Raw genomic sequence first — 55396 nt, 5'->3', positions numbered from 1 at the left:
CTCGCCTCGCAGCTCGGCAACGTCGTCCAGTCCAGCGTCGGCGAGACGGAGCGCAGCGAGGTCGGCGGACTCCAGTTCACCGCGCAGAACCTCGGCTCCGCCCTGGGCACCGCGCTCATCGGCTCGATGCTCGTCGGCGCCCTGGCCCACGCCTTCACCGCCCAGGTCGAGGACGACCCGCGCCTCTCGGAGCAGGCGAAACAGCAGACCGGCGTCGCCCTGGAGGCCGGCATCACCTTCGTGCCCACCGAGCAGGTCCGCTCGGCCGCCCAACGCGCCGGGCTGCCGCCGGCCGAGGTGGACGCCGTCACCGAGTCCTACGCCGCCGCTCAGCTCGACGGGCTGAAGGCGGCGATCCTCGCGGCCGGCGGCATCACCCTCGCGAGCTTCCTCGTCACCTCGAACCTGCCGACCCGGCGCACCGGCGCCGCCCAGCCGCCGTCCCGCGTCGGCGCGGGGACCGGGGCGGCCGACTAGGCGTGAGGCCCGCGAGGCCCGCCGAGACCCGCGAGACCCGCGAGACCTGCCGAGACCTGCCGAGACCTGCCGAGACCTGAAGGAGGCCGCGATGACCGACGCCGGACGCGTCACGGCGCGTACGCGCGCCGCCGAGCGCCGCGCCCACGCCGACTGCACCGGCGGCGTCTACGGGTCCATGCTGGCCGCCTCCGTGATCGTCGGGGCCGGCAGCCTGGGCTCGTTCCCGCGCCTGGAACTCGTCCTGCTGCTCCTGCTCACCGGGGTGTCCTTCTGGATCGCGCACGTCCACGCCCAGGTCTTCGGCGCGCGCCTGGCCCAGCGGACCCCCGACCGGCATGTCGTGCTGCGGGTGTGCCGCGAGGAGTGGCCGATTATCAAGGCCGCGGTGCCGCCGGCCCTCGCCGTGGCCGTCAGCCCGTTGCTGGGCCTCGACCTCACGGGCACCCTCTGGCTGGCGCTCTCCGTGGCCGTCGCGGGACAGGTGGGCTGGTCGTCGGTCGCGGCCCGCCGTGCCGGGGCGAGCTGGGGCCTGGTGGCCGTCTCCGCCGCGGTCAACCTGATGCTCGGCCTGCTGATCATCGCGTTCAAGCTGTTCGTGACGCACTGAGGCGTTCGGCCGCGTATCACCTGTACGGGGTGAGGCCCGGTCCGCCCGTTCGGACGGACCATCGCAGGGTAGGGGCGCAGCCCGCCTGTCCCAGGCCACCCGGGGGAGAGCAGCCGATGCGCTACGAGATCCGCGTCGACGGACACATGTCGGAGACGCTGACCAGGGCCTTCCCGGAGCTGGACCATGTGATGATGTCCGGTCAGACGGTCCTGTTCGGTCACGTCGTCGACGAGGCGCACCTGTACGGACTGCTCGCCCGCTGCCAGTCCCTCGGCCTCCGCGTGCTGGAGATGCGGCAGCTGCCCGAGTGACGTCACAGGGCCTCGGCCGACGCAGAAGGCCTCGGCCGACGGCAGAGGCCCTCGGTCGACGTCAGAGACTCGCGGCCGACGTCAGAGGCTCTCGGCGCGGACCCTGCCGGCGTGGACGGCGGCGGCCAGCGCCTCGAAGTCCCGCTCGTTCTGATCGGCGTACGCCTGGGCGAACCCGGCGAGCGCCCGGTCGAAACGGTCGCTGCCGCCCAGGTAGGCGGCGATCGCGACGGGGTCGCCGGACCGGGCGTGGGCGCGCGCCAGGCAGGCCCCGCACAGCCGCGCGAACAGCCGCAGCAGGCCCGGGTCCATGGTCTCCGGCCGGGCGATGCCCTTCCAGTCCCGCAACTGCCGTACGTAGAAGTCCCGTTCCCGCCCGTCCAGGCCCACCGTGCGGGTCCAGCCCAGGAAGATGTCGCTGGACGTCTGGATCAGCCGCTGCCCCGACACCACCCGACGGCCCTGGTTGTCGTAGCGCTCACCGCTGGTGTGGGCGGCGAGGACCGACTCCTGCGCCTCCTTGGCCTGGAGCAGCAGCGGGTCGTCCTCGTCCCGGCCGAGCATCAGCACGATCCAGCAGCGGGTGCCGACGCTGCCGACGCCCACGACCTTGCGGGCCACGTCCACCAGACGGTACCGACGCAGCAGATGGCGGCGCTCGGACGACAGGGTGCGCGCGTACCCGTCCAGGACGGTCCGCAGGCCCTTCTCCTCGTCGCCGGGGTCGCTCATCAGGTCCCGCAGCGGGGTGATCAGCGGCGGGTCCGGGGTGATGCGGCGGCCCTCGGCGGTGACGCGGGTCAGCTTCTCGAAGGCCTGGAGGTGCGTGCGGGTGCGGGCGCGCGCGGTCGCCTCGGCGGTGCGCCGCCGGGCCTTGCGGTTCATCGACGAGGCCAGCAGCTCCTGCATCCGGTCGGCGTCGTCCTGCGCGTACCAGACGTCCAGGGTGCGCATGCCGGCGAACTCCCGCATGCGCTGCCGGTACGCCTTCACGCACGCGTGCACCGCGTCGTCCTGCTCCTCGGCCGAGAAGCCGTTGGCCCGGCCGGCGATCACGAAGCTCGCGGCCAGCCGCTTGACGTCCCACTCGAAGGGGCCGTCCAGGGTCTCGTCGAAGTCGTTGATGTCGAAGACGAGATGACGCTCCGGGGAGGCCAGCAGGCGGAAGTTGAGCAGGTGGGCGTCTCCGCAGAGCTGCACGGTGAGGCCCGTGTTGGGCACCGGGCCCAAGTCCGTCGCCATGATCGACGCCGCGCCGCGGTAGAAGCGGAACGGGGATTCGAGCATGCGGCCGTAGCGGACCGGTATCAACTCCTGGAGCCGGGACGTCGACTGACGCTCTATCACCTCGACGGGGTCGGGTCGCCCCTGCTCCGCCTCGAACCAGCCGTGGCACGAACGCGGCGCGCGGGCACGGGCGTTCCTGCCGTACGCCGCTCGCTCGTCCGGCGAGAGGGAGGCGGTGAGCACACTCGGTACAGCCATGGTTGCAACCTCCTGGACGTCCCGTCTCCCCGGTCCGGTCGCCGCGGTCCGGTTCCCGGCTCCGGGGGCCCGATTCCCGGGCCGGGGCCTCCGGTCTCCCGGCCCCGGGCCCCCACCCTCACCTCCTCCGTGCCGTGCACGGATCACCCGCTGGGGGTGACCCGGCGGTCGGCCGCGGGCGGGACGCTGGCGAGGCGAGGGCACCGCACGGCGTCCACGCGAGGAGGAGCCATGACCGAACCGCGTGACCCGGTCCCACGCACCGGACCGCAGTCCCCGCCCGACGCGACGGGACCGCAGTCCCCGCCTGCCGGTGAGCCGGGGCCGCAGTCCCAGCCCGCCGTGCAGCCGGGGCCGCAGCCCTCGCCCGCCGGGGCTCCGCCCGGGGATCCGGCACAGTTTCTGGCCGTTCTCGGCCGTTCGTGGCTGTGGATCCTCGGCTCGGCGATCGCCACGCTCGTACCGGGGATCATCGTCCTGGTCTGGCCGGACGGGACCCTGCACGTCCTGGCGGTCCTCCTCGGGCTCTATCTCCTGGCGGCCGGGGTGTTCCGGTTCGTCGGGGCGTTCGAGCGGGACGACCACGGCGAACGGCTGCCCGGTCTCCTCCTGGCCGTGCTGTACGTCCTCGGCGGCGTGCTGTGCCTGCGGAACCCCTTGCAGACCATCGCCGCGCTGTCGCTGATCGTCGGCGCGGTCTGGCTGGTGTCGGGCATCGTCACCCTCTACACGGCCGTCGCCGCCGAGAACCTGCCCCACCGGGGCGTCGTCATCGGCGCGGCGGCGCTCGCCGTCGTGGCGGGTGTCGTCGTCCTGGCTCTCCCCACCGAGTCGGCCCGCGCCCTGACGCGGCTGCTCGGACTGTGGCTCGTCCTCCTCGGCCTGGTCGAGCTGGCCACGGCCCTGGCATGGCGATCGGCGCTGCGGAGGGCGGGGGCAGGGACTGGGACAGGGACAGGGGGCCGGCACGGGGGCAGGGCGGGGCCGGCCTGAGCATCCTCACCCGTCCCGGGTGAGGCGGTCGGCCGGTTGCCGTGCGCACGCTGAGAACGGCACGCACACGCATGTCGGGCCCGCGCCCGCGAGGCCAGAACGGAGGACGGACATGAGTGCGGAGACGTACCTCGCTTACGACTACCCGCTGCTGAGCGCCTTCTGGACCATGCTGGTGTTCTTCCTGTGGATCATGTGGTTCGTCCTGCTCTTCCGGGTCGTCATGGACATCTTCCGTGACGACGACCTGAGCGGCGGGGCCAAGGCCGGCTGGCTGCTCTGCACGATCCTCCTGCCGTTCGTCGGCGTGTTCGTCTACGTCGTCGCCCGCGGCAAGAACATGGGACGCCGCGAGGCGGCACAGGCACGCGCCCAGCAGCAGGCCCTCGACAGCTACATCCGCGAGACCGCCAAGGGCACGGGCGCCGAGGGAGGCGCGAGCAGCGTCGACGAACTCGCCCGGCTCTCGGAGATCCGGGCCCGCGGCGACATCACCGACGAGGAGTTCCGCAAGGCGAAGGAACTGGTCCTGAGCGGTTCGCACAACTGAGTACCGAACGACACCGAAACGAGGCACCGGGATGACAGCCACCCACACCGGGCACACGCCCTCGGCCAAGCAGCAGTGGGCCGAAGGCCTGACCGTCTTCGCCGCCGTCATACTCATGCTCGCCGGCATCCTGGACATCTTCCGCGGCATCATGGGCATCGCCGAGGACGACGTCTTCGTCACGACGCGCAACTACGTCTTCGAGTTCGACCTCACCGCCTGGGGCTGGATCCATCTGATCCTGGGCGCGGTGGCGGTGATCGTCAGCATGGGTCTCTTCCAGGGGGCCATGTGGGCACGGGTCGCCGGTGTGGCCATCGCCGGGCTCATCGTCATCGCCAACTTCCTGTCCCTGCCGTACTACCCGGTCTGGTCCGTCGTGATGATCGCGTTCTCCGGGTTCGTCATCTGGGCGCTGTGCGTGTCGCGCAGCGGCACCGGCACCGGCACCGGCACCGGGGAGACGTTCGACCGCTCACCGCGCAACGCGTGAGCCGGGTACGACGAAGGCCCCAGGCCAGGAAGGCGGTGGAGGATGTGCCGGTGGCTCGCCTACTCGGGCACCCCCGTCCTGCTCGACACCATCCTCTACAGACCTCAGCACTCGCTGATCGACCAGAGCCTGCACTCCCGCATGGGCGTCGAGACGACCAACGGCGACGGGTTCGGCGTCGGCTGGTACGGGCGGCACGTGGACACCCCGGCGATCGTCCGGGAGATCGGCCCGGCCTGGAACAACCGCAACCTGCGGGAGATCGCCGGGCACGTCCGCTCGCCGCTGTTCTTCGCCCACATCCGGGCCTCCACCGGCACCGCGGTGCAGCAGACCAACTGCCATCCGTTCCGGCACGGCCGCTGGATGTGGATGCACAACGGCGCGATCGCCGAGTTCCACCGGATCAGGCGTGAACTGGCCCTGGCCGTCGACCCCGACCTCTTCCTCGACATCGAGGGCTCGACGGACTCCGAGATGATGTTCTACCTGGCGCTCACCTTCGGCCTGGAGAAGGACCCGCCGGCCGCGGTCGCCAGGATGGCGGAGCTGGTGGAGCGCACCGGTCACGAGCACGGGGTGGAGTTCCCGCTCCAGATGACGGTCGCCGTGACCGAGGGGGAGCGGCTGTGGGCGTTCCGCTACTCCAGCCAGAAGGAATCCCGTTCGCTCTTCTACAGCACCCGGGTGGAGACCCTGCGCGCCCTCCACCCCGACATGGCCTTCCTCCGGGAGATCTCCGACGAGACCCGCCTGATCGTGTCCGAGCCGCTGGGCGACCTGCCCGGCGCCTGGCAGGAGGTCCCCGAGAGCACGTACGGCGTGGTGCAGCCGGGCGGCGGCGAGATCCACTCGTTCACCCCGCAGGCGGCGTAGCCCACCGCGTACCGTTCGAGCCCGGCGCCGGACTTCACGACCGGCACCGGGCTCACCGCCGTCGCCGCCGGGTTCCGTACAACCGTCGCCGCGCTCACCGCCGTTGCCGCCGGGCTCAGTGGACGGAGAATCCGCCGTCGACGAAGATCGCCTGACCGGTGACATAGCCGGACCCTCGCCCGGCCAGGAACACCGCGGCCCCGGCGAAGTCCTCCGCCAGCCCGTTGCGTCCCACCATCGTGCGCGCGGCCAGCGCCGCGACCCGCTCGGGGTCGGACGACAGCCGCGCGTTCAGCGGGGTCATGACGAAGCCGGGCACGAGGGTGTTGCAGGTGACGCCGTGCGGCGACCAGGCCTCGGCCTGCGAGCGGGCCAGCGACTCCAACGCCCCCTTGGAGACGCCGTAGACGCCGCTCTGCACGAACGCGCGGTGCGCCTGCTGCGAGGAGACGTGGATGATCCGCCCGAACCCCCGCTCGGCCATGCCGGGACCGAAGCGGCGGCCCAGCAGGTAGGGCGCCTCCAGGTTCACCGCCATGGTGGCGTCCCACACGTCCTCGTCCAACTCACCCATGGGCGGACGCAAGTTGATCCCGGCGGAGTTGACGAGGATGTCGGGCTCACCGAACGCCTCCACGGCACGCTCCGCCGCGGCACGCACCCCGTCGCGCTCGGACAGATCCCCGCTCACCCAGGCGGCCCGGCACCCCTCGGCGGTCAACTCATCGACAGCAGCGACGAGTTCGGGCTCCCTGCGCGCCACGATCACCACGCTCGCCCCCGCCCGCGCGAGAGCGCCGGCGATGGCCCGCCCGATACCGGAACTGCCCCCCGTCACGACGGCGACCCGGCCGTCCAGCGAGAACAGTTCGGAGAGATAACTGTGCGAGATCATTCCCGCACACTAGACGGCCCGGACCCGGGGCGGATCGGGCACCCGGCCGCATCCCTCCTCAGGCGACGGCGGTGCCCTCCAGTTCGACCATCAGGCCGGGGATCGCCAGGCGCGTCACCCCGAGCATCGTGCTGGTCGGGGACACCCCGGCGGCGGCCAGTCTCCCCGCCAGGACGCCGTAGTGCCGGAAGAGCAGATCGACGTCGGTCGTGTAGACGTTGAGGCGGACGAGGTCGGCGAGAGACATGCCGGCCTCGCCGAGCACGGCTTCCAGGTTGTCGGCGCTCAGCGTCAACTGCGCCGCCATGTCGCCTTCGTGCTGCGGCTTGCCGTCGTCGCTCATCGCGGTCTGCCCCGAGAGGTACAGGGTCCGTGTGTGCCCGGAGACGAGCTCGCCCTGGTTGAACCCCAACTCCACCGACCACGGCACCGGGTTGACGGCCGTTCGTTCCATCGCCACTTCAGCTCCATTCAAGTCGTCGCTCATCACACGTCGTTGAGCGTCTGACGCACGTCGTTCAGTGCTCGTCGCTCGTCGCTCGTCACTCGTCGCTCCGACGTCGTGCCGAGGAGCCTTCCAACAATTCATGACACCCTCGGTCATGTATTCGTTAGAGTCCGCGCATGCGCGCCGACCGCTTGGTCTCGCTGGTCCTGCTGCTGCGTCAGCGCGGTCGGATGACCGCGGACACGCTGGCCCGCGAGCTGGAGGTGTCCACGCGCACCGTGCTGCGCGACATCGAGGCGCTGTCCGCCGCCGGCGTCCCGGTCTACGCCGAACGCGGCCGGCACGGCGGCTTCGCGCTGCTGCCCGGGTTCAGGACCGAGCTGACCGGGCTGAACCACGACGAGGCACTGGCCCTGCTCGCCGCCGGATCGGCGCGCGGCGAGCAGGTGTTCGGCCTCGGCCCGGCCCTCGCTTCCGCCCTGCGCAAAGTCGTCGACGCGCTGCCCGAGAGCCACCGGGCCACCGCGAGCGACGCGGCCCGGCGCTTCCTCGTCGACCCGGAGACCGACCTGCTCTCACGCCGGCTGGTCACCGATGACGTGCCCGACGCGACGATGGTCGAGGTCCGGCGCGCGGTGCTCGCCGGACGCAAGCTGCGCATCCGCTACGCGGCCACGGGCCGGACGCCGCAGTGGCGCACGGTGGACCCGATCGGCCTGGTCACCGTGCGCGACCGGGTCTATCTGCTGGCCACGAGAGCCGGCGCGGACCGCACCTACCGGCTGTCGCGGGTGTCGGCCGCCGAGGAACTCCCCGAAGCGGCGGAGCGGCCGGGCCGGGTCGACCTGGACCGGATCTGGCGGGAACGCTCCGCGCGGTTCCTCTCCGGCGGCGACCACCTCACCGTGCTGGTACGGGTGAACCCGGCGCGGCGGGAGGAACTGCTGGACACCGCGCTGGCCGTGCGCGCGGAAGAACCCGAAGCGGACGGCCGGCTGCGCCTCGAACTGACCTTCCAGGACGCGCGCCACGCGGAGTGGGCGCTGTGGCAGCTCGGCCTGGACGCGGAAGCCCTGACCCCGCAGTCCCTGCGCACCTCGCTGCGCGACCGGGCCGCCGCGCTCGCCGCCCGCTACGCGGACCCGTCCTGAGCCGTCGGCTCCTGTCCCGCGAGACCTCCACCCGCCAAGATGGCGGGCGACCATCCACACGGCAGGGGTTGAGGCAGCGGTGACGACTTTCGACGAACGGACCATCGTGCACGCTTTCCGGGACGACGCCCTGGGAGAGCATGACGCCGTCGGTCTCGCCGCGGCGATCCGGCGCGGCGAGGTGTCTCCCGCCGAGGCCGCCCGCGCCGCCGGGGAGCGGGTGCGGGCGGTCGACGCACGGCTGGGCGCGGTCCAAACGCACGTCGACGACCCGGCGACCGCCGCTGCCGCCGCCGCTGCGACGGGCGGCGCCTTCGCCGGGGTGCCGGTCTTCGTCAAGGACAACACCGACTACCAGGGGCTGCCCACGGGCCACGGCAGCGCCGCCTTCCGTCCGAGAGCGGCACGGCGGCACGCACCGTTCACCCGGCAGCTCCTGAGCAGCGGCGTCACGGTGCTGGGCAAGACCCGGCTGCCCGAGTTCGGGTTCAACGCGAGCACCGAGTACGACGGCGCGGAGCCGGTGCGCAACCCGTGGAACACGGGCTGCTCGGCGGGCGGTTCGTCGGGCGGCAGCGCGGCGCTGGTCGCGGCCGGCACCGTGCCGGTCGCGCACGCCAACGACGGCGGCGGCTCGATCCGGATACCCGCGGCCTGCTGCGGACTCGTCGGCCTCAAGCCGAGCCGTGGCCGGGTCGTGGGGAGCGACCTGGGCCGCCGGCTGCCGATCGACATCGTCTCCGACGGGATCGTGAGCCGTTCCGTGCGGGACTCCGCCGCGTTCCTCGCCGCCGCGGAGACGTACCGGGGGAGTTCCGCGCTGCCGCCCCTCGGCCTCGTCGAAGGCCCCTCGGAGCGACGGCTGCGCATCGGGTTCCTGCTGGACTCGCCGAGCGGAGTCCACTCCGACGCGGCCACCCGGGCGGCGGTCACGGAGACCGCGGCCACGCTCGAACGGCTCGGACACACCGTGGAACCGGTGGAGTTGGCCATGGACCCGAACTTCACCGACGACTTCCTCACCTACTGGGGGATGCTGTCCTTCCTCCTCGGCGCCACGGGCCGGACCCTCGGCGCGGACTTCGACCGGCGCCGCATGGACGGCCTGAGCCGGGGGCTGCGCGAGGACTATCTGCGCAAGTGGCGGCGGACTCCCGGCGTGGTGCGGCGGCTGAAGCGCGCGAAGGTGGCGCACGCGGCGGCCTTCCGCCGGCTCGACCTCGTGCTGTCGCCCGTGCTGGCCCACACCACGCCGCCGATCGGCCACCTCAGCCCGACCGTCCCCTACGCGGAGCTGATCGAACGGCTCCTCGCGTACGTGGCGTTCACCCCGCTCGACAACGTCGTCGGCACTCCGTCGATCTCGGTGCCCGCCGCGAGCGCGACGACGGACGGCCTGCCCATCGGCGTCATGTTCTCCGCCCGCCCCGGCGCTGAACGGACGCTCCTGGAGCTCGCCTTCGAACTGGAGGCCGACCGCCCCTTCCGGCGCATCCAGGACCAGTGACAGCGGCGCTGTCCCCGCCTTGTCATCCGAACACTCCCGATATATCGTTGAGGCATCGCGACAGTTCAACGATCGAATGAAACGATCAACTGGAGCGATCGTGTAAACGAAAAGAAACGGAGTGATTGCGATGCGTAACCACGGATTCGAGCGTGGACATCGGCAGGACGGGCCCTTCCGGCGTGGCCGGGGTGGTCCCGACGGGCGGCGTGCGGCCTTCGGGCCCTTCGGGCCGGGTGGTCCCGGTGGTCCCGGCGGACCGGGATTCGGCCCCGGCGGTCCCGGCGGCTTCGGGCCGGGCTTCGGTCCCGGACCCTGGGGCGGCCGAGGGCGCGGCGGGCCCAGGGGGAGGGCGCGGCGCGGTGACGTACGGGCCTCGATCCTGGCCCTGCTCAAGGACCGGGCCATGCACGGCTACGAGATGATCCAGGAGATCGCCGAGCGCAGCGGCGGCGCGTGGAAGCCGAGCCCCGGCTCGGTGTACCCCACCCTCCAGCTGCTGGAGGACGAGGGCCTGATCAGCAGCGCGTCGGAGGGCGGCAAGAAGCTCTTCTCGCTCACCGACGCCGGTCGTACGGCGGCGGAGGAGGGCCCGGACGCTCCCTGGGAGGAGGCCTCGCGCGGGGTCGACTGGGAGGCGCTCGGTGAGATCCGGCAGGCCGGCTTCGGTCTGATGGAGGCCTTCGGGCAGGTCTGGAAGACCGGCAGCAAGGAGCAGCGCGACAAGGCGCTCACCGTCATCAATGACGCCCGCAAGAAGCTGTACCTGATCCTCGCCGACGAGGACTGACGGCGGTCGTCGGGCCGACGGCGGCCTCACGGGGTGAAGGCGCCCCGCGGAGTGATCCGCGGGGCGCTCTCTCGTCCTGTGCGCCCGGCTCAGGTCACCAGCCCGCCCAGCTTGCGCAGCGACTCGTTCAGCGCCGCCCTCCCCGAGTCCTTGAGCTTGCCCGCCATCAGCGACACCGCGGCACCCGTGAACTCGCCGTCGATACGGACCGTCGTCGCCTCGCCGTCGGGGGTGAGGGTGTAGCGCGTGGCGACGTTCACCGCCATCGGGCCCTTGCCGCGGATGGCCAGCAGTCGGGCCGGGGTCAGTTCCGCGACCGTCCACTCCACCTCGGCCGGGAAGCCCATCAGCTTCATGTTCTCCTGGAAGGTCGCGCCCACTTCGAGGCTCCTCGGCCCGCCCTCCGGGAAGCTGGTGTGGGTCGCGTTCCACTCCCCGTACCCCGACCAGTCCGTGAGCCGGGCCCACACCTTCTCGGCCGGCGCCTCGATGCGTGCCTCCGCGCTGACTTCGGCCATACGACCACCTCTTCGTGTCCGGCGACTCGGGCTGCGGTGTCGCGGAACGTAGCCGCAGGGCTGTCAACATTCAATACTGACGAACCGTCAGGAAGTGCGGGGAACAGGCGGCGCGCCCCCGTGCGGGCGAAACGGCCGGATCTCATCCCTGAGGAGGAGATGCCGGCCGCCCTGGTCCACTCAGCGTGGGACGTGAGAATGCTTCCCCTCGTGGATGTCCGATTCCGCCGGAACTGATGGGGTGGGGGTGTGCGACCCCGTATTCCCCGGCAGCCGTCCCCCGACCGGACGGCACCCGCCCAGGACGACGACGCCGGGTGCAGCGCGGAGCTGACGGCGGCGGTGGAGGGCGCGCGCCGCCGGGCGGTCCGGGACGGAGACCGGCAGATCGACACCGCGCATCTGCTGCACTCCCTCCTGGAGCACGACCCCGAGGCCCGCGCCGCCTTCGCCGACGGGACCCAGCTCGCCCGGCTCCTCGGCTACCTCGTCCAGCGCAGCATCGGCTACGGCCTGCGCTGGCAGAACGGCGTCGAGGACTCCGGCGCCCTGCCCGTCGTCACCGCCGGGGAGGACTCCGACGCCCTCCCCGTCGTCACCGCCGTCGAGGGTTTCTCGCCGCTCGCCTCCGCCGCGCTGCACCACGCGCGCGGACGGGCCGGGGGCGCGGGGAAGGCGCGGGGCGTCGATCTGCTCGCGGCGATCGTCGCCGATCCCGCGTCCCGGGCCGTCGAGGTCCTCACCCGTGGAGGCGTCGACCCCCTCGCCCTGCGCGCCCGTATCGAGGACGGCCTCGACGCGTACGCCCCGGGCGGCGGGACCGCCTGCTGACCCCGGGCGCGGGACGGCGCGACCGTCCGGCCGGTGAGACAGGTGTCAACGGGGGTGACGCTCATGTCGTCGCCTGTCATCATGTGCCGGTGCGTACCTCTGTGAGCAGTCAGGGCAGTCGCGGAAAGGGCCTCGGGCTCGGTCTGGCGATCGGATCGGCCATCGCCTTCGGCGGTTCCGGGGTCGCGGCCAAGCCGCTGATCGAGGCGGGGCTCGACCCGCTGCACGTGGTGTGGCTGCGCGTGACGGGCGCGGCGCTGGTGATGCTGCCGCTCGCCGTCCGCCACCGCGCGCTGCTGCGCCGCCGCCCCGCGCTGCTCGCCGGGTTCGGGCTGCTCGGCGTGGCCGGCGTCCAGGCCTTCTACTTCGCCTCGATCTCCCGCATCCCCGTCGGCGTGGCGCTGCTCGTCGAGTACCTCGCGCCCGCGCTCGTGCTCGGCTGGGTGCGGTTCGTGCAGCGGCGGCCGGTCACGCGCGCCGCCGCGTTCGGCGTGGTCCTCGCGGTGGGCGGGCTCGCCTGCGTCGTCGAGGTCTGGGCGGGGCTGAGCTTCGACGCGCTCGGACTGCTCCTCGCGCTCGGCGCGGCCTGCTGCCAGGTCGGCTACTTCGTCCTCTCCGACCAGGGCAGCGACTCCGACGACGGCGCGCCGGACCCGCTCGGCGTCATCGCGTACGGCCTCCTCGTCGGCGCGGCCGTGCTGACGGTCGTCGCCCGCCCCTGGGGCATGGACTGGTCGGTGCTCGCGCACTCGGCGGGCATGGACGGCACGCGCGTCCCGGCCTGGCTGCTGCTCGCCTGGATCGTGCTGATCGCCACGGTCGTCGCCTACGTCACCGGAGTGGTCTCCGTGCGCCGGCTGTCCCCGCAGGTCGCGGGCGTGGTGGCCTGTCTGGAGGCGGTCATCGCGACCGTCCTGGCCTGGGTCCTGCTCGGCGAGCACCTGTCGGCGCCGCAGATCGCGGGCGGCGCGGTGGTCCTGCTGGGCGCGTTCATCGCCCAGTCGTCCGCACCGGGCAAGGGGTCCGGCGCGCCGGTGGCGGGCGGCAGCCCCGAACGCGAGCTGTCCGCTCGCGGGACGGCCGCCTAGCCCACCGGGGCGCTGGTCCCTTCGACCTCCGGCCCCGCCCTCTGGACCTCCGGCCGCCGTCCTCACAACCGGGTGAGGTAGGCCGGGAGCGCCGTGTCGGGGTGCAGGTCGGTGGCGGGCTGCGGGGTGTCGTAGCCCTTGTGCAGCGGGAGGACGCCGGCCCAGTGCGGGAGGGCGAGGTCCTCGGGCTCGTCGTTCACGCCGCCGGTGCGGACCTTGGCCGAGACCTCGTCGAGGGCGATGCGGATCACCGCCGTGGCCGCCAGCTCCTTCTTGTTCGCCGGCCGGGAGTCGGCCGCCCGGCCGGGGACGGCGTGGTCGACCAGGGCGTCGAGCGCCGTCCGCTTCTCCTCCGGGTCGGTCACGTCGTGAGCGACGCCGTGCACCACCACCGAGCGGTAGTTGATCGAGTGGTGGAAGGCCGAACGGGCCAGGACCAGGCCGTCCACGTGCGTCACCGTGAGGCACACCGGCAGCCCCGGGTCGGCCTGCCCCGTCATCCGCAGGGGGCGCGAACCCGTCGAACCGTGCACGTACAGCGTCTCGCCGAGCCTGGCGTACAGCGTCGGCAGCACGACGGGCGCGCCGTCGCGGACGAAGCCGAGGTGGCAGACGTAGCCGTCGTCGAGGATCGCGTGCACGAAGTCCTTGTCGTACGACGCGCGCTGCGGGGCCCGGGTGGGGACGGTGCGGTCGGTCGGGGCGTACGCGGCGGGCGTGGACTGCATGGCGGTCTCCTCGCGGTTGCGGTTCTTTATTGCACTAGTGCATAATTGGCTTTGTGCTAGGAGAGTATCGGGTCACGGGCCGGCGTGCAGCAGAGATTTCCGCGAGCATCGAGCACGCGGTGGGCGCGGGGGAGCTGGAGCCGGGACAACTGCTGCCCCCGATGCGGGAGTTGGCGGAACAGCTCGGGGTGAACCCGAACACCGTCGCGGCCGCCTACCGCACGCTGCGCGAACGCGGTGTGATCGAGACCGACGGACGCCGGGGCAGCCGGGTGCGGGCCAAACCGGCCACGACCGGACGCGAGTTCATCCGCGTGGAGGTTCCGGAGGGCGTACGCGACGCGTCCGCCGGGAATCCCGACACGGCGCTGCTCCCGCCGCTCGCGCCGGCCTTCGCGTGGGCCGCCGCGCAGGGCGACCGGGAGCCGGTCCTCTACGGGGCCGAGCCCGTCGAACCCGAGCTGGCCCGTCTGGCCCGGGCCGACTGGGAGGCGGACGGTGTGCCGACCGGGCCGATCGCCGTCACCTCGGGGTCGCTCGACGCCATCGAGCGCGTCCTCGCCGTCCATCTCAGGCCCGGCGACACGGTGGCCGTCGAGGACCCCGGGTGGGGCTCCCTGCTCGACCTCGTCCCGGCGCTCGGGCTGCGCACCGTGCCCGTCTGCCTCGACGACGACGGGCCGCTCCCCGAGGACGTGGCGCGCGTCCTGGAGGGCGGGGCGCGCGCCCTGATCGTCACCGACCGCGCGCAGAACCCGACCGGCGCCGCGGTGAGCGCCTCACGCGCGCGTGCGCTGCGGGGTGTGCTGCGGCGGCATCCGGGGACGCTGCTCGTCGAGGACGACCACGGTCACCGGATCGTCGACCTGCCCCTACATCCTCTGGCGGGCGCGACCCTGCACTGGGCCTTCGTGCGATCCGTCGCCAAGGCCTACGGGCCCGACCTGCGGCTCGCCGTCCTCACCGGGGACGAGGTCACCCTCGACCGGGTCCGCGGGCGTCAGCGGCTCGGGCCCGGCTGGGTCAGCCGGATCACCCAGCGGGCGGTCGTGCGGCTGTGGGCGGACGGCGCGGTGGACACGGGGGAGGTGGCGGCGGCGTACGGGCGGCGGCGCGACGCGTTGATCGCTGCGCTGGCCGCGCGGGGGGTCGCTGCGCGCGGGCGGAGTGGGATGAACGTGTGGGTTTCCGTGCCGGACGAGACGGGGGTGGTGGCGCGGATGTTGCAGGCGGGGTGGGCCGTCGCGCCGGGGGCGCGGTTCCGTGTGGGGTCGGGGCCGGGGGTGCGGGTCACTGTGTCCGCGGTGGGGGAGGGGGAGGTCGGGGAGTTGGCGGATGCGGTGGCGTCGGCGGTGCGGGTGTCTCCCGGGCGGGGGTATGTGTAGGGACGCGGGGCCTTTCGGCGCGTTGTCGGGTGCGTGGGGGGCTGGTCGCGCAGTTCACCGCGCCCCCAAGAAGGTCGGGTCGCGCGGCCGGTGTCGTGTAAGGCGCCCGCACCCTTGATCTCTCGGGTGCGGGCGGGCTCTGCTGTTATCTGTCGGACAGCTTGCGGAAGTCCCAGGAGACGATCTTTTCCGGGCGCAGGCGTACCCACGCGTGGCGGCCGTCGTGCGGCATCGCGTCCAGGCCGAAGTTCTTGCGGGCGAACAGCGTCTCCACGGCGTCCAGTTCGGCGCACAGCTCCCCGGTGCGCGGGATCTCGCCCACGAACTCTGCGGTGCCGGACAGCTCCACGCCCCGCAGCGAGTCGTACTCCTCGCCCGAGTCGATCACGATCGCGACCCGGGGATCACGGCTCAGGTCGGCCCACCGCTTGCTGCGCACCACCGAGTACAGCCACAGTGCGGAGCCGTCCCACAGGAACCACAGGGCGCTCACATGCGGGGCTCCGTCGGTGGAGACGGTGGCGACCCGGCAGGTGCGCTGGAAGGTGAGGAACGCGTCCAGCTCCCCCGGCGTCATCATGATCTTCCGGCCCCGGCGCTGAGTGACGGTCATCCGGCCCTCTTTTCTGTTCACTTCTCTCACGTCGTGCCAGAGGAAGCCTCTGACAACACGTCAAAAAAGGATGGTTTCCCAAAGGATGAGTCTTCTTCCCTGCTCACGCAACGGTGGCTATTCTCGCCCGACTTCGCCCCCGCCGGCCGCCCCGGAGGAGCCATGCCGTCGTACCGAGCGCTCGATGACCTCCTCGTCCCCGAGCACACCGTCCTGCTGACCGTCGAGTGCCAGCAGGGCGTCGTGGGACCCGACGCCGCGCTGCCCGAACTCGCCCACGCCGCACGGGCGTCGGGCGCGCTCGCGAACGTCGCCCGGCTCGTGGCCGGCGCGCACGCGGGCGGCGTCCAGGTGCTCCACGCCGTCGCCGAGCGCCGTCCCGACGGCCGGGGAGCCGGCCGCAACGCCCGGTTGTTCCGCGCCGCCGAACGCCTCCCCGTCCAGCAGCTCTCCGGCACCGACGCGGTCCGCGTCGCGCCTCCCGTCGAGGTCTTCGACGAGGACCTCGTCGTACGGCGCCTGCACGGCCTGTCGCCGATCCAGGGCACCGACGTCGACGCGCTGCTGCGCAACCTGGGCTGCCGCACCCTCGTCGTCGCCGGCGTCTCGGCCAACGTCGCGATCCCCAACGCCGTCTTCGACGCGGTCAACCGCGGTTACACCGCCGTCGTCCCGTCCGACGCCATCGCGGGAGTGCCTTCGGACTACACCCCCGCGATGATCCGCCACACCCTCGCGTTGGTCGCTACGGTCGCGACCACGGACGAGGTGCTGGCCTGCTTCGAACGGCCGGACGGGAGCGTCAGGCGAGGGTGATCGAGTCCCCGCTGACCGTGATCTGCACCTCGGGCAGCGGCTTCGTCGCCGGACCGCTCTTCACGCTGCCGTCCGTGATCGAGAAGTTGCTGTTGTGACAAGGACAGTTGATGACGCCGTCGGCGATGCCCTCGACGGCGCAGCCCTGGTGGGTGCACACCGACGAGAACGCCTTGAACTCGCCCGCCGTGGGCTGCACGACGACCACCTTCTGGTCCTTGAACACCTTCCCGCCGCCCTCGGGGATGTCGGCCTTCGTGGCGAGCGCCGAACCGCCCGCGCCGCCGCCCGTGCTCGCGGAACCGCCGGTCGACCCGGTGGAGCCCGTCGAACCCGTCGAGCCGGTGGAGCCCGACGTACCCGACGAACCCGACGAGTTGTCGTCGGAGCCTCCGCACGCGGTCAGCGCGACGGTGAGCCCGGCGGCTCCGGCCGCCGCCACCACGGCGCGGCGGGCGGGCCCCGACACGGGTTTCATGGATGCGCTGGTCATGCTGGGGTTTCCCTTCGGAAGGGGATCGATGATCTGCCGAGTTGTACGGGCCATGGACGCCCCTTGTTCAGCGCCCCGCGCCCGGACCGGACAGTGTCGAGATATTGACCCGGCCGAGGTCAGCGGGGCGTAAGCCAAGGCTGTCGCGGAGCTGTCACCGCACGCGGTCACGCGCTCCGCGGGGACGGGGACGACAGCATGCCCGCCACCGTGGAGGCCGTCAGCCGATGCCAGGTCCCGCTGTGGCGGAGCATGGCGTGGTCGCCGTCCGGCATGATCAGCGCCTCGGCCCGCGCGCCCGCCTCACGCGCCCGGTCGACGAACGCCAGCGACTCGCCGGGGTCGGTGACCCGGTCGCGGTCCCCGTGCAGGACGACGATCCGCTTGCCCCGCAGATGGTCCACCGGCTCGCCCCGAGGGCACCAGGGAGCGAGCGCCAGCACGGCCCCCACCTGCGGCGTGGCCGCGGCGCGCAGGGCCGCCCGTCCGCCCATCGAGTGCCCCACCAGCACCACCGGGACGTCCCCGGCGAGACGGGTGAGTTCCGCCAGCGCCGTCCGGACGTCCTTCAGCGTGTCGGCTTCCGCGCCGTTCCACCCGCGCAGGCGGTAACGCACCTCGCCCAGGAGGACGTCGTCGTCGGGCACCTCCCGGGCGACGGCCCGCACGAAGGGCCGCATCCGGACCGCCGCGAGATGCCACGGCCGCGAGGGAGCCCGGCTGTCGGCCCTCCCGCCGTACAGGAACAGCACGGCGGCCCGCGCCGTGGCCGCGGCCCGGCGCGTCACCAGCGCGGCGGCGGGGGCCGCCCCCGGGTCCGCGGCGGGCGGCCGCGTCTGCTCGTCCTCGGTCATCCGACCTCCTCACAGGTCATTCGTCGCCGGTCGGCCGCCGGCTTGGTCGCCCGCCGCCGCGGCGGGCGGGCCCGGCCCTTCGCCGCCGTGCGAGCAGTCTGCCGTCACCTGGGATTTCATGGGAGAGGGACCAATCCGTCGCTGTCCCGGGATCGGATTACGTCCGGAGATGTCCCGACCTCGGAGGACCCACGTGAGAGAAGCCGTACACATCGGCACGAATCCATCGGCGAAACCCGGTCTGGAAGAGCTGATGGGCCGGGTGGCACTCGGCGACGAACAGGCGTTCGCGTCGGTGTACGACACGGTGGTGGGCACGGTGCTCGGCGTCGTGCGCGCCGTGCTGCGCGACCAGGCGCAGTCGGAGGAAGTGGCCCAGGAGGTCCTGGTGGAGGTGTGGCGCACCGCCCCCCGCTACCGCTCCGACCGGGGCACGGCGATCAACTGGGTCCTCACCATGGCGCACCGCAGGGCGGTCGACCGCGTGCGCTCCGTCGAGGCGGCCGCGGTGCGCGAGCACAAGGCGGCCCTGCTGGACCGGACGCCCGAGTACGACGAGGTCGTCGAACAGGTGGAGGCACGGCTGGAGCGGGAGCAGGTGCGGCGCTGCATGCGCTCCCTGACCGAGCTCCAGCGCCAGGCCGTCACCCTGGCGTACTACCGCGGACTGACCTACCCGCAGGTCGCGGAGGCGCTGACGGTACCGCTCGGCACGATCAAGACCCGCCTGCGCGACGGACTCATCCGGCTGCGCGACTGTCTCGGGGTGACGGTGTGATGGCCGCGGATCTGCACACCCTGACGGGCGCCTACGCCCTGCACGCCCTCTCCGTCGAGGAACGCGAGGCGTTCGAGCGGCACCTCGCCGAGTGCGAGAGCTGCGCCCAGGAGACCGCCGAACTGGCCGCCACCGCGGCCCGGCTGGGCATGGCGGTGGCCGTGACGCCCCGCCCGGAGATGCGCGACCAGGTCCTGCGCCGGATCACCGTCGTCCGGCAGGAGACCCCCGGCGGGCCGACCCTGTCCCGCACCGCGCGCGCGGGCCTGTGGGGGCGGCGGCTGTCCGGCTGGGCGCTGGCCGCCTGCGTGGCGACGGCGGCGGCGCTCGGCGGCACGGCGGTCTGGCAGCACGAGCGCGCCGAGGACGCCCTGGAGCAGGCCCGGCAGACGGAGCGGACGCAGGAGGCCATCGCGGCCGTGCTCACGGCGCCGGACGCCCGGAGCACCACCGCGAGGCTCGCCGACGGAACGGACAGCGCCGTCGTCGTCTCCGACAGCCTCGACCAGGCGGTGTTCGTGGTCTCCGGGATGGCGCCGCCGCCCCCGGGGCAGGTCTACCAGCTGTGGTTCGACGACGACGGCTCCATGCGGTCCGCCGGTCTGATGGACTCGCGCCGCAGCGACCAGGCCGTGCTGCTGCGCGGTGACGTGGACGGCGCGTCCGGCATGGGGGTCACCCTGGAACCGGCGGGCGGCTCACGGCAGCCGACCTCCGCCCCGCTCGCCCAGATGCGGTTCCCCGCCTGATCCCGCCTGATCTCGTCTGACTCCCCTGAGCGACGCCCCGTCCGTCACTCGTTCACTTGGGCGGACGCGGGAAGAAGCCGCTGGTCCGGGCCGCGTACTGCGCGTAGCCCGGACGGTCGGCCATGCGGCGTTCCAGCAGCCGCTTCCCGCTGCCCTTGATCAGCAGCAGGCTCATCACCACCGGCGACACCGCCCCGACGGCCGCCGCCGCACCGGAGTCGCAGGCGATCAGATACAGCCCCCACCACACGCAGAAGTCGCCGAAGTAGTTGGGATGGCGCGTGTAGCTCCACAGCCCGCGGTCCATGATCCGGCCCTTGTGCGCCGGATCAGCCTTGAAGCGGGCGAGCTGGGCGTCCCCCACCGCCTCGAAGAACATGCCGACCGCCCACAGCAGGGTCCCGGCCACCGCCCACCCGGTCAGGGGGCCCGGCGCGTACTGCGCGGCCTGCACGGGCAGCGACACGAGCCACACCAGCGCCCCCTGGAGCAGGTACACCGTCCGCAGCGCGTACAGGTTCCGGTCGCCTGGCGCCTTGGCGAGCAGCTCCTCGTAGCGGGGGTCCTCGCCGTGTCCGCGCCCCCGCCGGGCGATGTGGACCGCCAGCCGCACCCCCCACCCCGCCGTGAGCACGGTCACCAGGACGCGCCGGGCCAGGTCGCCGCTGCCGGCCGACGCCGCGAACGTCACCGCCGCGACCGCGGTGAAGGCGAGCCCCCAGGCGACGTCGACGATCCGGTGGACGCCCTTGCGCACCGCGACGGCGAAGGTGACCAGCATGACGAGGAGGGCGGCGCCCGCCGCCCAGGCGAGGTTGACGGCGAAAGCCGCCCAAGCGAAACCGTTCACGGCTGGATCACTCCCGTCCGTTCGCCCCGTCCCCCTCGTTCGTCCCGTTCCCCTCGTTCGTCCGTTCCCGTGCGCTCGTCCAGCCCCGTGTACCAGTCCCGAGGGGATGCGGGGACACCGCTGAGCCCCGGGGCCGTCGGCCGGACGGCCAGGATCTGATCGACCCCCATCCGCCCCTCCTCGAAGGCGAGCGCCCCTCCCGCCAGATACAGCCGCCACACACGCGCCGTCTCCCCGCCGACCAGGGCCACGACGTCCGCCCAGCGGCGTTCTAGGGTGCGGTGCCAGGCTGTGACCGTGCGCAGGTAGTGCTCGCGCAGCGACTCCGTCGACCGCACCTCCAGGCCGGCCGCCTCCAGCAGCCCGACCGTCTCGCCGAGGGGCCGCATGTGCATGTCGGGCGCGATGTACGCCTCGATGAACGCCCCGCCGCCGGGCGCGACGCGCCCCCGTGACATCTGCTGCACCAGGACCCGGCCCAGCGGCCGGACCAGCCGGTGCAGGGACGCGGCGAACGCCGGGTACTCGGCGTCCCCGACGTGCTCGCCCATCTCCACGGTGGCGACCGCGTCGTAGGAGCCGCCCGAGATGTCCCGGTAGTCCTGGCAGAGCACCTCCACGCGCGCCTCCAGCCCGCGCTCGCGCACCTGCTCCCGGACGTACGCCGCCTGCTCCCGGGCCAGGGTGACGGCGGTGACCCGCACCTGGTGCCGCTGCGCCGCGTACAGCGTGAGGGAGCCCCAGCCGCAGCCGACGTCGAGCAGCCGGGCGCCCGGGACGAGGCCCAGCTTGCGACAGATCAGCTCCAGCTTGGCGCGCTGGGCGTCGGCCGGCGTGAACTCCGGGGCGTCGCTCGCCCAGTAGCCGCACGAGTAGGCCATCGTCTCGTCGAGGAGCAGCCGGTAGAAGTCGTTCGACAGGTCGTAGTGGTGACTGACGGCGGCCCGGTCGCGGGCCTTGCTGTGCAGTCCGCCACGCAGCCTGGCCTGCGAGGCGGGCGGGGCCGGACGCGGCCCGACGGCGCCCAGCCGCACGGCCGCGCCGACCGCCCTGGCCCGGTCGCCGGGGCCGAGCCGGGGCGGGCGCAGTCCCCGTTCCCGCACCGCGGCCCACAGCGTGCGCAGCCCCTCGGTCAGGTCGCCCTCCACGTCGATCTCGCCGGTGACGTACGCCTGCGCGAGCCCCAGTTCGCCGGGCTGCCACAGCAGCCGGCGCAGGGCGCGCCGGGACCGTACGACGACCACGGGGCCCTGGTTTCCGGCCTCGCTGCCGTCCCAGGCGCGCACCCGCACCGGCAGCGGACCGCCGAGCGCGGTCTCCACGGCGGCGACGAGGCGGTGGGCGGCGAGGCGGTGGTCGGTGGGGCGGTGGTCGACGGGGCGACGGGCGGCGGGGGTGGCGGTCATCGGGTGGACGCCTCCTTGGTGAGCAGGTACTGCTGCACGTCGAGATAGCCGGAGCGGAAGCCCGCCTCGGAGTAGGCCAGGTAGAAGGTCCACATCCGGCGGAACGTGGCGTCGAAGCCGAGCGCGGAGACCTCGTCCGCGCGCTCGGCGAACCGCTCCCGCCACAGCCGCAGCGTCTCGGCGTAGTGCGCGCCGTAGGCGTCCCGGCGGGCCACGCGCAGCGCGGTGTGGTCGCGGACCGTCTCGGCGACCGCCTCCACGGAGGGCAGCAGACCGCCGGGGAAGATGTACTTCTGGATCCAGGTGAAGGTGTCCCGGGAGGCCAGCATCCGGTCGTGCGGCATGGTGATGGCCTGGAGCGCGACCCGGCCCCCGGGCTCCAGCAGGGCGTCCAGGGCGCGGAAGTAGTCGGGCCAGAACTCCGCTCCGACGGCCTCGACCATCTCGACGCTCACGACGGCGTCGTACGTCCCGCGGGCCTCGCGGTAGTCGCGCAGCTCGATCCGGACCCGGTCCGCGAGACCCGCCGCGGCGGCGCGCTCGCGGGCCAGTTCGCGCTGCTCCCGGGACAGGGTGAGCGAGGTGACGTGCGCGCCGCGCACGGCGGCCCGGATCGCGAGTTCGCCCCAGCCGGTGCCGATCTCCAGCAGCCGGGTCCCCTCGCCCACCTTGGCGAGGTCCAGCAGCCGGTCGATCTTGCGGTGCTGGGCGGCCGGCAGCAGGTCCCAGGCGGCGGGGAAGCCGCGGAAGAGGGCCGCCGAGTAGGTGAGCGTCTCGTCCAGGAAGAGGGCGAACAGGTCGTTGGACAGGTCGTAGTGGCGGCTGATGTTGTCGCGGGCACCGTCGGGGGTGTTGCGCTCGGAGCGGGGCCGGCGGGCCGCCCACAGGCCGCGCAGCCGTTGCAGCGGTTCGGGGACCAACTGTGCCACGTGCCCGGCGAGCACCGTCAGGACGGCGACCGGGTCGGGCGCGTCCCACTCGCCGGCCATGTACGCCTCGCCGAAGCCGACCAGGCCGTGGCTGCCGATCCGCGCGTGGAACGCCTTCGGGTCGTGCACGTCCAGGACCGGGCCGCCCGCGCCGATCGCGGTGCCGTCCGGGAACCTCACGCGCAGCGGCAGTCCGCGCAGGGCACGCCGTACGACGGCCGCGGTGATCGCGGTCCGGGCCCACGAGGCGTCCGGCGGCACGGCAACGTCCGGCCAGCGGGCGCGGTCGACGGCGAAGCCGCCGGAGCGCACGTTCGCGGTCCGCCCCGCGTCGACGGGTCGGGGGTCGGCTGTCCTCATGCGGCGTTCTCCGGGTTCTCGCGGTTCTCAGGGTTCTCGGCGGTCTCGGGGGGCTTGGCGGTCTCGGCGGTGTCGCGACCTCGCGGGTCGAGGTCGGTGTGCCGGGGCCGGGGCTGCACGGGCAGTCCGCGCAGGTACAGGCGGATCCCGTGCAGGCGGATGGCGGCCGACACGGCGAGGGTCGACCACGGGCGGCGCACGGCCAGGCGCAGCAGTCCGCTCACGGATACTTCGCGCCGGATCCCGCGCACGGTTGCGGTGAAGGGCCTGCCGCCCTCCCGCTCCAGGTGCACGGTGAGGTCGAGCCGTTCCCGCGGGCGCGGCAGGCGCATCCGGTAGCGGCCGTCGACCGGGAAGAACGGGGAGACGTAGAACTCCTTGTCGGCGCGGGCCGTCCCCGACGCGTCCGGGTGCAGCAGATAGCAGTGGCGTTCGCCGTAGGTGTTGTGGACCTCGGCGACCACGCAGCGTGCGACGCCGTCGGGGCCGTGGCACCAGTACAGGGTGAGCGGATTGAACACATGGCCGAGGACGCGCGCGTGGGTGAGCATCACGACCGGACCGCCGTCGAGGCCCACCCCGTGCGAGGCGAGGAACGCGTCCAGCCCCGCGCGCAGCGACGGTTGATCGCCGGTGAAGTGGTCGCGCGGGTCGAAGCGGGCCAACGGCCTCATCAGACGCGGGAGTTCGGGCGGGTGGTCGGGGTCGATGAGCCACATGTAGGTGCGGTGGCGCAGCGTGTACGGCAGCGGTGCGGTGCGCACGTGGGCGATCGTGCACGGGTACAGGGCGGACGCGGAGTTCACCACCGCACCCCCAGCGCTGCGGCGGCCGTCACGCCGGCACGGCAGCCGTCCTCGTGGAAGCCCCAGCCGTGGTAGGCGCCCGCGAACGCCGTGACGGAGGTGTTCAGTTCGGGCAGCCGGCGCTGGGCGGCGACCGACTCGGGCGTGTAGACGGGGTGTTCGTACACCATGCGGGCGAGCACCCGCTCCGGGGCCACCCGGTCCTCCGCGCCGAGCGAGACCACGTAGTGCTCGGGCGCGTCCAGGCGCTGCAAGCGGTTCATGTCGTAGCTGACCCGCACCCGGTCGGAGCCCGCCCGGCACGACGGCATCAGGTAGTTCCACGAGGCGCGGGCGCCCCGGGCGCGGGGGAGCAGGGCGGTGTCGGTGTGCAGGAGCGTCGTGTTGCGCGAGTAGCGGAACGCGCCGAGCACCTCCTTCTCCCGGGGAGTGGCGTCCGCGAGCAGGCTCAGTGCCTGGTCGGGGTGGGTGGCGACGACCACGGCGTCGTACGACTCAGTGACGCCGTCATGGGTCGTGACGTCGACCCCGCCGGGGTGCCGCCGCACGGCACGGACCCCGGTCGCCGGGCGCACCGCGTCCAGCCGTTCCGCCACCCGCTCGACATAGGCGCGCGAGCCGCCGGTGACGGTGCGCCAGGTCGGGGAGCCGCTCACGGAGAGCATGCCGTGGTGCTCCAGGAAGCGGAACAGGTAGGCGGCCGGGTAGCGCTGGGCGGTGGCGGCGCCGCAGGACCAGACCGCCGACACGACCGGCGTCATGAAGTGGGTGCGGAAATACGGCGAGAAGCCCTGCCGGTCGAGGAACGCGCCGAGCGTCATCGCGCTCTCGTCCGGCCGGGCGAGGTGCCGCCTGGCCGCCCGGTGGAAGACCGGGACCTCGGCGAGCATCCGCAGATAGGCCCCGCGCAGGGCGTTGCGCGGCTGGGCGAACAGCCCCGCCGGACCGCGGGCGCCCGCGTACTCCAGGCCGCAGCCCTCGCACCGCACCGACATGCTCATCTCCGACTCCTGGGTGGAGACGCCGAGTTCGCGGAACAGGCGCAGGAGCTCGGGGTAGGTGCGGCGGTTGTGCACGATGAATCCGGAGTCCACGTGCCGGGTCGTGCCGTCCCGCGAGGTCAGCTCGTGGGTGTGGGCGTGGCCGCCGAGACGGTCGTCGGCCTCGAGGAGCGTGACGTGGTGGTCGCGGGCGAGCACGTACGCGGCGGTAAGGCCGGCGACGCCGCTGCCGACGACGGCCGTGCGCCGCCGCCCTCGCTGGGGTTCCTCACTCGCCGACGCGCCTCGCGACACATCCGACATCACTGCTCCTTCCGGCCGGGACATCCCTCACGCGTGTATTCCGGACCTGGGGTGCTTTCGGATTGGCCGCAAGACCATTTCTTGCGAACTCTTTCGGGGTGTTTATCCGCTATCGACCAATCTGTGACGCTCGCGGCCTCGGATTCCCTGTGACCCCCACGGGAGCGCGGCCCGGGCCGCGCCGAGCGACAGGAGAAGCCTCATGAACACCCGCATACGCCGCGTCGCCGTGACCGTGGCCGCGGCCGGCGTGCTGCCCCTCGCCCTGAGCGCCTGGTCCGACAGCGGCAGCGCCTCGGCCGGCCAGCCGTTCGGCCCGGCCTGTTCGGCGGTGCCCGAGAGCGGTCCCGGCTCCCTCGACGCCATGGCGAAGGAGCCGGTGGCGACGGCGGCGTCCAACACTCCCGCCCTGTCCACGCTGGCCTCGGCGATCCAGAAGGCGGGGCTCGTCGACACGCTGAACGACGCGCAGAACCTCACCGTGTTCGCGCCGACCAACGACGCGTTCAAGAAGATCCCCCAGGCCACCCTGGACCAACTGCTCAACGACAAGGCGCAGTTGACGAAGGTCCTCACGTACCACGTGGTGGGCCAGAAGCTGACCCCCCAGGACCTGGAGAACGGTTCCTTCGCCACCCTGGAGAAGTCCGAGCTGACCACGTCGGGTTCGGGCGAGTCCTACACCGTCAATGACACCGCCAAGGTCGTCTGCGGCGACGTGAAGACCGCCAACGCCGACGTCTACCTCATCGACACCGTCCTAATGCCGCCCGCCAGTTGACGGCCGCCCCGGTGCCGAAAGGGCAGCAACGGAGATGCCCTGGGGCACGAGAGCGTGTCCCCAGGAGCAACTTCCGGTAAGCGCTTACGAGTTGGGGGGCGGATGAGTTGAGGAGAGGGGGCGACGACGTACCCGTCCGGCATACTTGCGAGCGCGGACCGCCCTGCTCACCAGCACGCAAGCCAAGGCCCAGCGCGTGGTTCGAGCGCTGACGCACACTTCCGGGGAACAGTCGTCATGAACAACCTCCAGCCTTCGGACCCGACGTCCATAGGCGGCTATCCGCTGCTCGGCCGGCTCGGCGCCGGCGGCATGGGGCAGGTGTTCCTGTCCCGTACGGGTTCGGGACGGCTGCTCGCGCTGAAGACCATCCGCGACGACCTCAGCTCCGAACCGGGGTTCGAGGAGCGGTTCGCCCGCGAGATACGCAACAGCGACCGCGTCCGCTCGCCGTGGACCGTGACCGTCGTGGACTACAGCGCCCCGGGCCAGAGCCCGCAGTGGCTGGCCACCGAGTACGTGCCCGCGCCGTCGCTCGCCGAATGGGTCGCGGCCCACGGCCCGCTGCCGCGGCCCGCGCTGCTCTCCCTCGCCGCCGAGCTGTGCGCCGCCGTGCAGGCCGTGCACCAGGCCGGCCTCGCGCACCGGGACGTCAAGCCCGGCAACGTCCTGCTGGCGCGCGACCGCCCGCGGCTGATCGACTTCGGCGTCGCACGGGCCGCCGACGACAGCCGGCACACCCGCCTCGGCGTCTCCGTGGGCTCCCCCGGCTTCCTCGCGCCCGACCAGGCGGTCGGCAGCGTCGCCGCCGAACCCGCCGACGTGTTCTCGCTGGCCGCCGTGGTGGTGTACGCCGCGACCGGGCGCGGCCCCTTCTCCCGCGCGGGGGAGCAGGTCCCCGCGGCCAGTCTGCTCTACCGGGTGGTCCACGAGGAGCCCGACCTCGAAGGCGTCCCCCCGGAGCTGGCGCCGCTGCTCACCGCCTGCCTGGCCAAGGAGCCGGCCGCCCGCCCGACGGCGGCCCGGCTGGGCGGATGGCTGGAGGAGCGGGGCGGCCGGCTCGGGCGCTGGCCCGACGAGTGCCCGGCGGATCTCACCGGACGACTGACGGAGGCCGAGCATTCGGCGAACACCCTGGTCGACGCCGCACGCCAGTCTGCCGTGGCGACCGCCGTCCAGGGAACGGCCCCGGCGACCATGCGGTCCGACACCGTCCTCGCCGCACCGGGCGGGCCCGGCCGTCGCCGTCCGCCCACGTGGCTGCTGACCACGGCCGTCGCGGCGGTCGCGGTGGTGGCGGCCGTGGTGGCCGCCGTCCACTTCGGCACCCAGCGGTCCTCGGCCGATTCCTCCGCGTCCGCCCCGGCCTCCGCCTCCGCCCCGGCCGAGGAGACCCAGAAGGCCCAGGAGTCCGGGAAAGCCCAGGAGTCCGAGAAGGCACAGGAATCCCAGGAGCCGCAGAAGACCGAGCAGCCGCAGGGGAACGACGGGGTGCTCAAGGTCGTCCAGGCCCCGTTCGAGCTGGCCACCGGCGAGTCCGTGGTGACCGCGCCCCGGAGCCTGATCATCCAGAAGGACGGCAACCTGGTGGTCTACGACCAGGACCACCAGGCGCGCTGGGCGGCGATGACGGGCGGCGAGGGCAACACCGCCCGCTTCCAGGAGGACGGCAACCTGGTCGTCTACGACAACGCCGGCCGGCCCCTGTGGGCCTCGCAGACCGACGGCAACCCGGGAGCGGTCCTCGTGTTCCAGGCCGACGGGAACCTCGTGATCAAGTCCGGCGACACCGTGCACTGGGCCACGGGAACGAATCGTTGACCGTTTGAGGTTCTCTCTACGTACTGGACAGTGCTGATCGACGCTGATCGGCACTGATCGGAACGTCCACGGAACGACGTACCGGGAGGCGATGGTGTTCGGAAGGGGCACGCGGTTGCTCGCGGGCGCCATGACCGTGGCCTGCGTGGTGCTCGTCGGCCCCAGCGCGCGCAACGGCGCCCACGCCGGGTCGGCGCCGGTCGAGCCCGACCGGGACATCGTGGCGAACCGGGTCATGACGTGGAACATCTGCAACCCCTGCAAGGCGAGCGACGTCGGCAAGGCCGCCGAGATCGCCGCGTACGCGCCGCAGGTCATCGGCCTGCAAGAGGCGTGCGTGCGGGACGTCGAATGGATCCGGGAGTACCTGGAGAGGCTCCACGGGCTGGTCTACCACGTCAGTTACGGGTCGGTCCTGCACAACTGGAACCGCTGCGGGGGAGTCCCGTGGAGCCCGGGTGGCTACGGACAGGCGATCCTCTCGGCGGCGCCGATGACGGACCGCGTCAACGTGGAGTACCCCGACGGCGGTTCCGAGGACCGCGGGTACCTGGCCGTCACCACCTCGGTGGACGGACAGCCGGTCCGCGTCTTCAACACCCACCTCGCCCAACGGCGTCAGGAGACGGTCCGGGCGGACCAGGTCGGCGTCCTCGCCGAGGAGGTCGCCCGGCACGAACGCGCGATCGTCATCGGCGACTTCAACGCCGTGCCGGACGCCTCCGAGCTCACCGGGATGTGGGCCCTGGCCGAGGACACGGACCCCGAGTGCCGCCCCGCGTCCACCGGCGCCTGCAAGACGACCACCGACTGGCAGAGCAAGTTCGACTACGTCTTCCTGAGGGGCGCCACCTCCCTCGGCCACCGGGTACATCCGAGCGAGTACTCGGACCACGACATGCTGTACGCCGACGTGGACCTGACGTAGATCGTCCCCGGATACGATGCCTCTTTCGCCACGGGTGGGGAGTACGGGTTCATGCTGAGAGAGGTCGCCGCGACCCGCTTCATCACGCCGTTGCGTGAGGGGGGCTCGCTGCCGGGGCTCGTCGAGGGGGACGACCTCGGGGCCTACGTGCTGAAGTTGTCCACGTACCGGCGCGGACCTGCGGTGATGTCGCCGCATCCTTAGCTGACCTGCACAGATGGCTCTTTCAGCGTCTTTCACGTTCGCATCGCGTTATGCAGCCGATCCTCCCCACGCGCTCCCCAACAGGGCAGCTACTCCCCAGATTCTCCCCAGGGAGGAGCTGGGGGCGGGTGACGGTGAGACGAAAGGCATCGCTGTCGTAGTCACGTTGAGTGACTGCCGTGGGTGGGTCGCATTATTGGACCGGCTGTCATGGCGAACCACCCCCGCGTCGGCGGGGACCACCAGGACCGGGTCGCCCTTGTGCTCGCGCTCGGCGGTTCACCCCCGCGTCCGCGGGGGTGAACCGGTGATTCGGGGAAGTAGAACGCGCGGGTCGATGATTCCCGCCTGTCGACGGTCAGGCAATTACGTGAACGTCCACACCGCCAACGCGCGAGGGCGAACCGGTATACCTCCACTCTCGCGGAGTGCGGGATCTGGACTTACTTCGGTGTCCTCGACGAATTGGGGCGAGTGCTTAGCCTCGATCTTTCGCGCGCCCAGCAGACTCGGAGGTCTTCGTGATGTAGCTGATCTTGAGTCGTAAGCTCGTTGTCGCCTGCCGGTGGAAGTCCGGTCCGGGTAGCTGCCAGGAGGCCCGGTAGCAGACTGGCGGCGTCGGGGGGAAACGCCCGGCGTCGAAGCCCAGTGTCGAAAGCCCTGTAAGGGGGAGCAAAGCAGCGGTCCGTAGCATCACGCGAAGCCTGCGGCGTCGTTAGAGGCCCGCCTCTCGGGGCGGGGACAGGGAGTGCCGAGCCCCCGAAGACTGCCTCGCGGATGTCGCCATACTGCGGACCGAGCCGGCCGTGTACGCACCGGTCGCCTCCGACCCGACGGTCTCCCGCCTCATCGACACCCTCGCAGCCTCCGGCGAGAAAGCTCTGACGGCGATCCGTGCCGCGCGGGCCGAAGCCCGCGAGCGCGGGTCTGGCAGTTGGCCCACGGGAAAGCGCCCGATGCCGACGGGACGGTGACCGTCGACCTCGACGGGGTGCTGGTGATCGCGCACTCGGACAAGGAGGACGCCGCGCCCACGTGGAAGCGAACCTACGGCCACCACCCGCTGTGGTTCGTCGACCACGGACCGGGCGGCACGGGTGAACCGGTCGCGGCCCTGCTCAGACCAGGCAACGCGGGATCGAACACGGCCGCCGACCACATCACCGCCGCTCGACTGGCCCTGGCCCAGCTGCCGAAGAAGTACCGGCGCGAACGCCGGACCCTGATACGCACCGACTCCGCGGGCGGCACCCACGACTTCGTCACCTGGCTCGCCCAGCGCGGGCGGTGGCTGTCCTACTCGGTCGGCATGGTGATCACCGAGGCGATCCACCAGCATGTCCTACAGGTTCCCTCCTCGGCCTGGACGCCGGCCGTCGAGGCGGACGGCGAGATCCGTGACGACGCCTGGGTCGCCGAACTCACCGGTGATGTCCTGGACGGCTGGCCCAAGGGCATGCGGCTGATCATCAGGAAGGAACGGCCGCACCCCGGAGCACAGTTGAGGCTCACGGATGCGGACGGCATGCGGCTGACCTGTTTCGCCACCAACACCTTGGGCCGGCCGATCGCCGAACTCGAGCTCCGTCACCGGCTGCGGGCGAGGGCCGAGGACCGCATCCGCGCCGCCCGGGCCACCGGCCTGCGCAACCTACGCGGCTCCGCCTGTTCACCACGGCCGTACCCCGACGGCCGCGCCACCACCTACACCTACGACAAAGCCGACCGGATCAAAACCCAGACCACCAACAGCAAAGCCACCTCCTACGCCTACGACCCGGCCGGCAACCTGACCACGGTCACTCTGCCCACCACCACGGCCCGCAGCGAGACCCGAACCTACGACGAGGCCGGCCGCCTGGCCGCACTGACCACCCCCACCCTCAGCAACACCTACACCTACGACGAAAACGACCGCCTGGTCACCGACAAACCCAGCACCGGATACCCCACCCGCTTTACCTACGACGACGCCGGCCGCATGACCCGTGTCTGCACCGACACCTCTGCAACCTCCTGCCTGACCGGCACCACCGGCAACACCTACACCTACGACAAGGTCGGCAACCTCAAGACCTCCGCCCTGTCCGGCACCACCACAACCTACGCCTACGACGCCGGCGACCAACTCTCCACAACGACCGCCGGAACGACAACCACCAGCTACACCTACGACGCCGACGGCAACCAGACCAAAGACGACGACGGCACCTACACCTACGACCCGGCAGGCCGAATCAAAACCGCCACCATCGGCACCAACGCCTACTCGTTCCTGCACGACGCCGACGGCAACCGCACCACAGTCAACAAGAACAACACCCTCGCCGGCACATCCCGCTGGGACCTTCTCGGTGCCCTACCGCAGATAGCCACCGACACCGACGCCTCCGGCGCTCTGACCGCGGACTACCACTACGACCCCGACGGCACGGCCCGCTCCATGGACCGCACCGCCGGCACCTACTACTTCACCCAGGACCGCCAGAACTCCGTCAGCACCGTCTACGACTCCGCAGGCGTCGGCAACTACCGCTACACCTACACCCCCTGGGGCACAACCACCGGCAAGGCCACCATCACCGGCGGTCAGACCAGCCCCTACGGCTACACCGGCCAGTACAAAGACCAGTACATCCCCGACCGCCTCCAACTGCGCGCCCGCTCCTACGACACCGACCAGAACCGCTTCACCACCCAGGACCCCGTCGCAGCCACCCCGGACAACCCCAACCAGTCCCCCTACAACTACGCCGACAACGATCCCGCCAACCTCGCCGACCCCTCCGGCAACTGCCCGATGTGCATCGGCGCAGGACTCGGAGCAATCGTCAGCGGCGGCGTCTACGCCCTCACCCACCAAGACGACTTCGACTGGGGTGACTTCGCAGCCGCCACCGCTCAGGGCGCAGTCGTCGGTGCCGTCGGCGGATTCCTCGCACCCGCAGGCACCAGCCTCGCCGCTGGACTCGGGCTCCAAGGCGGACGCGCTCTCGCCGTCGCCGCCGTCACTGACGCAGCGATCGGCATGGGTCTTACCTGGGCTATCAATACGGCTCAATGCCAGCCGACCACGCCCATGGACCTGCTCGTCGGCGCACTCACCGGTGGACTCGCCAACTTCGTCAAGCCGGCGTGGGGGGCGCTCAGGGGCCTATTTGGCAAGCCGGTTGCGACGGTGCCGCCACGCGTCGGTCCTGGAGCAGCACATGCTGGCGACCCATCTCTCCTGCCAAAGGGGGAGGCAAGCAATCCGTTCCTGAACCGAGCAGACGCGGAAGCCGCGGCATTCAGCTTGGCTGGTGTTCCCCACGGGGCTGTTCCAGACGCTGCTTGGATTGTCACAGGAAACGTCAAGCTCGCGCATGCACCTGGCTACTTCTACTCCTCCAACCCCACTCACTGGGGACGGTTCCGACAGTACGAAACTGCGCAGGGGTCTCGGGTCGTCGTCGAGCACACCTTCGACAAGGCTGGTCCGCACTTCCATGCCGGCAAGCCGAAGTATGACTCCCTCAGGAACTTCGTGAACTTCGACTGGAACAATCAAAAGCCCAAAAGTTCGCCGCGACGGTACGATTATGAGAAGTATGGATGGACAAGCCTGGCGGTGATCACCATTTCTTTTATGAAGAAGGATGGGGTACATGGTGACGGCGTGGGGCTGAGGTAGAGAGGTGTAGGGAATGGTTCCTGGCTCAGATGAGACTCGTTTGCGTCTCGCTTCTTGCGGCCTGGAGTCGTGTGCGGCAGACGGTAATGAAGTCCCCGCTGCGCTAGATATCGTGCAACTGATGTCCAATGCATACGTAGAGCCAATGATGGCTGTCCCAATGAATGCTTCGAACCCGGTGGAAGAATTGGGGCGACAGTGGCACAGGGTGGCAGCGGGAAAACGGTTGGCAGCGGAGGATGGTAGGTTTCTGATCTTGCTGGCTGGGCCGGGGGCGAGCGGGAGGGGTTGGCTCTGTGTGAAGGACCTTGTCGGCAGCGACCTTCCTGGTCGGCTACTGAAGGTTAATGGATCGATAGAGTTCATTGCTTTGTCCATGGACGGGAAGCGCGTCTGTGCGACCAGAGAGGAAGATGATGAATACTGGGTGATCTTTGAGGAATTCTCACCCTGCTGATCCGAAGCTTGTTGAGCTCTTTCAGCGTTGCTGCTCAAGGGTGAGGACGCAGGGGCCGTTGCATGATCACGATTCGTCCGGAGTGCCGTGCTGGCCCGTCCTTAGCCTCGCGCTTTCGCGCGCCCAGCAGACTCGGAGGTCTTCGTGATGTAGCTGATCTTGAGTCGTAAGCTCGTTGTCGCCTGCCGGTGGAAGTCCGGTCCGGGTAGCTGCCAGGAGGCCCGGTAGCAGACTGGCGGCGTCGGGGGGAAACGCCCGGCGTCGAAGCCCAGTGTCGAAAGCCCTGTAAGGGGGAGCAAAGCAGCGGTCCGTAGCATCACGCGAAGCCTGCGGCGTCGTTAGAGGCCCGCCTCTCGGGGCGGGGACAGGGAGTGCCGAGCCCCCGAAATCAGGGCGAAGGCCATGGAAGCGGCGAAGATCCTGGAGATGCAGCCGTGAGGGACTCCCCGGCGTATGGGGCATGGAACGTTGCGACGGTGACAGCGGGAACTGGGGAGGCCCTCCCCGGCCCGGCGGCCTGCGGACAGGTGCTGCCGGAAGCTGCGCGTCCTATAACCGGGTGATCCCCGGGAAGTGGGCGCGGGCCGGGTGGGCGTCGGAGGCGGCCGTAGTACCGCGACGAGCCGGCGGACAACACAACCGCCGGCCAGGGAAGGGCCGCTGCTTCGTCGATGTGCAGGTTGTCTGGAGGGGCTTGGTGAGTGCCGTTTCGGCTAGTTCCACCACGTCGGGATCCCTGAAGCTGGATCCGGTCCGAGCCTTGCAGCATGCGCTCTACCGGGCGGCCAAGGCCGGTCCCGGACGGCGGTTCCACGCGCTGGGGGACAAGGTCCACCGCAGGGACGTCCTGAGGCGCGCGTGGGTGACGGTGCGTCGCAACAACGGCGCGCCGGGCATTGACGCCACCACTCTGGCTGAAGTTGAGGAGTACGGCGTTGACCGTCTCCTCGGCGAGCTGGCCGCGGAACTGCGGGAAGGCCGCTGGCGGCCGTTGCCTGCGCGCCGGGTGTTCATTCCGAAGCCCGGCGTGGCGGAGCAGAGGCCGTTGTCGATTCCTTCGGTTCGCGACCGGATCGTGCAGGCCGCGTTGAAGATCGTGCTCGAGCCGGTCTTCGAGGCCGACATGCTTCCGTGCTCGTTCGGGTTCCGGCCGAAGCGCGGAGCACACGATGCCCTCCAGGTCCTCGTGGATGAGGCGTGGCGGGGCAGGCGTTGGGTGGTGGAGACGGATATCGCCAACTGCTTTGAGGCGATTCCGCACGAGAAGTTGATGCAGGCGGTCGAGGAACGCGTCGTGGACCGGTCGGTCCTCAAGCTCCTGCGCGCGATGTTGCGGGCCGGGGCCATGGAGGACGGGCAGGTCCGTCGGCCGGTGTCCGGCACTCCCCAGGGCGGGGTCATCTCCCCGCTGCTGGCCAATGTCTATCTGCACCGGCTGGACCGGGCGTGGGCGACACGGGATCACGGGGTGCTGGTGCGTTATGCCGGCGATGTGGTGGTGATGTGCGCCAGCCGCGCGCAGGCCGAAGCCGCCCTGGAGCGGCTGAAGGGCCTGCTGGCCGAACTCGGCCTGGAGCCGAAGGCGGCCAAGACCAGGATTGTGCACCTGCGGGTGGACGGCGAGGGGTTCGACTTCCTCGGGTTTCACCATCGGTGGGTGGCGTCCCGGCCGCGCGGCAACCGGCGTCCGGTTGCCTTCCTCGCCCGCTGGCCCTCGGCAAGGGCGATGCAGCATGCCCGCGACCGGATCCGTGAACTCACGGACCGACGCAGGCTGTTGCGGCCGGTCAAGGTGATCGTGGAGGACGTGAACGCGTTCCTGCGCGGATGGGCTGCGTATTTCCGGTTCGGGAACTCGGCCCATGTCTTTGACCAGATCGGCTCGTACGCGCGGATGCGGATCGGCGGGTTCCTTGCCAAGAAGCACCGGCGCACCAGGAAGTTCGGCTGGGCGGTGGTTGCCTTCGCCGCCCAGGACTCCCTGGGACTGATCGCCCTGCACGGAACCGTTGTTGCACCCAGACCCTTCCGGGACTGGCGGGGCAGGCCGAATGCCGGTGGTGAACGGCGTCGGTGAGCCGTGTGCGGGAGAACCGCACGCACGGTTCGATGCGGCGGGGGCTGGAAACGGAGCGTACGTACTACGCCACCGCGCCAGCCCCCGACCCTACTTGACAGTCCCCCGACGGAGTTGGCGGACCGTTTTGCTTTCGGTGGCTGAAGGTGGGCAGGCCGTGGGCCCGAGTGACGCGTCGGGTGGGCGCCGGGTTCCACTGCTCCGGGTGGGGTGGTGTTACTCGCCGGGGTAGGGAAGCTGCTGGTCAGCCGGGGTTCGGCAGGAGTGCGAGCCGTGCGAGGGCGTCTGTGATCTCGCCGGTCCAGGGCCAGTGGGCCGCGAGGCGGAGGATGCGGCGCCGGCCGGTGGTCACGAGCTGGCCAGCTGTGGAGAACAGGCGGAAGCGGAGGCGGCGGGGTTCCCAGAGATGGGTGCGGCCGGTCAGCGCGAGCATGGGCATCCAGGCCAGCAGGTCGAGAGCGATCTGGACGATCTCCAGCCACACCCTGTTCTGCGCGGTGTCGTGCAGGGGCAGGTTCCGCAGGCCCGTCGCGCGGGCAGCTCGGATACGATCCTCGGCCCGAGCCCGCAGTCGGTGACGGAGCTCGAGTTCGGCGATGGGACGGCCGGCGGTGTTGGTAGCAAAGCAGGTGATCCGCATGCCGTCCGCATCCGTGATCCTCAACTGGGCCCCGGGATGCGGCCATTCCTTGCGGACGATCAGCCGCATGCCCTTCGGCCAGCCCTCAAGCAGGTCGCCGGTGAGTTCGGCGACCCAGGCCCCGTCGCGGACCTCGCCGCCGGTCTCGACGGCTGGCGTCCATGCCGATGCTGGGATTTTGAGCACGTGCTGATGAATGGCCTCGGTGATCACCATGCCGACCGAGTAGGACAGCCAGCGCCCGCGCTGGGCGAGCCAGGCCACGAAGTCATGGGTGCCGCCCGCGGAATCGCAGCGGATCAAGGTCTGCCGCCCTCGCCGGTACTCCGTGGGCAGTTGAGTGAGGGCAAGGCGGGCGGCCTCAATGTGGTCGGCGGCCGTGTTCGAGCCCGCGTTGCCCGCCCTCAGAAGGGAGGCGACAGGTTCACCGGTGCCACCGGGACCGTGGTCGACGAAGCCCATCAGTGGGTGGTGACCGTAGGTCTTCTTCCAGGTCGGGGCGGCGTCCTGCTTGTCCGAGTGGGCGATGACCAGCACTCCGTTCAGATCCACGGTCACCTGCCCACCGGCGTCCGGAGCCCGATCTGCAGCCAACTTCCAGACGTGGCCGCGGACTTCGGCCCGAGCCGCACGGATCGCGGTCAGTGCCTTCCCGCCGACGGTGGCGAGGGTGTCGATCAGGCGGGAGACCGTCGGGTCGGAGGCCACCAGTCCGAACACGGCCGGCTCGGACCGCAGCAGTGCGACGTCGGCGAGGCAGTCTCCGCCGAGCGCGACCGCCAGCGCGAGGTCCAGCAGGACCTTGCCCGGGTCGTGGACGGCCCGCGGTTTGCGCCAGGGGGCGAGCGCTGCGGAGATGGCCCGGTCAAGGCCGATCTTGCGGACCGTTTCGACCAGCAAGACCGAACCGGCTTGCGAGTCCACGGCTCGGCCGTCGTCCCGGACACGGACATGGGGGTAGGACCCACAAGGCTGCTTCACCGGGAAAGTGCCTCCGACAGGAGCGGGAACAAGGATCTCAACAATCCATATTTTCGCTGGTCAGAGGCACTTTTCGCTTACCTGACCGCCTCTCGGACAGCCCGCTTCATGAAAGCGCGAGGTTAGAAGGCACGTGCTCTATCCACTGAGCTACGGGGGCTGACCTGCGTAAACGCAGCTTCCGGGCACTGTCCCCCAGGTCGCGGGGGACGCATGGGGGAATCGCGGATTCCCGGTGAGCGGGGTACGCGAGCGCTCCCCGATCAGGCCGTACGTAGGTTCTTACATTATCGTCACATCCCCGAAGCCTCTCCTGGAAACAATCCCGCACTTCCTCGGCGTTGGTGATCTTCGAGACCGAGGAAGGGAAGGTGTCGGGCCTGAAGCTGTTCCGCACGGACACGATGAATGACGGCATGACTGAGGTCGTGCCGCGTCTTGCTGAGGTCGAGGCAGATGTGCAGCGTCTCGTCGAGACGCACATGGAGACGCTGCTGGGCGTCCGGTTCCTGGCGAGCGAGTACAGCACCGGACCGGTGCACGGGGGTCGGATCGACTCGCTCGGGCTGGACGAGAACGGCTCGCCAGTCATCGTCGAGTACAAGCGCGGCACGGACGCCGGCGTCATCAACCAGGGCCTGTTCTACCTGGCCTGGCTGATGGACCACCGTGCTGAGTTCGAGCACCTGGTCCGCGACCGGCTCGGGGTGACGGCCGCGTCGCAGGTGCTGTGGAGCGGCCCGCGCCTGATCTGTGTCGCCGGCGATTTCACCCGCTACGACGTGCATGCCGTGCGCGAGCACCGGCGCTCGATCGACCTGGTCCGTTACCGACTCTTCGGCAGCGACCTGCTCGGATTCGAGACCGTGGCGTCCGTGAGCGGGGGCGCGCAGGTGGCACGCCGAGGGCGCCGCCCGGCGGTTGCTCGGGCGGCCGGCGTCCAGGGGACGTCGATGAGGGAGCTGGCGAGCGCGGTCGACGAGGCGCTGGTCGGTCTCGGAGAGGGGGTGAACCGTGTCGAGCGCAAGCAGTACCGGGCGTATCAGCGGCTGCGGAACTTCGCCTGCCTCTGCCCGCCGCAGCGCAGCAAACTGCTGGTCTACCTGAGGGTCGACCCGAAGGACGTCGACCTCGTGCCGGGCTTCACCCGGGACGTGTCCGGTCTCGGCCATCACGGGACGGGCGATCTGGAGGTGCAGCTGCGTACGCCGCGAGACGTGGAGCGGGCGCTGGACCTGTTCCGGGCCGGCTACGCGGCGGCGTGATCGCCTGCCGGCTTGTGGCTGCTCTGTGGCCGTGGGGTGGTGCCTTTCGACGTGCGGGCAGGGCGTGGCGGTGGACGTCCAATGATGCGTGGGATCGCCGGTTTGGCTACTGAGGTTGAACTCGTGGAGTCGTGGGGGCTGACGGCTCGTCGCTCGTGCGGTATCACCGGGGGATGCGGTATCCACAAGGGGGCGGGCTGACCGCCGAACGGCAGCAGTTCCGCGAGGAGTTACGGCTCAAGGCGGCCGAGAGGTTCGCGCAGGGCGAGGCGAGCTTGGTGATCGCCAAGGACCTGCGGGTCAGCGTCCGCTCGGTGCAGCGATGGCGGCAGATGTGGGACAAGGGCGGTCCGCGGGCTCTGCGGTCGCAGGGCCCGGCGTCGCTGCCGAGGCTGAGTGAGAAGCAGTTCGCGCAGTTGGAGGCAGAGCTGGCCAAGGGGCCGGCCGCGCACGGCTGGGAGGACCAACGCTGGACCCTGAGCCGTGTGAAGACGGTGATCGGCCGGCGCTTCCACCTGACCTACACGATCCAGGGCGTGCGCAAGCTCCTGGTCCGCAACGGCTGGTCCTGCCAGGTCCCGGCCCGACGCGCGATCGAGCGGGACGACGACGCGGTGGCCGGGTGGGTCAAGGAGGTGTGGCCGTGCGCGGAAGACTCGCGGCGGCCCATGGGGCCTGGCTCGTCTTCGAGGACGAGGCCGGATTCTCCATGACGCCGCCGCAGGCGAAGACCTGGTCACAGCGCGGCCGGACTCCCGTGGTGCGGGTCCGCGGCCGATCTCGCAGACGGATATCGATCGCTGCGCTGACCTGCTATAAGCCCGGCCATAGGTCGCGGTTGATCTACCGGCCGCGTCGGGACGACGGCCGACGCGACGGACGCAAGAGCTTCTCCTGGCGCGACTACCGGGACCTGCTGATCGCCGCCCACCAGCAGCTCGGCGGCCCGATCGTGCTCATCTGGGACAACCTCAACGTCCACAAGGCCAGCGGCCTTCGGGAGTTCGCCGAAGGCCGGGACTGGCTGACCATCTACTACCTGCCGCCTTACGCACCCGACCTCAACCCCGTCGAGGGAATCTGGTCACTGCTGCGGCGGGGCTGGCTCTCCAACGTCGCCTTCAGCACACCTGAACACCTCGTCCAGCGCATCCGACGCGGCCTGCGGCACATCCAGTACCGCAGCGACCTCATTGACGGCTGCCTCGCCGAGACCGGCCTGACCATCAGACCAGCCTGAGCAAGACCACGACATCACGAGTTCAACCTCAGTAACCGGCGATCCCACGCTATGTTGCCCCGCCCTCCGGTGAGGGGGCTCGTCGCGGAGGGAGCCCGAGCGCGGCCCCGCCGGGCTGTCGTCCAGGAGCGTGGTCTGCGGGGCCGGCCGCCTGCCCCGCGCTGGGCAGAGATCGTCTGGCGCGAAGCCCGCGAGAATTCCACGATTCCTGCGTGAGCGGCTGAGAGCTTCCCTCGAAAGAGTGATTTCACATGAGGGATGTAGGTGTGTTTTTCAGTGAGGCTGGCGTTTTCTGACCGGAGCCGACCATGTTGAGCGCTTTCCGTCAATCGGTGACTGCTGTCTGACTGTGAAGCAGTCGTCTGTGGCGACCGCTTCGGGAATCACCAGGAGTTCCTGCTTCCGTTTTCACGATTGTCAGCTCGTGCTGTTGTCCGCGTGGCGGGGCTAGCGTGCGAACGGCACGGTGAAGGGCCCCGAGCCTGCTGGTCGCTCGCGTCGGGGCCCTTCTCCTCGTGCTTCACCATCCGAACGCACCAGGGAGGTACGAGAGTTGATTCAGCACGTTCGCAAGGGGCTGGTCCGCCTTGTCCGGGCGGCGCCCGAAGCTAGCATTCCGCTGACGGTGCTCTTCCAAACGGCCGTCGCCAGCGTCTTCCTGCTCAACTTCCGGTTCGGGTCGGCGCTGACCGTCGCGGTGATGGCTGTCGCGGTCATCTGGCCGGGGGCCCTGGCGCCGGAGGTCCAGATGATGATGACGGCGACCGCGTGGTCGGACCGAAGCTCCGTCTCCTTCGTGAAGATCCGCTACGCCGGCTGACGCGCCGGACGAGCCCGTGCAGCTTGTGCCCTGGCCGCGACGACCTGCGGCCGGGGCGGCCAGGGCACGAGCTGCCTGCTCGGGGACCTGGGCGGACATGTGCCCGCTGCTTCCCGACGACCGCAGGGGCTGTGACGCCTGCAGCATGCACGACAGCGCCCTCGAACCGGGGGTGCGCCGATACCTTTCGAGCCTTGTGGGGTGGACACCATGCTCAAGCGCCACGACCCTCGTGGGTCGCGCGCGGACCGTGAACCCTCGAACCCTGATCCCGCGCCGACCGACCCCCCGCAGGTGGAGCCCGTGAGCGCTCCCCTCGCCTATGCGGCCTTCAGCCGTGACCACTGGCCGGTGTACTGGCGTTTCGGCAGTGCCGTGGCCGGATCGCGGCACCGGGGCGGTGAGCTGGCCCGCGCCGCGTTGTCCGAGGTCGCCGCCCGCTGGCCAGCGTTACTGGGCAGCGCTTCTCCGTCAGCGGCGGCCTGGGAGGTGCTGTCGCGGGAATGCGCGGGCCGGCGGACGGAGTCGGCGGCCCGGCTCCACCGTATGCTCGACCGCCGTGAGGCCGACGCGCTCGTCCTGCGCCACAAACTCGGCCTGACGTCCCAGCAGGCCGGTCATGCCATGGGGCTGTCGGAAGCGGAATTCGAGCTGCTCCACAGCCGGGCCGTACAAAATCTCGGCAAGTGAATATGACTCCGTCGAATGCCACCCGGTGTGCGCCGGTGCGTCAGGGGCGTTAATGCGCGGCTGATTTGATTCGACGGTGCGTCGCCCGTTGGTGGCCGCGGGTAGCAAACGTGGGAACGACTCTCCTAGCATGGACCCCTACCGTCGATGCCTCGCGTCGCCACAGGTGAGTGCGGGGTTTTGCGAGCGTGGGGAGCGGCTCATCGTTAATACCAGCAAACCCAGCGTTGCCAGAATGTATGACCACTTGCTTGGCGGCACGGATAATTACGCTGTGGACCGGGAAGCGTGCGATCAATTGCTGCGCATGGCCCCGAGCAGCCGTGAGTTAGCGCTAGTGAACAGGGCGTTCCTTGTCCGTGCGGTCAGGTATCTGGCCCGCGAGCGCGGGGTGCGACGGTTCCTGGACCACGGCTCAGGCTTGCCGACCCGGCCGAACGTGCACCAGGTCGCGCAAGAGGTCGACCCGAGCAGCGAGGTCGTCTACCTCGACAACGATCCCGTCGTCCTCGGCCACGGCCGCATGATGCTGGCCGAGGACCCGGAGACGACGGCTGTCCTCGACGCCGACATGCGCGACACCGACGCCATCTTCAAGAGCGAGGAAGTCAGACGTCTGCTGCGTGACGGCCGGCCGGTGGCCGCCCTGTTCGTGAGCGTGCTGCACTGCATCCCGGACGACGACGACCCGTGGGAGCTGGTCAACAGAGTCGCGGGCCTGCTGCCGCCCGGCAGCTACATGGTGGTCTCCCAGTTGGCCAGCGACAGCCCTCAACTGCGAGAGGAAGTCACGCAGTTCATGAGCGACGCCACCGGCGGGCACTGGGGACGTGTGCGTTCGATAGAGGAGGTGCAGAGGTACTTCGCGCGGCTGGAGGTGCTGGAGTCCCCGGGGCCGGTCGAGGTATCACGCTGGCTGCCGGACAGCGACCTCGCTCCTCGTCAGAACACCACGGAGTGGATCGAGTACGGCGCCGTAGCCCGCATCGCGTGACTACTGGGAGGCGCCGGCGGACAGCTCGTCGATGCGCTCTTGCAGGCAGTCGAGCGTCTCCTGCTTGGTGAGCGCCTTGCTCCACCAGTCATCGATCGACGCCTGGTACACCTCGACGTCGGTCGGCTCCGCGAGGAAGGTGCCGCCGCGGTTCATGTCTTCCAGGTAGATCGTCCGGCCGGTGGCACTGTCGTGCGGCTTGTACAGCGTCATCGCCGGATGGACCGGGGAGCCGGACAGCGTGGCGGACTCCGGCAGGATCCGGATGTGCACGTTCTCCTTGTTCTCCCCGAGGTTGTACAGGTGGCGCAGCTGTTCGCGCATCACGGTCTTGCCGCCGTGCAGCTTGCGCACGGCCTGTTCGGCGATCAGCGCCTCGAACAGGGGGGCGTCGGGCTGGTCGAGCAGGTGCTGGCGGCGCAGGCGCAACTCCAGGCGCCGCTCGACGGTCGCCCGGTTCTTCTCCCGCGTCTTCGGGTCGGGGTAGGTGTTGTAGAAGTTGTCCATGACCGCTCGCGCGTAACTGGCGGTCTGGAGCATGCCGGGCACGAGGATCTGCTGGCACGTCCTGATCATCTTGGAGTGCGCCTCAAGCGCGAACAGGCTGTTCATCATCTCGCCGGCGACGTCGGCGTAGTGCGTCCACCACTGCTCACCGCGCGACTGCTCCATCAGAGTCTCCACTTCCCGGACGATCTCGGCAGGAGCCTGGTAGAAGCGGAGCAGTGCCTGGACGCGCTCCTTCTTCAGCTTGTGAGTGGACTTCTCGCACCGCTGGAGCGTCGGGACGGAGCCGATGTCCGGGATCCTGTGGGCAACCACCTGTTCCAGGGTGAGCTTGTTCCGGAGACGCAGATGCCGCAGCACAGCCCCGACGAGCTGTGCTGCGGCGTCCGGAGATGCAGGCGGCGCCTGCCCCTCCCGGCCTACCAGGGCCAGAACCTGAGTGGACATCTGAACTCCTCGCGATGAACGACGGTCTCCCGTCGCGCGCCTAAGAGAACAGCCTCCGCCCGTCAGGGGCAACCGACGCCCGCTTCTTTTTAGACAGGCATGTCGTCGAACTCGCCCTTGCCCGCTCCATCGATGAACGCGTCCCACTCGGCCTTCGTGTAGATCAGCGCAGGCCCGCCGGGGTGCCGCGAGTTGCGGACGGCGAATTCGTTTTCACTGAGCCGCGCAACTTCGACGCAGTCGTTCAGCGCGTCGCTGGCCCTGGCCTTCTGCCACCGTGCACCGCTGAGCTGGTCGGCCGCCATCCCGTTCTCCCGCTTGTCCATCCCCGCGCCTGCCTTCCGTCCATGGCCAGCGGCGACGCCTCACCGCCGGCCTGTATGAGCTGGGCATACCCACACCAGTTTTCACGCCGAAGTGAGATTTTCACCGGGTGTGAGAACGATCAGGATTCTAGACCGCCGCCGGGCTGTGATGCTGTCCCTCGAAAGAGCGTTCTCACTCGGAGGGAAATCATTAGGAAGATCAACTGATAACGTGTCGGAGGGGAGGTGTGCCGAGCCGAAGAATGGCCGGAGTTCCACCGGTGGCGAATCCGGCGGTCGCGGTGGCGTGGGCCTGGCGCGCGCCGGGCGGCATCGACGTCGATTTGACGTGTCTATGCAATGCATCTTTCTGCTCCGACTTCGCTGAACACCCCTCCGGCAGGTTCTGGTGAATCCGGGGTACCCCGCGGGGCGGGGGCGCTGCAGGCACCCGGACCGCCTGGTCGGCGGCGAGGGCGTGCGCCCGGCACAACGGGCGGCAGGGCCCTACGGTTGCGCGCGGGCACCACGGGCTTCATCCGGATGACCTGGCGGGGAGATGTGCGCGCTGCGGGGTCCGTGGCGCTGGGTACGGGGCTGGGCCTCAGCTCGGTGTCGCGCGGTTTCCGCATAGCCCGGCGAAGCCGGCGGCGGGCGGGTTGTTCTTGAACCCGTCGTTGGGCAGTCGGCGCAGGATCGCCTGCCAGATGTCGGACGGGAGGCGGGAGGACGGCCGCTCCCGTGTGGTCCGGAGCTCCAGCAGGGCCGTCTTGCCCATGTCTGTCAGGGTGAAGTCCTGGTCGCGGGCGCAGCTTTCATCGGTGTCGCCGCGGAACCGCGTGAGTTCAAGGGGCAGCCCGAACGCCGGGTCCAGGAGGGCGGAAACGATGTGGTGCGGCCCCGGTCCCTGGTCGGGGACGTGCGAGCTGCGCAGGATCAGCCGTGTCACGTCGAAGGCGGAACCCCGGTAGCCGTCGACCCGGAATGTGTTGGCGACGGTGTGCAGCAGACCGATGCGACGGAGCAGGCTGCTGCCCAGCCAGGCCCCGCGGTGCTGCACGTGCACGAAGTGGTCGTCGTCCTCGTCGTCCCACATGGCCTGATGATCGCGTTCGGCGACCGTCCAGGCGCGCGGTGAGGAGCGCCAGCAGTGCTGGACACCGTCGAGCCACCTGTCGAGCATGCGGCGCTCCGCGCAGCGCCACACGGTGGAGGGCAGCCCGGCCAGGCGCAGGCCGGCCGGGCTGCCGAGCACCTTCAGCTCGATGCCGTTCTGGGACCGGCGGACGATCCGAAGTCCAGGGACCCCCCAGACCTCGCTGCCGGGCGTGTAGGAGGGAAGCAGGTTGAAGAGGATCTCGGCGCCGCGTTCCTCGCTCTCCACCCACAAGGTGATGCGCCTGCCTTCCGGGCGGACGGCCGCGATGCCGAGCGGGAAGCGTGTATAGACATGGCGGTATTCCAGGAGCCCCAGAAGGATGCGCGCCTCCAAGCGCTCCTGGGCCGTTGCCTGGGCAGGGGGAAGCGGTTTCACGCCGGCCGGAAGCCGTTTGAGGGCGCGTTGGGCCTGCTGCCAGCTCTCGCCCGTGTACAGGCAGCGCAGTTGGACGGTTTCCTGCGTGAACTCAGTCATGGCTCTCCGGATACGCCTCGGCCCAGGACGTGCACGTGTGAGACCCATGGGGGCTGCTGATCGGAAAGCGGTTGAGGTGACCGGTTCACCCGCGCGTGGAGACGAGGGGGCCGAGGATCTCCGGGGAGCGGTGGTCGAGCCGCGATCCGACTCTAAGGCACTGAGGTGAGCCGGGTGGTCGAACGCTCTGCGTTGTCACCCGTAAGAAGGAACGCGTTCCGCTGGGGCGGTGGTGCGGGGCCCAGCGATGCGGTCACCGCCGGAGCCGCGTGGGGGCGTTTGGCGGTGGGGTGGGCAAGCTGCCGGCGATCTGTTGCGTGCGCCGGGCTCGGACGGCGGGTGCCTGCCGGGTGCCGGTGCCGTGGGCGATCTCTCCGGTGAGGTGGGTGAGGAGTTCGGTGGGGGTGTAGGCGGAGGCGTGGAGGGTCCAGGTGGGGTGGTCGGTGCCGGGGCCGGCCCAGATGGTCCAGGTGTTCAGTGGGGTGAGGGGGTTGTTGGCGGCGAAGGCGTCGAACTGCGCGCCGACATCGCCCTGCCGGGTGTGCCAGCGGATGCGGCGTCCGTCGACGGTGGGTGTCCAGCCGGCGTCGGTGAGGGGGCGGGTGGCGTGGTGGACGTTCCTGTCCGTGACCGGGCTTCCCAGTGCGGTCTCTTTGACATCCGTGGCGGCGAGGGCCTTCAGGAGGGTGTTGAGGACGGGTGCGGGGGTGGCGGGTGTGATGGTCATGTGCCACATGCGTTCGCTGACCGGTGTCTCGTAGGCGGCGATCGTCCATCGGGCGTCCTGGGGTCCGGCGTCGTGGTCGAAGAGGATGCGCAGGGTGAGCGATTCGTGGGTGGCGACGGTGGTGTTGTCGTCCCAGGTGCGGTATTTCTCCCAGTCGTTGTTGTCGGTGAGGAAGGCGTCGAGCATGGCTTCGTGGTCGCCGGGGTCGGCTGCGTGAGCGGGCACCTTCTCGATGGGCGGCGCGGCCGGGGTGAGCGGGGTGCCAGCCGGGATGAGGGTGGTGCGGGCGTGAGCGCTCTGGCGTTCGGTCTCGGTCAAGGGCGCGGCACCGGGCTGTACGGCGTCGCCGTAGGCCGCTTCGAAGGCGGCAATGGCCCTGGCGGGGGAGTCGAAGGTCTCGGTGATCTGCCGCAGGTGGTTCTCGCCGTGTAGGTGCACGCTCGTTGTGCTGTCGCGGTAGGTGCCGATGGCCACGGTGGTCCAGCCGTCGTGGGCGTGGGCGTGGATGAGCAGCCGCCTGTGGCGGATGTCGTCGTGGATCTTCTGGGCCTGGTCGGAGACTTCGCGGATCTCGGCACGGCTGCACCACGGCATGGGGTGGTCGGCCCAGGTCCACTCCTCGGTGATCGCCTCGCGCAGGGCGGGGGTGACCTCGGTGGTGATCCCCTCGGCGGTCATGGCCTGAGCGGCCTGTGCGGCCCAGTAGGGCTCTTCGTGGTCGATGCGGGCCAGGACCATGGTGTGCGGGTCGAGGGGCTCGAAGCCGCGGGAGGCCAGGAGTGCCTGGGCGGTGCGGTGATCGGCGCCGGTGAGGGTTGCGGTCACGGCGCTCGGGTGGGCGGGGTGGATGTCGAGACGGACGTGGGCGTCGAGGGGGGCGTGGGGCATGGAAAAGGCTCGATTTGCGTCCCGGTCCGGCCGCAGGGGCGTGCCGGGCGGGGTGGTTCGGGTCATCGGTGGGCGCGCGCGGCGGTGACCGCCGGCCGGTGCGGCGGCCCGGCCCGCGGGCGCGACGCGGACCGCGCGCGGCCACCGGTGGCGGGTACGGGGGTGGGTGCGGTGGCGTGGTGGTAGCGGGTGCGCAGGGAGTTGAGGTCGGCCAGGGCGCGGCGGCTGCCGGTGATGAGCTGGTAGGGGGTGTTCGCGGGGTCGTCGGCGTAGGAGGCGATTCGTGCGGCGACCTGTTGGGCGCGGGTGAGGAGGGCTCGTTTGAGGATCTTCTCGCCCCAGTGCTCGGGGGAGCCGGCGGGTGTGGAGACCAGGGCCATCAGGTCGGTGGGGGTGAGGGAGTCGGTGAGCAGTGCGCGGTGCTGGGCCTCGCCGAGGACGGTGACCGGGTCGACCATGTCGCCGCGGTGGACCAGCGCCGTGATGGACTGCCACAGCGCGGCGTGCAGCGGCAGCAGGAAGTCCCCTGGCGTCAGCCACCGCATCTGCTGCACCTCTGCCGGACAGGCGGTGGCGGTCGCCAGGAGAAGGCGCTCTTCGTAGAGAGCCTCCTCGCCTGCCGGCGGCGGGGCCTGTGCCGGGGGTTGCGTTCGGGGGAAGGGGCTGGGGTGCGGGGCGAACTGTTCGGCGAGGGCGTCCAGGACGCGGGCGAGGTCGTCGGCCGCGCTGAGGGTCGTGGCTGCCGGGTCGGGCAGGCCCGGGTCGGTCGCGGTGGACGCGAGGCGCTCGGCGTGGGTGCGCACGGTCCGGCGGGCGCTGTCGGCGCGGATCATCCTGGCGTACGCGGCAGCGTGCTTGGGCTGGGGGCAGAACTGGACGAGGGCGTGCAGGTAGGGGGCGTTCAGTCCGGGGGCGTGGGGACGCGCGTGGGCCAGGACCGTGTTGAGCCAGGCGGTGTCCTTGGCGTTGTCGGCGGGGTCGGGCGGCGGGAGGGTGCGGATCGCGGTGAACAGCGCGGCGTGGGTGCGGCTGCCGAAGTGGTGGGCGATCAGCGGCTCGGTGTCGGCCAGGCGGGGCGGTTCGAGGAGGAGGGCGCCGAGGACGGCCTGCTCGGCGTAGTGCACCGGCGGCGGCGCAGGCAGTACGTCGAGGTCGTCGTCCTGGCGGTCGGGGATGTGGTCGTGGGGCATCAGGCGGCGAGGGTGAAGTCAGATGGGTTGAGAGGTACTTGGAGGTGTGGTGCGAGGAGGTGGGCGGCGAGCAGCGGGGGGACGGCGTTGCCGATCTGGGAGAACTGCTGGCCCTTGTTCCCGGCCCAGGGGTAGTCGGCGGGGAAGGTCTGGAGGATGCCGGCTTCGCGGGCGGTGATCCGGATCGGCGCCGGCACCGCCAGCGACTGCGCGTCCCGCGGTGGGGCGGTGGCGGGTTCCGCGATCCAGGTGCACTCGTTGGCGCGGTGTCCGAAGAACAGCGTCCCGGCCGGCTCTTCGGCGGACCGGACGGTGGCGTTGGTCTGGTTGTTGCTGCGCAGGGACCACGACCAGCGGTGCGCCTCCGCCGTGAACGTCGGTGCGGGAGCTGTGACGGGGCGGTTGTCGCGGGTGCCGTGGCGGGCGGCCCAGCCGGCGCCTTCGCGGCGGGACTGCAGGACGATCGCGTCTGCCGGCCGGGGCGTCCAGGTGCCGCGCTCGCGGGCGTCGGAGAGCGTCTTGCGGGAGCCGGAGGGGAAGGGCTCGGGTCCGCCGCCGGGGCCGCCGCCCGCGCACACGGTGGGCACCGGGCCGTCGGTGCGGCCCCAGCCGAGGGCCTCGGCCATGGACACCCATCGGGCGCGGCCGGGCCCGAACAGGCTGTCCGGTTCGGCGACGCGGGCGTGTGTGGGCGGCGGGGGCTCGGCCGCGCGGACGCGGGAGGCGAGCAGGATTGCCCGCCGCCGTGTCTGGGGGACGCCGTAGTCGGCGGCGTTGAGGATCCCCGCCCAGGCGGAGAAGCCCCAGGCGCGCAGGACGGCCGCGTACTGCTTCCACAGCGGCAGGACGTCGGGGACTTCCTCCATGGCCACCCACTCCGGCTCGCCCACGGTGTTCAGGGCGTGCAGGTAGCGCATGGGCTCGGCCGCGAGGAGGGAACGCTCGTCCGCACACGCGCCGAGCAGCTGCTCGCGGGTGTCGCGTCCGGCGGCGAGATCGGCGACGGCCTGGTGCACGAGCGGCTGGTCGACCAGGCCGAGCCGCTTGCCCGCCATGCTCCACGCCTGACACGGCGGAGAGGCGATCAGCCCGAGGACGCGACCGGAGAAGATCCACGCCGGATAGGCAGCCACGTCAGTCCGGATCGTCAACTGCCCTGCCGCGGTGCGGGTCTTGCAAGCCCACTCGTCCCACTCCAGACCGACCTCCCGCGCGCCGAGCACGGTCAGAGGGTGGCTCCAGCCGCCCGGACCGGCGAACAGGTCAAGGACGATCCGCCTCAAGAGGCCAGCCCGAAGTCGCCCTGCACCGGCTCGGGTTCGGCGCCGCGGCACGCCCATGGGGAGCAGCCGTCGACCACCCCCGTCTCCAACTCCTCCACGACGGCGGCCTGGTCGTCGGGTTCTTGCTGGCGTGCCGCCCACTCGGCGGCCGTGACGTGATCAATGGGAGCCTGATCGAGAGGCACGCGGGAGCGGTGCAGGAACGCCTGCCCCAGCAGCGGGTTGCCGGAGGCGTTCGCGCGGGCGTTGCCCTGACGGATGGCCGCATCGAACGCGACCACGTCCTGCCACTCCTGCGGGCTGGAGTCCCGAATATTCCGCCACTGCGCATTTCCATGAAACGGGCAACCCAGGCAACTCGATTTCGGAGTGTCGGCCAGGCCGATGGATGTCAGGTAGCGGACGCAGTCGGCGCGGGACCAGTTGAGGTCGATGAGCGGATGCCGGTTGCGCATGTATTTGACGTCGGCGTCCTTGGCGCGGTGGAATTCGTCCGTAGAGATGCCCACCCACTGCTCGACGAATACGCCCTTCGGTATGCGCTGCGGGTAGGGGTATCTGAGGATTTCCCGGACCTTCTTCTTGATTGGTTTGATTTTGTATTCGCCGGTGCATTGCCGCCTGGTCATGCCCTGTTTGCCGTCCTGGTTGAGGATGTAGAGGGGCATGGAGGCGAAACGGTGCGCGGGGTTGAGGGCATCATTTCTGATGTTCCCGGATGAGACCCGGAGAATGGGTATTCCGGCGGGTTCGGCTATGTCGCGTTCGAGTCGGTCGAGATGCCGGTAGACGGCGGCAGGTTCCCATCCGGTGTCGGCGAAGATGGCGTAATCGGCCTTGGGTAGGATGCCGTTGGCGGACAGGGCAAGCATGGCGCTGGACTGAATACCGGCACCCAGCGAAATGCATATGTGAGTGGGAGAGGGGTGAATCGAGATGTCCTTGCGTGAACGAGGAGACGGCAGACGGTGAGGGGTGCGGGCGGTGCTGTCAGCGGCGGGTGTGGGGGGTGGCGGGCGCACCGGGGGCGGGTATGGGCACGGGCATGAGGGCGGGGCTGCCGGTCAGCCGACTGAGGTAGTGGGGGAAGACGATGACTGTGCTGAGGGCGCAGGTTCCCAGGGTGGTCAGGCGGGCGCGGTCGCGCGGCGGCCCGCCGTGAAAGAGCGGGGGTGCGGACGCGGGCTCGCAGGTGAGAAGGCCCTCGGCTTCCAGGCGGCGCAGCATCTCGGCGTCCACCGCCGTGTTGTGGTGGTAGACGCGCTGGTGCCCGTCGTGGCCGGTGACGGCGATGTGGCCGCGGGCGACGTTGAGCAGAGCATCGCGACGGTCCGCGTCCATGCCGGGGACGGTGGTGGTACTGCGGGCCGTGGTCGGCAGTCTGGCGGCGATGTGCACGGCGGAGTCGGTGATGGTGAGGGGCGCAAGCGCGGTGAGTTCGCGGGCCAGCAAGCGGGTGTGCTCCGCGTCCCGCGGGGGCTGTAGGTGCTGCGCGGCGGTGAGGTAGCGGGTGGCGCCGCCGACCAGGTGGGCGAGTTGCTTCAGCCGTACGACGGCGCCCGTGACCGGTTCTATGGCTGGCAGGGGTTGCTGGCGGATCGCCGTGATGGCTGCGAAGGTCTCCCGCTCCAGACGGTGAGCGGATGCCGCGCAGGCATCCGGGTCGGGGCGCGGGAGGTGGCCGAAGAGGAGGAGGTCGAGCCGGTCGTTATGTCGGGTGTAGAGGCCGGCGAGCGCCAGCAGCCGCTCCACGGGCGTCGGTGGCGCGGGCACGTTCAAGTCGAACAGGGGCGCGTCGTTGGGGTCGGGCGGTGTCGTCATCAGAGGGAAGGTCCGTGAAGAGGGAATGGGCTGCGCTTCAGCGCCGGCGCGCGGGCCGCTGGGCGGAAGACGGCGGCATCGGCATGGTGCAGGCGCAGGCGACATCAGATGTCGATCGCGTCCAGTTGCTTCTGCAGGGTCTGCTGTGCGCCGCTCCTGCACAGGGCGAGGACGGGGGCCAGGGCCTCGGCGTAGTGGGCGGTCGCGCGGCCGAGGTGCCCGGCAGGAGGATGGTGGTCAGGTCGGAGGAGGCGACGCTGGCGGAGTCGACGGTGGAGGCGAGGGCTTCCGGGCGGGACGGCTGCCGGGTACGGAGGTGTACTGGCTGCCGTCGAGGCGTTCCATGACCCGTTGGACCAGCCCGTTGGTGGCCACGATCTTCGACGTGAGCTGCTGCCGGGCCTCGGTGACGGGTGTCAGGGGGACTGAGCGTCTCTCGCTGTGCAACTCTTCGGAGTTGCTGCCGAGTTGCCGCACTAGGGAGATCTCGAACGCAAGGTCGATCTGGCGGATGGTGCTGCTCCGGCTGAGAGGGACGGTGGTCAGCGGCTGCGCCGCTTGACGGGTGTGCTGGACAGCGGAGTGGGGGCGGCACCGGGGCGTGACGGTGCTGGCGGGATGTCCTGCAGGGTGGCAATGCCGAGATCGACGCGCACGTCGATGCCGTCGGCGTGGAGGTGGGCCTCGGTCTGCACCACGGCGCTGACGACGGCCCGTTCACTGAGGTCATCCGGGAGCACGTACAGCGAGCCACCTGCTGAGGGTGCGAAGCGGTGCCGGGCCAGGACGGCGCGGGCTCCGTTCGTGGCCGCGGTCGCAGTGACGGTGCCGTCGGTGACGTAGATGGTCACGTCGGACTGGGTAGCTGGGCTTGCGCCGTGCTGGCGCGTGGTCCAGGCGAGGTCGACGAAGTCCATGGTGTGGGCAAGGAGCCCGTAGGCTGCGACGCCGGCGCGCTCGTGCGCGTCTTCGGCGCTCTCGGGCGACAGGAGGTAGAAGGTGCGGCCCTGGTGCTCGCGGGCGGTGAATCCCGCCCCGGTCAGGATGCGGGCGGCATTGCGTATAGGGCGGTTGAGGACGACGAAGGTCCATCCGTCGCCGGTCGAGCCGATGAAGACATCGGAATGGTCGATGAAAGCCATGGTGCTCCGGATGGGCATGGGACGGTGGGCGTGATCGAGGGGTCCGCGGTAGCCCTAGGAGGCGGTGTCGTACTCGCTCTGCTGGGGTGCGTGCTTGGCGATGGCGCGGGCGGTGATGGCCTTCGAGGCACGGGCGGAGGCGGCGGACAGCTCGTCAGCACCGGGCTCCAGGTACCACGGGCGCAGGTCGAGCATGGCGGCCCGCATGCCGGTGGCGAAGCACAGGGCGGTGCCCTTGGGCAGGGCGCGGATCGCGTCGGGGGGCAGGATCCGCTCCTGCCGCATTGACACGGAAGTCGACTTGCCGGACTCCGAGTGTGAGGTCGAAATGGTTTCCACGTCGTGGTCGCCGATCAAGCGGCTGAGCTTGTCCGCGAAATCTGGATCATCGATCCCAGAGCCGATCACCTTCACCGTGGAGGCGCTCCACATAGCGTCCATGCCAGCGTCTCCCCAGACCTTCTGGCCCTGGCGGTAGGACTGCAGGATCGTGATCGGGATGATGCCCCGCGAGCCGAGGTGCGAATACAGATCCGGCAAGTCGCTGATCTTGCACACGTTGGCGGCCTCGTCGAGGATCGCCAGCATGGGCGGGTCGAGCCGTCCGCCAGCGCGCTCGGCCTGGGCGGTCGCGGCCCGCATCACCGAATCCGCGCACGCCGCGATCAGCGCACTGGCGCCGCCGCCTCCGTCTTTGCTGAGTAGGAAGAGTGTGTCGGTCGAGCCGACGAACTGCGTCGGCTGGAATTCGGGGACGTCCTTCTGCGGCGTCACCCAGGCCGCGATCTCGGAGTTGAGCAGCGCGGCGGCGTACTGGCGGGCGGTCTCGTAGATGCCGTCGCGGGTCTCGGGCGGCCCCTCCACGGTGCCCTTCAACTGCGCAGCGACGGCGGCGAAGCCGTGATCACGAAGGATGTCGAGCGGGGTCCGGTCGGCAGGGAAAGCGAGCCACTGCATGATGTCGGTGATCGGCCGCTCGTCGAGGGCCGCGGCCAGGAGCAGCTGGGACAGGATGTTGCTGCCGGCCTTGGACCAGAAGTCGCCCTGCTGGGACGCGTCGACGCTCGCGGCGAGGAAGTGGCCGGCCAGCCGGTTCGCCCCGTCCAGGGTGGTCGCGCTGGCCAGGGGGTTCCACCACATCTCGCGGGCAGCATGGGCGATCTGCTGCGGGTCCATGGTCCACACCTGTCCCGCCTTCGCCCGCGCTTCGTAGGCCGTGGTGAAGGCATCGCCGGCGGCCTTGTTGCTGGTGAGCAGCACCGGTCCGGGGGCGTGCAGGATGGAGGGGATCGCGAGCGAGGTCGTCTTGCCGGACCGGGGCGCCATGATCGCGACGGCGACGTCCTCGAACCCCATGCGCACCTCGTGCTTGGTGCCCTGCAGGTTGCCCAGGAGAATGCCGGTGTCCTTCGCGTCGATGTTCTTGGCGTCCTTCAGACTCGGCCGCAGGGAGCGGGCCTTGTCGGTGATCGCCCTGGCCGTCAGGGGCTCGATGTCCTGGGCCTTGGCCATGTCTGCGATCTTCCTTTTCCGGCCGCCGCTGCGGCTCTTGTGCCGGCACCATACGACGCCGACCGCTGCCCCGAGGGCCAGGAGCAGAAGGACGGGCACGATGCGGGAGCCGATCAGCAGGGACGCTTCTCCCGCATCGGGCCAGACCTGCTCGGGGTGAAGCAGGGCGGCGGTCGGCTGGTACGGCGCCCAGTCGGCTCCGGTGAGGTAGGCGGTGATGTTGCCCGAGAGCCAGGCGAGGTGGGCGAGGGGGACGACGATCGCGAGTATGCCGAGGAGGAGGCGCAGAACGAGGTCGTATCCGTCGGTGGAACTGTTCGAGGAGGAGGAAGGTGGCAAGGGCTACGTGCTTCCGGGCGGGGAGGGATCAGGCCCTGCGGCCGTTCTTGACCGGCGCAGGCGCCGAGGGCATCGGGCTGGTCGGCGGGACGGTCTGCCGGGCAGCGAGGGTGTGGACGCGTTCTTCCAGCGCCCCGGCGACGAGTACGGCGGGCACGTCTGTGGTCCGGCGGGTGACGACGTTCGGACCGTGGGTCGGCAGACTGCGCACGCTGTCGGTGCGCGCTACGGGGGCCGGATCGGCGAGCGCGGCGGTGAACGCGGTGACCAGGCGCGCGGGAGTGTGCTCGCCGAAGCGGGCCTGCCACACCTTCTGATGCAGGCCGACCGTGACGGTGACGAACCAGGCCCTCGGATCATCCGGCGTTCCCAGGTGCTCGACGTACGTCGCGTTGTCGGGCGATACGAGGCCGCTCTCGCAGTACGGTGACCAACCGATCTGCAGGAGCGGTTCGTACGGGTCGGAGGGGGCGCTCGCTGCCGAGGCGGAGTCGGTGAGGGTGTCGGTGACGGCGGCGATGAGTTCGACGGGCGTGCGGGCGCCGAAGCTCGCGTACCAGGCGGGCCTGTCCGGCTCAGCAGCGTGGCTCAACGTGCACCACTGTCTGTCGGGATCGGGCTCCAGGCGCAGAAGGGCCTTCTGGTCGGGGCTGGCGAGCAGGACGCGTGGCATCAGGGGGTCGTTGCCGTGACTCCAGCCGCAGGCGCGGTGGAGGGGGACGGTGATCCAGGCGGGATCACCGCCGCCGGCGAGGTGACGCGGTGCGATGAAGTCGACCTCGACGGTCTCGGGAGCCGGGGGCATGCTCACTTCCGTGCCGCAATCCGCCGGACGGGGGCGGGGACCGGTGTGGGGGCCAGAGGCGAACGGGCCTTGCGAGCAGCGGAGTTGATCTCCCGGAGCGCCTTGCCGTGAGTGGCCCAGTCATCGAGGTAGCTCCACGATTCGGCGTGATGCTCGGCGAGGGCGTCGTCGAAGTCGGCGGTGCCGGGCTTGGCGGTGGCGGGGAGGGCGTCTCGGGTGGCCAGCCACTGCTCGTGCAGTTCGTCGAGCCGGTCGAGGGCGTCGCGCAGGACGCCCAACTGGTAGACCCAGCGGCTCTGCACCGTGTTCTCCGGCAGCTGGGCCAGCTGTGTCTCGGCGGTGGCCAGCAGGTGACGGGCGCCGTAGCGGAGCGGCTCGAACGCCGTGAGGGTGTCGGCGTCGCGCTGGCTCGCGCGGATGCCGTAGGCGTGGTCGTCGTGGGGCCAGCCGTCGAGGTCGGTGTGCTCGTCGGAGTAGGCGTCCCAGGCGTCGAGGATCTTCTTGCTGTCGCTCAGATAGTCGTCGAGGTGGCGCAGGAAGTCGCGGTGTGCGTGGTGGTCGAAGGAGATGGGGAGGGGTCCTGTCGGTTCAGCGGCGAGCGGCCGGCTGCGCGGTGCTGGCGTTCGCCGGGGTCGTCGCGGGTCTTGTCTGCTGACGGCGGGCGGAACGTGCCTGCGCGCGGAGGGACTTCAGGCGCGCGGCGTGGGCGTCGACCAGCTGCTGTGGGCGCAGTGGGCTGGGTTCCTGCACGGCGCTGTAGTGGCCGGTGCGGTCGTACATGCCGCGCTGGAGGGGGTTACGGTCGGCCAGTGCGGTGAGGAACGATCCGACCAGGTGGGCGGGGGTGTGCTCGTTGAAGTAGGCGTGCCAGATGCGCGGGCCGTGGAACTCTCCGTGGCCGGGCTCGCGGGTCTCGACGTGCCAGGACGGCAGGTCGTGGAATTCGCTCAGCGGGCGCAGTTCGATGTGGCACATGGAGTCTGGCGAGCGCGCTGTGCCCTCTGAATCGCGGTGCCACGCCGCCGAGGTCACCGGCTGCCACGGGTCCGGCTGCGGTGGCGGCGGGGCGACGAGGGCGTCGGTGAAGCCGGCGAGGACCTCGGCGGGCACGAGTTTGCCGAACTCGGCG

The 55396-nt window shown here is 70.8% G+C and carries 56 protein-coding genes and 1 pseudogene (2 of these 57 only partly in view); 30 read left to right on the top strand and 27 right to left on the bottom strand.

The window, feature by feature from the left end; all coding sequences use genetic code 11:
• The 3 genes from ACFYX4_RS31515 to ACFYX4_RS31505 form a co-directional block, all read left to right on the top strand.
• Positions 1-477: the 3' portion of an MFS transporter gene (locus ACFYX4_RS31515; protein ID WP_389340413.1), read on the top strand. It extends 1149 nt beyond the left edge of the window; the window shows 477 of its 1626 coding nt (coding positions 1150-1626); its start codon lies beyond the left edge, outside the window; it ends in the stop codon at positions 475-477.
• 91 nt (positions 478-568) lie between these two features.
• Positions 569-1087 carry a hypothetical protein gene (locus tag ACFYX4_RS31510; protein ID WP_389340411.1) on the top strand — a complete coding sequence of 173 codons (519 nt, stop codon included), beginning with the start codon at positions 569-571 and terminating at the stop codon, positions 1085-1087.
• 116 nt (positions 1088-1203) lie between these two features.
• Entirely contained in the window at positions 1204-1401 is a 198-nt protein-coding gene (locus tag ACFYX4_RS31505; RefSeq protein ID WP_389340409.1) for a hypothetical protein, read from the top strand.
• Positions 1402-1482: 81 nt separating this feature from the next.
• Here ACFYX4_RS31505 and ACFYX4_RS31500 read toward each other — a convergent pair whose 3' ends face one another.
• On the bottom strand, positions 1483-2886 hold the full coding sequence (locus tag ACFYX4_RS31500) for a DUF2252 domain-containing protein (protein ID WP_389340407.1): 1404 nt from the start codon (positions 2884-2886) through the stop codon (positions 1483-1485).
• Between the two features lie 231 nt (positions 2887-3117).
• On the opposite strand from ACFYX4_RS31500, the gene ACFYX4_RS31495 reads away from it, so the two are divergent.
• The 4 genes from ACFYX4_RS31495 (at position 3118) to ACFYX4_RS31480 (ending at position 5798) form a co-directional block, all read left to right on the top strand.
• On the top strand, positions 3118-3879 hold the full coding sequence (locus tag ACFYX4_RS31495; RefSeq protein ID WP_389340405.1) for a DUF308 domain-containing protein: 762 nt from the start codon (positions 3118-3120) through the stop codon (positions 3877-3879).
• A gap of 112 nt (positions 3880-3991) precedes the next feature.
• Positions 3992-4429: an SHOCT domain-containing protein gene (locus ACFYX4_RS31490; protein WP_389340403.1), complete on the top strand. Its 438-nt coding sequence runs from the start codon at positions 3992-3994 to the stop codon at positions 4427-4429.
• A gap of 31 nt (positions 4430-4460) precedes the next feature.
• On the top strand, positions 4461-4922 hold the full coding sequence (locus ACFYX4_RS31485) for a hypothetical protein (RefSeq protein ID WP_389340401.1): 462 nt from the start codon (positions 4461-4463) through the stop codon (positions 4920-4922).
• Between the two features lie 42 nt (positions 4923-4964).
• Positions 4965-5798: a class II glutamine amidotransferase gene (locus ACFYX4_RS31480; RefSeq protein WP_389340399.1), complete on the top strand. Its 834-nt coding sequence runs from the start codon at positions 4965-4967 to the stop codon at positions 5796-5798.
• 115 nt (positions 5799-5913) lie between these two features.
• Here the strand turns inward: ACFYX4_RS31480 and ACFYX4_RS31475 are convergent, their stop codons facing one another.
• Both ACFYX4_RS31475 and ACFYX4_RS31470 read right to left on the bottom strand, forming a co-directional pair.
• On the bottom strand, positions 5914-6693 hold the full coding sequence (locus ACFYX4_RS31475) for an SDR family NAD(P)-dependent oxidoreductase (RefSeq protein WP_389340397.1): 780 nt from the start codon (positions 6691-6693) through the stop codon (positions 5914-5916).
• Between the two features lie 58 nt (positions 6694-6751).
• Complete coding sequence (locus ACFYX4_RS31470; protein WP_389340554.1) at positions 6752-7147, bottom strand: RidA family protein; 396 nt, start codon at positions 7145-7147, stop codon at positions 6752-6754.
• 170 nt (positions 7148-7317) lie between these two features.
• On the opposite strand from ACFYX4_RS31470, the gene ACFYX4_RS31465 reads away from it, so the two are divergent.
• The 3 genes from ACFYX4_RS31465 to ACFYX4_RS31455 all read left to right on the top strand — a co-directional run bounded on the left by ACFYX4_RS31465 (position 7318) and on the right by ACFYX4_RS31455 (position 10589).
• Positions 7318-8292 carry a helix-turn-helix transcriptional regulator gene (locus ACFYX4_RS31465; protein WP_389340395.1) on the top strand — a complete coding sequence of 325 codons (975 nt, stop codon included), beginning with the start codon at positions 7318-7320 and terminating at the stop codon, positions 8290-8292.
• Positions 8293-8371: 79 nt separating this feature from the next.
• Complete coding sequence (locus ACFYX4_RS31460; RefSeq protein WP_389340393.1) at positions 8372-9799, top strand: amidase; 1428 nt, start codon at positions 8372-8374, stop codon at positions 9797-9799.
• Between the two features lie 130 nt (positions 9800-9929).
• On the top strand, positions 9930-10589 hold the full coding sequence (locus ACFYX4_RS31455; RefSeq protein ID WP_389340391.1) for a PadR family transcriptional regulator: 660 nt from the start codon (positions 9930-9932) through the stop codon (positions 10587-10589).
• 89 nt (positions 10590-10678) lie between these two features.
• Here ACFYX4_RS31455 and ACFYX4_RS31450 read toward each other — a convergent pair whose 3' ends face one another.
• On the bottom strand, positions 10679-11107 hold the full coding sequence (locus ACFYX4_RS31450; RefSeq protein WP_389340389.1) for an SRPBCC family protein: 429 nt from the start codon (positions 11105-11107) through the stop codon (positions 10679-10681).
• A gap of 249 nt (positions 11108-11356) precedes the next feature.
• On the opposite strand from ACFYX4_RS31450, the gene ACFYX4_RS31445 reads away from it, so the two are divergent.
• Together ACFYX4_RS31445 and ACFYX4_RS31440 are read left to right on the top strand one after the other, a co-directional pair.
• The gene (locus tag ACFYX4_RS31445; RefSeq protein ID WP_389340387.1) at positions 11357-11938 is read left to right on the top strand and encodes a Clp protease N-terminal domain-containing protein; all 582 of its coding nucleotides are present in this window, start codon (positions 11357-11359) and stop codon (positions 11936-11938) included.
• An 83-nt stretch (positions 11939-12021) separates the two neighbouring features.
• Positions 12022-13026 carry a DMT family transporter gene (locus tag ACFYX4_RS31440; protein ID WP_389340385.1) on the top strand — a complete coding sequence of 335 codons (1005 nt, stop codon included), beginning with the start codon at positions 12022-12024 and terminating at the stop codon, positions 13024-13026.
• Positions 13027-13088: 62 nt separating this feature from the next.
• Here the strand turns inward: ACFYX4_RS31440 and ACFYX4_RS31435 are convergent, their stop codons facing one another.
• A complete protein-coding gene (locus ACFYX4_RS31435; protein ID WP_389340383.1) occupies positions 13089-13754 on the bottom strand; it encodes a pyridoxamine 5'-phosphate oxidase family protein in 666 nt (221 codons plus the stop codon).
• A gap of 53 nt (positions 13755-13807) precedes the next feature.
• Here ACFYX4_RS31435 and ACFYX4_RS31430 point away from each other — a divergent pair, with 53 nt between their 5' ends.
• On the top strand, positions 13808-15139 hold the full coding sequence (locus ACFYX4_RS31430; RefSeq protein ID WP_389340381.1) for an aminotransferase class I/II-fold pyridoxal phosphate-dependent enzyme: 1332 nt from the start codon (positions 13808-13810) through the stop codon (positions 15137-15139).
• A gap of 145 nt (positions 15140-15284) precedes the next feature.
• Here the strand turns inward: ACFYX4_RS31430 and ACFYX4_RS31425 are convergent, their stop codons facing one another.
• Positions 15285-15752 carry a pyridoxamine 5'-phosphate oxidase family protein gene (locus ACFYX4_RS31425; protein WP_389340379.1) on the bottom strand — a complete coding sequence of 156 codons (468 nt, stop codon included), beginning with the start codon at positions 15750-15752 and terminating at the stop codon, positions 15285-15287.
• A 162-nt stretch (positions 15753-15914) separates the two neighbouring features.
• On the opposite strand from ACFYX4_RS31425, the gene ACFYX4_RS31420 reads away from it, so the two are divergent.
• Complete coding sequence (locus tag ACFYX4_RS31420; protein ID WP_389340377.1) at positions 15915-16568, top strand: cysteine hydrolase; 654 nt, start codon at positions 15915-15917, stop codon at positions 16566-16568.
• Here ACFYX4_RS31420 and ACFYX4_RS31415 read toward each other — a convergent pair.
• Positions 16555-17061 carry a Rieske (2Fe-2S) protein gene (locus tag ACFYX4_RS31415; RefSeq protein WP_389340375.1) on the bottom strand — a complete coding sequence of 169 codons (507 nt, stop codon included), beginning with the start codon at positions 17059-17061 and terminating at the stop codon, positions 16555-16557. The genes ACFYX4_RS31420 and ACFYX4_RS31415 overlap by 14 nt on opposite strands.
• A 167-nt stretch (positions 17062-17228) precedes the next feature.
• On the bottom strand, positions 17229-17915 hold the full coding sequence (locus ACFYX4_RS31410) for an alpha/beta fold hydrolase (RefSeq protein WP_389340373.1): 687 nt from the start codon (positions 17913-17915) through the stop codon (positions 17229-17231).
• Positions 17916-18108: 193 nt separating this feature from the next.
• Between ACFYX4_RS31410 and sigK the strand changes: the two genes are divergently transcribed.
• Positions 18109-18693 carry an ECF RNA polymerase sigma factor SigK gene (gene sigK, locus ACFYX4_RS31405; RefSeq protein ID WP_389340371.1) on the top strand — a complete coding sequence of 195 codons (585 nt, stop codon included), beginning with the start codon at positions 18109-18111 and terminating at the stop codon, positions 18691-18693.
• The gene (locus ACFYX4_RS31400) at positions 18690-19442 is read left to right on the top strand and encodes an anti-sigma factor domain-containing protein (protein WP_389340369.1); all 753 of its coding nucleotides are present in this window, start codon (positions 18690-18692) and stop codon (positions 19440-19442) included. Before sigK ends, ACFYX4_RS31400 begins: the two co-directional genes overlap by 4 nt.
• A 52-nt stretch (positions 19443-19494) precedes the next feature.
• Here ACFYX4_RS31400 and ACFYX4_RS31395 read toward each other — a convergent pair whose 3' ends face one another.
• The 5 genes from ACFYX4_RS31395 to ACFYX4_RS31375 are packed head-to-tail and all read right to left on the bottom strand — an operon-like array spanning position 19495 to position 25097.
• Entirely contained in the window at positions 19495-20292 is a 798-nt protein-coding gene (locus tag ACFYX4_RS31395; protein WP_389340367.1) for a DUF1295 domain-containing protein, read from the bottom strand.
• Positions 20289-21698 (bottom strand): class I SAM-dependent methyltransferase, encoded by a 1410-nt coding sequence (locus ACFYX4_RS31390; protein ID WP_389340365.1) that lies wholly within the window; start codon positions 21696-21698, stop codon positions 20289-20291. The genes ACFYX4_RS31395 and ACFYX4_RS31390 overlap by 4 nt, the downstream gene beginning before the upstream one ends.
• Positions 21695-22987 (bottom strand): class I SAM-dependent methyltransferase, encoded by a 1293-nt coding sequence (locus tag ACFYX4_RS31385; RefSeq protein WP_389340363.1) that lies wholly within the window; start codon positions 22985-22987, stop codon positions 21695-21697. Before ACFYX4_RS31385 ends, ACFYX4_RS31390 begins: the two co-directional genes overlap by 4 nt.
• Positions 22984-23793 (bottom strand): DUF1365 domain-containing protein, encoded by an 810-nt coding sequence (locus ACFYX4_RS31380; RefSeq protein WP_389340361.1) that lies wholly within the window; start codon positions 23791-23793, stop codon positions 22984-22986. The genes ACFYX4_RS31385 and ACFYX4_RS31380 overlap by 4 nt, the downstream gene beginning before the upstream one ends.
• Positions 23790-25097 (bottom strand): NAD(P)/FAD-dependent oxidoreductase, encoded by a 1308-nt coding sequence (locus tag ACFYX4_RS31375; RefSeq protein WP_389340359.1) that lies wholly within the window; start codon positions 25095-25097, stop codon positions 23790-23792. Before ACFYX4_RS31375 ends, ACFYX4_RS31380 begins: the two co-directional genes overlap by 4 nt.
• A 202-nt stretch (positions 25098-25299) precedes the next feature.
• On the opposite strand from ACFYX4_RS31375, the gene ACFYX4_RS31370 reads away from it, so the two are divergent.
• The 8 genes and pseudogenes from ACFYX4_RS31370 to ltrA all read left to right on the top strand — a co-directional run bounded on the left by ACFYX4_RS31370 (position 25300) and on the right by ltrA (position 35038).
• A complete protein-coding gene (locus ACFYX4_RS31370) occupies positions 25300-25878 on the top strand; it encodes a fasciclin domain-containing protein (protein WP_389340357.1) in 579 nt (192 codons plus the stop codon).
• 237 nt (positions 25879-26115) lie between these two features.
• Positions 26116-27699, top strand: a complete 1584-nt coding sequence (locus ACFYX4_RS31365) for a protein kinase (RefSeq protein WP_389340356.1) — start codon at positions 26116-26118, stop codon at positions 27697-27699.
• 91 nt (positions 27700-27790) lie between these two features.
• The gene (locus ACFYX4_RS31360) at positions 27791-28627 is read left to right on the top strand and encodes an endonuclease/exonuclease/phosphatase family protein (RefSeq protein ID WP_389340354.1); all 837 of its coding nucleotides are present in this window, start codon (positions 27791-27793) and stop codon (positions 28625-28627) included.
• 51 nt (positions 28628-28678) lie between these two features.
• Positions 28679-28831: a hypothetical protein gene (locus ACFYX4_RS31355; protein ID WP_389340566.1), complete on the top strand. Its 153-nt coding sequence runs from the start codon at positions 28679-28681 to the stop codon at positions 28829-28831.
• Between the two features lie 764 nt (positions 28832-29595).
• Positions 29596-30485 (top strand): annotated as a pseudogene (locus ACFYX4_RS31350) (IS1380 family transposase); the annotation flags it as partial.
• Positions 30474-32504 (top strand): RHS repeat-associated core domain-containing protein, encoded by a 2031-nt coding sequence (locus tag ACFYX4_RS31345; protein ID WP_389340552.1) that lies wholly within the window; start codon positions 30474-30476, stop codon positions 32502-32504. The pseudogene ACFYX4_RS31350 and the gene ACFYX4_RS31345, both read left to right, overlap by 12 nt.
• Positions 32505-32625: 121 nt before the next feature.
• Positions 32626-32961, top strand: coding sequence for a hypothetical protein (locus tag ACFYX4_RS31340; protein ID WP_389340352.1), 336 nt, complete (start codon positions 32626-32628; stop codon positions 32959-32961).
• 760 nt (positions 32962-33721) lie between these two features.
• Entirely contained in the window at positions 33722-35038 is a 1317-nt protein-coding gene (gene ltrA, locus ACFYX4_RS31335) for a group II intron reverse transcriptase/maturase (protein ID WP_389340350.1), read from the top strand.
• Between the two features lie 244 nt (positions 35039-35282).
• Here the strand turns inward: ltrA and ACFYX4_RS31330 are convergent, their stop codons facing one another.
• A complete protein-coding gene (locus tag ACFYX4_RS31330; RefSeq protein WP_389340348.1) occupies positions 35283-36659 on the bottom strand; it encodes an IS1380 family transposase in 1377 nt (458 codons plus the stop codon).
• A gap of 371 nt (positions 36660-37030) precedes the next feature.
• Here ACFYX4_RS31330 and ACFYX4_RS31325 point away from each other — a divergent pair, with 371 nt between their 5' ends.
• The 6 genes from ACFYX4_RS31325 to ACFYX4_RS31300 all read left to right on the top strand — a co-directional run bounded on the left by ACFYX4_RS31325 (position 37031) and on the right by ACFYX4_RS31300 (position 41668).
• Positions 37031-37924 carry a DUF5655 domain-containing protein gene (locus ACFYX4_RS31325; protein ID WP_389340550.1) on the top strand — a complete coding sequence of 298 codons (894 nt, stop codon included), beginning with the start codon at positions 37031-37033 and terminating at the stop codon, positions 37922-37924.
• Between the two features lie 173 nt (positions 37925-38097).
• Positions 38098-38637 (top strand): winged helix-turn-helix domain-containing protein, encoded by a 540-nt coding sequence (locus ACFYX4_RS31320; protein ID WP_389340346.1) that lies wholly within the window; start codon positions 38098-38100, stop codon positions 38635-38637.
• Positions 38634-39164, top strand: a complete 531-nt coding sequence (locus ACFYX4_RS31315) for a transposase (protein ID WP_389340548.1) — start codon at positions 38634-38636, stop codon at positions 39162-39164. Before ACFYX4_RS31320 ends, ACFYX4_RS31315 begins: the two co-directional genes overlap by 4 nt.
• Positions 39165-39789: 625 nt before the next feature.
• Positions 39790-39984, top strand: coding sequence for a hypothetical protein (locus ACFYX4_RS31310; RefSeq protein ID WP_389340344.1), 195 nt, complete (start codon positions 39790-39792; stop codon positions 39982-39984).
• Positions 39985-40287: 303 nt separating this feature from the next.
• Positions 40288-40674 carry a hypothetical protein gene (locus ACFYX4_RS31305; RefSeq protein WP_389340342.1) on the top strand — a complete coding sequence of 129 codons (387 nt, stop codon included), beginning with the start codon at positions 40288-40290 and terminating at the stop codon, positions 40672-40674.
• Between the two features lie 130 nt (positions 40675-40804).
• Positions 40805-41668, top strand: coding sequence for an SAM-dependent methyltransferase (locus ACFYX4_RS31300; protein ID WP_389340340.1), 864 nt, complete (start codon positions 40805-40807; stop codon positions 41666-41668).
• Here the strand turns inward: ACFYX4_RS31300 and ACFYX4_RS31295 are convergent, their stop codons facing one another.
• The 13 genes from ACFYX4_RS31295 to ACFYX4_RS31235 all read right to left on the bottom strand — a co-directional run.
• Entirely contained in the window at positions 41669-42622 is a 954-nt protein-coding gene (locus ACFYX4_RS31295; RefSeq protein ID WP_389340338.1) for a helix-turn-helix domain-containing protein, read from the bottom strand.
• A gap of 89 nt (positions 42623-42711) precedes the next feature.
• Complete coding sequence (locus ACFYX4_RS31290) at positions 42712-42948, bottom strand: DUF397 domain-containing protein (RefSeq protein ID WP_389340336.1); 237 nt, start codon at positions 42946-42948, stop codon at positions 42712-42714.
• 583 nt (positions 42949-43531) lie between these two features.
• Positions 43532-44560 (bottom strand): hypothetical protein, encoded by a 1029-nt coding sequence (locus tag ACFYX4_RS31285; protein WP_389340334.1) that lies wholly within the window; start codon positions 44558-44560, stop codon positions 43532-43534.
• Between the two features lie 253 nt (positions 44561-44813).
• Positions 44814-46175 carry a DUF317 domain-containing protein gene (locus ACFYX4_RS31280; RefSeq protein WP_389340332.1) on the bottom strand — a complete coding sequence of 454 codons (1362 nt, stop codon included), beginning with the start codon at positions 46173-46175 and terminating at the stop codon, positions 44814-44816.
• A gap of 62 nt (positions 46176-46237) precedes the next feature.
• Positions 46238-47365 carry a DnaB-like helicase N-terminal domain-containing protein gene (locus tag ACFYX4_RS31275; RefSeq protein WP_389340330.1) on the bottom strand — a complete coding sequence of 376 codons (1128 nt, stop codon included), beginning with the start codon at positions 47363-47365 and terminating at the stop codon, positions 46238-46240.
• Positions 47365-48639 (bottom strand): DNA cytosine methyltransferase, encoded by a 1275-nt coding sequence (locus ACFYX4_RS31270; RefSeq protein WP_389340546.1) that lies wholly within the window; start codon positions 48637-48639, stop codon positions 47365-47367. Before ACFYX4_RS31270 ends, ACFYX4_RS31275 begins: the two co-directional genes overlap by 1 nt.
• Positions 48640-48644: 5 nt before the next feature.
• Positions 48645-49520, bottom strand: coding sequence for a hypothetical protein (locus tag ACFYX4_RS31265; RefSeq protein ID WP_389340328.1), 876 nt, complete (start codon positions 49518-49520; stop codon positions 48645-48647).
• Positions 49521-49638: 118 nt separating this feature from the next.
• Positions 49639-50469, bottom strand: a complete 831-nt coding sequence (locus ACFYX4_RS31260) for a hypothetical protein (protein WP_389340326.1) — start codon at positions 50467-50469, stop codon at positions 49639-49641.
• A 542-nt stretch (positions 50470-51011) separates the two neighbouring features.
• On the bottom strand, positions 51012-51611 hold the full coding sequence (locus tag ACFYX4_RS31255) for a hypothetical protein (RefSeq protein WP_389340324.1): 600 nt from the start codon (positions 51609-51611) through the stop codon (positions 51012-51014).
• Positions 51612-51665: 54 nt separating this feature from the next.
• Complete coding sequence (locus ACFYX4_RS31250) at positions 51666-53462, bottom strand: type IV secretory system conjugative DNA transfer family protein (protein WP_389340322.1); 1797 nt, start codon at positions 53460-53462, stop codon at positions 51666-51668.
• Positions 53463-53490: 28 nt separating this feature from the next.
• Positions 53491-54267 carry a DUF317 domain-containing protein gene (locus ACFYX4_RS31245; protein WP_389340320.1) on the bottom strand — a complete coding sequence of 259 codons (777 nt, stop codon included), beginning with the start codon at positions 54265-54267 and terminating at the stop codon, positions 53491-53493.
• A 2-nt stretch (positions 54268-54269) separates the two neighbouring features.
• On the bottom strand, positions 54270-54569 hold the full coding sequence (locus ACFYX4_RS31240; protein ID WP_389340318.1) for a hypothetical protein: 300 nt from the start codon (positions 54567-54569) through the stop codon (positions 54270-54272).
• Between the two features lie 286 nt (positions 54570-54855).
• Positions 54856-55396 carry the 3' portion of a DUF317 domain-containing protein gene (locus ACFYX4_RS31235; RefSeq protein WP_389340316.1) on the bottom strand. Its footprint extends 281 nt past the window's final position, so 541 of the gene's 822 nt are visible here — the last part of the coding sequence; the start codon falls outside the window, past its right edge; its stop codon occupies positions 54856-54858.

Origin of the sequence: Streptomyces sp. NPDC002328 (assembly GCF_042890065.1) — a bacterium.
GTDB lineage: Bacteria > Actinomycetota > Actinomycetes > Streptomycetales > Streptomycetaceae > Streptomyces.
This window is presented reverse-complemented; position numbering and strand designations above follow the sequence as displayed.

Coding starts and splice junctions, on each gene's coding strand:
- ACFYX4_RS31255 (WP_389340324.1), bottom strand. CDS start 51,611: ATGGCTTTCATCGACCATTCCGATGTCTTCATCGGCTCGACCGGCGAC.
- ACFYX4_RS31375 (WP_389340359.1), bottom strand. CDS start 25,097: ATGTCGGATGTGTCGCGAGGCGCGTCGGCGAGTGAGGAACCCCAGCGA.
- ACFYX4_RS31355 (WP_389340566.1), top strand. CDS start 28,679: ATGCTGAGAGAGGTCGCCGCGACCCGCTTCATCACGCCGTTGCGTGAG.
- ACFYX4_RS31435 (WP_389340383.1), bottom strand. CDS start 13,754: ATGCAGTCCACGCCCGCCGCGTACGCCCCGACCGACCGCACCGTCCCC.
- ACFYX4_RS31390 (WP_389340365.1), bottom strand. CDS start 21,698: ATGACCGCCACCCCCGCCGCCCGTCGCCCCGTCGACCACCGCCCCACC.
- ACFYX4_RS31505 (WP_389340409.1), top strand. CDS start 1,204: ATGCGCTACGAGATCCGCGTCGACGGACACATGTCGGAGACGCTGACC.
- ACFYX4_RS31385 (WP_389340363.1), bottom strand. CDS start 22,987: ATGAGGACAGCCGACCCCCGACCCGTCGACGCGGGGCGGACCGCGAAC.
- ACFYX4_RS31285 (WP_389340334.1), bottom strand. CDS start 44,560: ATGACTGAGTTCACGCAGGAAACCGTCCAACTGCGCTGCCTGTACACG.
- ACFYX4_RS31315 (WP_389340548.1), top strand. CDS start 38,634: ATGACGCCGCCGCAGGCGAAGACCTGGTCACAGCGCGGCCGGACTCCC.
- ACFYX4_RS31275 (WP_389340330.1), bottom strand. CDS start 47,365: ATGCCCCACGACCACATCCCCGACCGCCAGGACGACGACCTCGACGTA.
- ACFYX4_RS31365 (WP_389340356.1), top strand. CDS start 26,116: ATGAACAACCTCCAGCCTTCGGACCCGACGTCCATAGGCGGCTATCCG.
- ACFYX4_RS31475 (WP_389340397.1), bottom strand. CDS start 6,693: ATGATCTCGCACAGTTATCTCTCCGAACTGTTCTCGCTGGACGGCCGG.
- ACFYX4_RS31495 (WP_389340405.1), top strand. CDS start 3,118: ATGACCGAACCGCGTGACCCGGTCCCACGCACCGGACCGCAGTCCCCG.
- ACFYX4_RS31425 (WP_389340379.1), bottom strand. CDS start 15,752: ATGACCGTCACTCAGCGCCGGGGCCGGAAGATCATGATGACGCCGGGG.
- ACFYX4_RS31280 (WP_389340332.1), bottom strand. CDS start 46,175: ATGCCCCACGCCCCCCTCGACGCCCACGTCCGTCTCGACATCCACCCC.
- ACFYX4_RS31370 (WP_389340357.1), top strand. CDS start 25,300: ATGAACACCCGCATACGCCGCGTCGCCGTGACCGTGGCCGCGGCCGGC.
- ACFYX4_RS31260 (WP_389340326.1), bottom strand. CDS start 50,469: ATGACGACACCGCCCGACCCCAACGACGCGCCCCTGTTCGACTTGAAC.
- ACFYX4_RS31500 (WP_389340407.1), bottom strand. CDS start 2,886: ATGGCTGTACCGAGTGTGCTCACCGCCTCCCTCTCGCCGGACGAGCGA.
- ACFYX4_RS31245 (WP_389340320.1), bottom strand. CDS start 54,267: ATGCCCCCGGCTCCCGAGACCGTCGAGGTCGACTTCATCGCACCGCGT.
- ACFYX4_RS31485 (WP_389340401.1), top strand. CDS start 4,461: ATGACAGCCACCCACACCGGGCACACGCCCTCGGCCAAGCAGCAGTGG.
- ACFYX4_RS31420 (WP_389340377.1), top strand. CDS start 15,915: ATGCCGTCGTACCGAGCGCTCGATGACCTCCTCGTCCCCGAGCACACC.
- ACFYX4_RS31300 (WP_389340340.1), top strand. CDS start 40,805: ATGGACCCCTACCGTCGATGCCTCGCGTCGCCACAGGTGAGTGCGGGG.
- ACFYX4_RS31410 (WP_389340373.1), bottom strand. CDS start 17,915: ATGACCGAGGACGAGCAGACGCGGCCGCCCGCCGCGGACCCGGGGGCG.
- ACFYX4_RS31490 (WP_389340403.1), top strand. CDS start 3,992: ATGAGTGCGGAGACGTACCTCGCTTACGACTACCCGCTGCTGAGCGCC.
- ACFYX4_RS31480 (WP_389340399.1), top strand. CDS start 4,965: ATGTGCCGGTGGCTCGCCTACTCGGGCACCCCCGTCCTGCTCGACACC.
- ACFYX4_RS31265 (WP_389340328.1), bottom strand. CDS start 49,520: ATGCTTGCCCTGTCCGCCAACGGCATCCTACCCAAGGCCGATTACGCC.
- ACFYX4_RS31455 (WP_389340391.1), top strand. CDS start 9,930: ATGCGTAACCACGGATTCGAGCGTGGACATCGGCAGGACGGGCCCTTC.
- ACFYX4_RS31415 (WP_389340375.1), bottom strand. CDS start 17,061: ATGACCAGCGCATCCATGAAACCCGTGTCGGGGCCCGCCCGCCGCGCC.
- ACFYX4_RS31510 (WP_389340411.1), top strand. CDS start 569: ATGACCGACGCCGGACGCGTCACGGCGCGTACGCGCGCCGCCGAGCGC.
- ACFYX4_RS31320 (WP_389340346.1), top strand. CDS start 38,098: ATGCGGTATCCACAAGGGGGCGGGCTGACCGCCGAACGGCAGCAGTTC.
- ACFYX4_RS31290 (WP_389340336.1), bottom strand. CDS start 42,948: ATGGACAAGCGGGAGAACGGGATGGCGGCCGACCAGCTCAGCGGTGCA.
- ACFYX4_RS31340 (WP_389340352.1), top strand. CDS start 32,626: ATGTCCAATGCATACGTAGAGCCAATGATGGCTGTCCCAATGAATGCT.
- ACFYX4_RS31295 (WP_389340338.1), bottom strand. CDS start 42,622: ATGTCCACTCAGGTTCTGGCCCTGGTAGGCCGGGAGGGGCAGGCGCCG.
- ACFYX4_RS31465 (WP_389340395.1), top strand. CDS start 7,318: ATGCGCGCCGACCGCTTGGTCTCGCTGGTCCTGCTGCTGCGTCAGCGC.
- ACFYX4_RS31450 (WP_389340389.1), bottom strand. CDS start 11,107: ATGGCCGAAGTCAGCGCGGAGGCACGCATCGAGGCGCCGGCCGAGAAG.
- ACFYX4_RS31470 (WP_389340554.1), bottom strand. CDS start 7,147: ATGGAACGAACGGCCGTCAACCCGGTGCCGTGGTCGGTGGAGTTGGGG.
- ACFYX4_RS31360 (WP_389340354.1), top strand. CDS start 27,791: ATGGTGTTCGGAAGGGGCACGCGGTTGCTCGCGGGCGCCATGACCGTG.